We start from the raw sequence: 57,671 nt of genomic DNA, 5'->3' as shown, positions 1-57,671 counted from the left end.
CAATTGGGAAGCCGCCGTCAAAAAAGCAAATGGCAACGAAGAAGGTGCTAAAGAGTTTCTTGCCGAATTTGTGCTTATGTTGCCACAAAGTATGAGTGAAATAGAGTTGCATTGGCAAATGCAAGACTTTGAATCCCTACAGGAGTGCGTGCACAAACTGCATGGAGTAAGTGCCTATACGGGGGCAACTAATTTTCAAAAAATATGCTACGAGACTGAAAGTCATTTAAAGCGACAACAGTACACTGACTTAAAGAAGCTATTTTCTAATTTACTAGTTGAAGCGGAAAGCATAATTGAACACTGGCATAACGTTGTGCAATTTGAACCAAAATTAAAGGACGCAAGCGATACTCTAAATTAAGTAGTACTTAATCACTTTTAGCAACAGCAATTTAGCGCTTGGTTTGAATCGCTGTCGCTTGGCAGTCTTTTAGTAAGGATAGAAATTTGTTCACGTCTCTATCAATTTCATTGCTGGAAATGAATATATCGTAGCCTAATTGCTGACGCAGTTTTTTCATTCTGTGTCCAAACATAGCCAATACACCGCGAATATTGGTACCGTCGCTGCGTACAAACTTTTCATCGTCAATCATATCAGAACCATAACATTGACCCGATGCGCAATTTGAATCGAGGTTCTGCATAGTTAAAGGTCGCTGCTCCATGAGCAAATAAGTAATGAGTCGCGGTGAAATTTCATCAAGAAAAATGTCGGGATCACGCAAGCGAAAACCGATCATTTCAAGCTCAACTTGCTCAATTCCCTTTGTTATGCGCGGCACATCTATGCGCTGAATATTGTCCCAAGAAATTCGCCACTTTCCGCGACGATGATTGTAAATAAGATATTCACGGCTTAGCTCGAGGCTATACATCGGCTCTTTAAGTTTGAACCAACCAATAATCAGCCCGACTATACCGCCACTGATAATAAAAACGCCTGGCAAAAATAGTATTTGGGGTAGGACAATACAAACAAAGGCACCCAAGAGAATCAGACCGGAGCCTATTAAAATTGAGGTTAATCCATTGTGAGTTGAAGCTGCTCTAATAAAAATAGAGTCGGATTTAGTTCCAGACATAAAAATAAAATACCAACATAAGTATGCACCATATCAATATTAAACGAGAACGGCGGCAAAAAGCACAATCAGTTTGCCACCATTGTTTAATTTGTTGAATTAATTTAGGCATTCGCAGTTTGTTGCGCTTGTCGTTGTTGTTTTCTGGCTCTCATTCTACACATCATTGCCACAATTGTGGGAGTGAAAAATAATGACAAGATAACAGAGAATCCGACGCCACCTGCCAAAACAACAGCAAGGGGAGGCCAAAAGGAACCTTGTGAGAACAACAATAGTGGGATCAAGCCTCCAACTGTTGTGAAGGTAGTGGATAATATGTGTCGGCTGCAGCTCATTGTTTCTTGCACAATCGCTCTCGTATCTCCACTTTTCGCTTTGTCATTAGCGTTAATAGCAGCGATCACAACGATAGATCCGTTTATCGCAACACCAATGAGACCGGCGCTACCAAGCAATGGGTTAAAGCCTATCGGTAGGCCAGATATCCACAAACTAAGCATACCTAAACCCACTGACAATATCGCCACCATAACGATAACGCCGGCAAACCTAACGCTATGAAAGGTCAAGATAAGCGCCATCAGCATGAGAACTAAGAGCACTGGGGCGTAAGTGGCTAACTGCCCAAGCGCCTGGGCTCTTTCATCTGCATCACCCGCCATTTTTATACGGTAACCTGTCGGTAAAGAGAAATCGCCGCTTTCCAGCAATTCACGCAATTGCTCACTGGCATCAATGGCTGGTACGCCCGGTAAAAGGAATGCTTGCACTTTGTTCACACGCTCGCCGTCTAGCCTTGTAATACCGCTGATACTCGGGACTAAGGTAAATTCACCTAAAGACGCAACACCCACACTTGCATTATGCTGTACTAGCACTTGATTCATTAAAGGAAGAGCATCAAGTTCTTTTAAATCGCCACGACGCTCATCGTTGACTCTTACTCTAACAGGTAATTCTTCAGTGCCTTGCAAGACCGAGCCACCAGTTGTGCCCGCTAAGGCCAGTTGCAATTGTTGCGCAATTTCAGTTAATGATAGTTGGGCAATAAAGGACTCATTTTCAGTCACGTCATATTGAAGTTCTGGCTCACCGGTAGTGATAGTAGCAATAGATTGCGAAATACCAGGGACTTTTGTCATTGCTAAGCGGACTTCTTCTCCTAGGGCGTTCAGTGTATTGATGTCGGGGCCAAAAATATCCACTTCAATTGGGGCTGGAATAGGAGGCCCTTGCCCGAACGCCCTCACCACTATTTGAGCATTAGGATAAGCATCTTGCAGTTCAAACTGCAATATAGGAATTAGTGCGGCTGCGGCAGAAATGGAACCAGTTGTGACGACAGCGTTTGCGAATTCAGGTGAATTATCGCGAGACATGACCTGGTTGTAGTAGATAGAAGGCGCAGACGCACCAATCAGCCAAGATACTTGTTTTACTTCATCTTGATTACGAATATGTGTATCGATGCTTTCTGTGACTTTCTTCGTTTGCCCAATTGCAGAACCATTAGGCAACCAAACGTAAATTTCAAACTGATCACGATCTGCACTAGGAAAGAATACACTTGGCAGTTGCTGTGAAAGCACAAATCCGGACAAGCAGAACACGATAATAACGGGTAGTACAATTAAAGGACGTTTGATCACTTTACCCAAAAGTCGCGAAAACTGGTGGGAAACCTTTGGCATTTGCCAGCCTCGCTTATACCAAGCATGATGGTTTTCACTATCTCTTGGTAAATATCTCGCCGCAAGCGCTGCGATTACCGTTAAAGAAATAACTAGTGAACCAAGTAATGCCATAACAACGCTAATCGCAATCGCTCCGATGAAATCCCCTATGTTGCCGTTCAATAGAAATATCGGCATGAATCCCAAAACCGTAGTAAGCGTTGATGCTAGCAAAGGCGCAAATAAATGCTTCACTGATTTTTCTAAAGCTTGTTGACGGCTAAGACTTTGGTTAAGCAAGTTCAGCCTAATCTCATCGGTAATTACAATCGCATTATCTATCAACAAACCAATGGCAATGATGATGCCAAAAATGGACATTTGATGAATTTGTTGATCAAAGAAACTAAGCGAGAAAATAGCAAATGCGGCACACAAAGGCAGTGCAAGACCTACAATCCAACTTGCTTTCGCTCCCATGAAAACAAGGATTACCAGCATCACCACTAACGAACCTAGTAAGAGGTTTTCAGTTAACTCAGTAAGCCTTGCTTCAGTGTATTTATTTTGTTCAAAAACCATATTTGCTTGAACTGTGCCATCGAATTCCTCATTGAAGTCCGCAACTTTTTGTTTAACAGCCTCGGTCCAATAATCCACTCTAACTGTGGTTTGCATTCTAGCGGCTAAAAATATGGTCCGTTGACCATTAACCAGCGCATACTCTCGTTCAGGTGTTTGCCAAGCTTGTTGAATACTAGCAACATCGGCTAAACGCAAAAAACTGCCATCGGCAGCAACAAGTGGAATGTTGGCGATAATGTCGAGACTTTCTAAGGGCTCAGCTACTTGAACTCTTATATTTTTCTGTTCAGTTCGCAAAACACCTGCAGGAAGCTTAGAGTCTGCCGTACGTATGCGCTCACTAACCTGTCCAATCGTTAAGCCAGCTATGGCCAGCGCTTGTGGATCAAGAGCAACGATAACTTCCTCTATGGGATGGCCATACAATCGGACAAGCTCTGTTCCAGGTACGTTGCGTATCCTATCTACCAACTCGCTAGCGAGTCGACCTGAGACCGACAACGATGTGCTCTCTGGCATATCGCTATCAATAGACAATAGCACTGTAAATGCCGTGGCTCCTCGTTTGTCTTCTAAAAGCGGCTTACTTACACCTTCCGGTAACCTTGCTGAAGCATTCTCGAGGCTGTCTCTAATTTTAGAGAAAATTTGCTGATTACTCGAGTTGTCTACCCAGTCTTGAAGTTCTACCAGAAGACTAGAAAAGCCCGCTTTTGACGTAGACTTAATTTCCTTTATTTCATACAGTTCTCGCAGCTCATCTTCTAGTACGTCGGACACTAGCGCTTCTACTCGCTCTGCTGAAGCGCCAGGGTATGCAGTGAGAATTAAGACATTCCGTAAGTCGATTCTAGGATCTTCAAGGCGAGGTAAACTAGTTACAGCGGAAAGGCCTGCAACCAAAATGATAATAATACTCAGAACAAGTAAATGACCACGACGAAAGAAAGCCGTATACCAAGGTGAGTTGTTTTGCTCATTCGACATTTTTTAGTTTCTCGCCGTATTTATCACTTGTACATTTTGCACTATTTGATTCGGTGTTAAGCGGTGAAGACCGCCAATGACTAGCAGCTCCCCCTGTGCAATAGCACCGGAAACAAATGCACGCTCTTGCTCCATGTACTCAACATAAACACTGCGTGGCTGTATCACTTGACTCCCTGTGGATTTGTCAATCACAAACAATGTCCACAGGCCTCGAACACCGTTAGACAAAGCACTTATGGGAACCCAAGCCCCCTGCTTTTCAATTTCGACATCTACCGAGAGTGATACTATATCACCTGGCATTAAGTAAACTTCTTGTGCAGCTTGTGCATCAATGACAAACAAGGCATCTATTGCTCGCGTTCCGCGGTTTCGTTGCTTCGCCAAAGATATTAGAGTAGAAGGTACGGCCTTACCATCAAAGCTAAGAGAATAGCGATCGCCTTGCGTCAATGCTAGAGGAGACTGTGCAGGCAAACCAATTCGAGCCTCTAAGTCAACATCCGCCATGAGTGAAAACACCGCTTGACCGGTTGAGACGACAGTTCCAGAATCCAAAAATTGTTGCACTACCTGACCACTAAACGGTGCAACAAGGTGAGATTTCTGGATCTCCACATCAAGACGCTCGTCTCGTGCCTTCACCTCATTCACTAAGGCGTTTGCAGCATCTAAAGCAGCTCTTGCTTCATCTAAGCGTTGTTCAGGCTCAAGTCGTTTTTTAACTAATTCTGCAGTTCTCTTCGCTGATAAACTGGCGAGCTTTGCATCTGCTTTTGCCTTCACCAACGCGGCACTCACCTCCTTCTTCTGTGCTAGGAGCCGCTGAGTATCAAGAACAGCCAAAGACTGACCTTTCACTACTCTCTCGCCTTCAGAAACCAAGGTTTGTTCAATCACACCTGAAAGCTCAAAACCCAAATTGGCTTGTTGAGCCGATTCAATTAAACCATAAACTTTTCTTTGCTTTGTGTAAGCCTCTTGAATAAACAGCGCTTGCACATTTACTTTTGCATTTTCAATGACCATAGATTGCTCATCTGCAAGAGCATGAGCTGCTTTATCACCGGAAAACAGCATAAGGACCACAAGTAAAATAAAGCTGCCTGTGCAGAGTACTAACAGTGACAACTTGGCGGCGCTTGAATTATCGTTTTCTAGCGAAACTTCCAGTGCGGAAGGATGAGAGTGTGCCGCTGGCTCGGAAGCGCTGCCATCAGATGGTAAATTGTTATTGCTCATGTATTTGAACCCAATACTTTAAAAAGTGTCATTTATTGCTTCCCCGCCCTAGATTGAATAATGATTTAGAGCAGTAGTCTTATTGATACTGTTTACAGAATAATTCAGACTTAGTTTAATTTGAGCTAATGCTAAACTATAAATACTAGACCGTCTAGTTTGATTATTAAAAGTATGCTACATTGGCCTCATACAGACCAGTTTTGAATCCCATATTTGGGCTCTTACATGTAAAAGTAAATACTTTATGACTACCTTATCGACAAGCAGCAAAAAATCGCCAGCGAACAATACGCAAAGCCAAGCAAAAATGGCAGGGCGTCCCAAGAGCAATGAAAAGCGACGTGACATCCTCTTTAATGCAGGTGAATTATTTTTACTTCAGGGTTATGACCGCACTTCAATGGACGCCGTTGCTAAACACAGTGGTGTATCGAAACAAACTGTCTATTCACATTTTAAAAACAAAGATGTTCTGTATACCGCTGTAATTGAAGCAAAGTGCGAAGAGTATCGCATTCAAGAATCAACACAGTGCGCCGAGTCACAAGCTTTAGATGAAGTGCTTTTTGGTATTGCTTTAAACTTTATTCAATTGTTGAACGATGAGCGCGTGATCGCGATGTATTCAGTCGTAATTGGCGAGTCTAAGAATAATTTGCATGTAGCCAAATTATTTTACGATGCAGGTCCGTTACACGGCATTACACTCGTAAAAGACCTACTTATTAAGCACCCAGAGATAGCGCTAGCGGATGAGCAGGCGAAAGAGCTATCCATTGATTTCTTTAATTTACTAAAAGGCGAGTATTACATGCAAAGTATGCTTGGCTTGGCTTTCAAACAAGAGCCTGAAATGCTTGAAATATTTGCACGTAAAGTAGTCTCCAAAACCCTTAAAATCGCGGATTTATTAAAATAGAAACATAATTGATACAGATAGTGATCTTGCGCAATTAAGTTGACAAAATTTACGGCTTTTTTGTGAAAATATAACGCTTTACTCTGCATTTTTTTGATAAACTCTGCACCATTAAATATTTTAGATTAAGGGCGCTACGTTCATGACTGTTTTTACCGGTAATCATGTTTTGAGTGTTGGGCAATTTGACCGTGATGCAATTGAAAAAGTGTTCATGGTGGCTGATAGTATGCTGCCGTATGCGCTTCGAAAAAAACGCACCCAAGTTTTGGATGGCGCGATTTTAGGAAACCTGTTCTTCGAAGCAAGCACAAGAACGCGTGTTAGCTTCGGTACTGCTTTCAATCTACTTGGCGGCGAAGTAAGAGAAACTACGGGCATGAGTAATTCAGCGCTAGCAAAGGGTGAATCATTATACGACACCGCTCGAGTACTCAGTGGTTATTCAGATATTATTGCCATGCGCCATCCTCAAGCGGGTTCTGTCGCGGAGTTTGCTGAAGGTAGTCGAGTCCCTGTGATAAATGGCGGAGATGGCGCGAACGAACATCCTACCCAAGCTCTTCTTGACTTGTATACGATAGAGAAAGAACGCAAATCTCATGGTGAAGGGATTGATGGCTTGAACATAGCGATGATTGGCGATCTGAAATATGGTCGAACAGTGCATTCGCTATCTAAGTTATTGTGTTTGTATAAAAACCTTCATTTTACCTTAATATCACCAGCAGAGCTGAGCATGCCAAGCGAAATTTGCGATATGATCGTCGATGCTGGCCATCAATTAACCATCACTGAGCAATTAGAAGGCAGCTTCGACGCCGATATCTGCTACCAAACCCGTATTCAAGAAGAGCGATTCCCTTCGCAAGATGAAGCGAATAAATTTCGTGGAAAATTTCGTTTGAACCAGCAGATTTACACTAAGCATTTTCAATCAAAAACCGTAATTATGCACCCCCTACCGAGAGATTCGAGAGCGGAAGCAAATGAACTAGATAACGATTTAAACCTTAACCCAAATCTAGCAATTTTTAGACAAACAGATAACGGCGTATTAGTCAGAATGGCATTGTTTGCTCTGACTCTTGGCGTAGAAGATAAAGTATCTGATTTTGACAGACCCGTACATTGGTACAGCAATAAAGGCCAAAGCTAACATGACAACCCAATCTGAAAAACTTTTCGAAAGAGCCCAAATCACTATTCCTGGTGGCGTTAATTCTCCTGTGAGAGCGTTCAAAGCTGTCGGTGGAACACCTCGCTTCATAAATAAAGCTGACGGCCCCTATATGTGGGACGTTGATGGAAATCGCTATATTGATTACATCAACTCCTGGGGCCCAATGGTGCTCGGTCACAATAATGCGAAAGTAAGACAGGCTGTGATTGACGCTGCTGAGTTTGGATTAAGCTACGGTGCGCCAACAGAAGCAGAAATTCACATGGCTGAACTCGTCAATAAACTCGTACCTTCAATGGAAATGGTGCGAATGGTGAATTCAGGCACGGAAGCAACAATGAGCGCGATCCGCCTTGCAAGAGGCTACACGAGTAAGAACAAAATTTTAAAATTTGAAGGCTGCTACCACGGCCATGCAGATTCTTTGTTAGTAAAAGCCGGCTCAGGTGCATTAACACTAGGAGTACCAAGCTCGCCTGGCGTTCCTGACGATTTTGCAAAGCACACTCTTACGGTCGACTTTAATAGCTTAGATTCTGTTCAAGAAGCCTTTGATAAACATGGTGACGACATCTCATGCATTATCGTTGAACCTGTCGCTGGAAACATGAATTGCATCCCACCCGTTGAAGGTTTCTTGGAAGGTTTACGCAGTATTTGTGATCATTATGGTGCTTTGCTAATCTTTGATGAAGTAATGACTGGTTTTCGAGTGTCATTAGGCGGTGCTCAAGAGCGTTATGGCGTAGAACCGGATCTCACATGTCTTGGAAAAGTCATTGGTGGAGGCATGCCAGTAGGTGCATTTGGTGGTAAAAAGAAAATCCTCACGTACATCGCTCCAACGGGTCCAATTTATCAAGCAGGAACATTATCAGGTAACCCAATCGCAATGGCCGCGGGCCTTGCAGCTCTAACACAATTAGCTGAGCCTGGTTTTTACGACAGCATTTTTGAAAATACAAAGATCTTAGCCGAAGGCATCAGAGATACAGCACATAGAAATAATATACCTATGAGCATAAACGTTGTTGGTAGTATGTTTGGCATATTCTTCACTGATGTTGAACGCGTCACTAATTACAAGCAAGCAATTAGCTGTAATACCGCGCAATTCAACCAGTTTTATCATGCAATGCTGAACGAGGGTGTATACCTAGCACCCGCTTCATACGAGGCCGGTTTTGTATCTAAAATGCATACTATTGAAGTTGTAGAAGCAACGATTGAAGCCGCTGATAAAGCATTCAAGCAAATTACTGCTAAGTAAAAGGAAGTAAAGTACTTGTTGTATTGGGTTATTGGTTTATCTATTTATGCGATTATCTGTACTACGCTCTGGTTAAATACCTTGCGTAAAGCTAAACGCATCAAGAATAAACTTATCCAATATACAGATACTGAGAAACAATCTTATCAGCATAAAGCCGACCAAGCGATGCATCTCAACCAGAACTTCCAAAAATTCGTTCCACGTCAATTCGTTGAACACATATACAAGAAAGGTGAATCACTCGAGCTAGGCTATGCCGACGAGGACAATGTCGCCATCATGTTTTGTGACATTAGGGGGTTCACGGGGCTTTCTGAAAAAATGAAACCGCAAGAACTAATGAATTTCTTAAATTCATACTTCTTGCGAATGAATGCCCCGATCCATGACAACAAAGGCTTTATCGACAAATTTATTGGAGATGCCATTATGGCATTATTCGATAACCCTGAAGGCTCTGATTGCGATAAAGCACAAGACTCTATTCGCGCAGCGATGGGCCTAAGGCGTGCTTTGTTTCTATATAATCGACATCGTGAAAAGAGTGGATACGCTGCTGTTAACATTGGTATCGGCATCCATTTTGGCCCAGTGATTATAGGCACTGTTGGCTCTGATGACAGAATGGATACTACCGTTATTGGTGACAGCGTTAACATTGCACAACGCTTAGAGACCTTAGCACCAGTCTACAATGTAGATATTATTGTTACTGACCAATTGGTTGCGACAGCTGAATATGCATTCGCTTCACGCACAATCGATTGGGTAAGAGTGAAGGGTCGTTCCGAGCCATTAAAACTGGTCGAAATATTATCCCACTTGCCAGAAGACTTACAACAGCAGAGACTTGATCGAGCCGGAGCTATTCAACAAGGTATGGATTTGCGCATTGATGGCAAATTACGTGATGCTTTAGATGTTTTCCGCGCAGCGAAAAAATTAAGCCCTCAAGATCCTGTATTGAAACACCATATTAAATGGACTGAAGAGTTGATTCTTCACGGTATTCCAGAGAATTGGGATGGCGCACTGCAGTTAAGTGGAGATTAAATAGGTCGTCTGGCGCAATGAATATTGCAAAGCCAAACGACCGATTCAACTAACTTACTGAGCAATTGGCAGAAGGGTAATTTCAACTCGTCTATTTAGCTCTTTACCCTCAGCAGTATTATTATCAGCTATAGGCTGTAATTCACCAAAACCAACAGCATCTAATCTATCCGCCAGCACGCCTGCGTTGCTCAAATAATTAGAAACAGATTGAGCACGTTGCTCTGATAAATTTTGGTTAAGTGCAGTGGAACCTGAACTATCTGTATGACCGGCTACGACAACTAAGGTCTTATCAAATTCTTTTAACACTAGCACAACCGAATCCAAAACCGACAGAAAGCTAGGAGCTATATCGCTTTTGCCAGAGTTGAAAGTAATATTGCCTGGCATAACTAAGTTGATGTTGTCTCCATCACGCACGACACTCACACCTGAACCTCGAAGTTGTTTTCTTAGCTCTGCTTCTTGAGTGTCCATGTAATAACCAACCCCACCACCAATTGCTGCGCCACCAGCTGCTGCCTTTAGAATGCGTTGGTTTCTTTTTCTAACATCATCTTCATCTTTGTTAGCTAAATAGGCAATTAATGTTGCAACACCAGCACCTATACCCGCTCCTTTTGTTGCGTTGCTAACTTCCTTATCACCCGTGTAAGGGTCATAAGTTGCGCAGCTTGTTAATGCTAAACATGTGATTACCGAAAGAGAAAGTGTAGTTAGTTTCATTGAGTTCCTAATGTAATTATTTAATGTATGTTTTAGAGAAGCAAAGAATACCTTTGCATCCTTGTGAAGAGTGCTCAGTATATCAAATGAGCAAACTTAAGTGCTACTGTTCGATGATAATAAAGTTTGATATTATTTTAGGTCTTAAACGGCCCTTTAGAGGCAGTTTCCTGACGTATTGAATACCTTTATATTTCATACATCCTAGGTCATTCCCACGAAAGTGGGAACCCCCAAAACAGCATAGATAATTAAAAAAAGAGGGTTATTTCAATAATATAAAACCTATTGTTATCGAAACATTTCTTAAATAGTTGGAGGTCACCGCCTTCGCGGTGATGACGGTGGGAAGTTTTAGGTGATGACGGTGGGAAGTTTTAGGTGATGACGGTGGGTAGTTTCAGATGACGGTGTGGGAAGTTTCAAATAACATGTTGGATGCATTGCGATAAGCATATAATGATGTGTTGCGATTCGTAAATGTTATATTATGCAGATATACCGTTTTTGTTATTTAAAAAACTGAATTTGAAGACTGCTATTAACGAGACCAAGAATGCCAAAAGCTAGTGAAATTAAAAAGAATGCCGCCATTGAGCACAATGGAAAAGTATATTTTGTAAAAGATATCGCCAAACTGACACCAAGTGGAAGAGCTGGTGCTAGCTTATATAGAATGCGATTGTATGAAGTAGCAACAGGCGCTAAAGCAGACGAAAGTTTTAAAGCTGATGAAATGATCAATACTGCTGAATTCAATAAGCGTAAAGTGAGCTTCTCTTATAACGATGGTGAAGAATATGTGTTCATGGATAATGAAGATTACACACCTTTTTCACTAGACAAAGAAACCATCAGCGATGAGCTCCTATTCATCACAGAAGAAACAACGGGTCTTCAAGTATTAATCGTGGATGATAAGCCTGTAGGTATTGAATTGCCTGCATCTGTCGACCTCGTTATCACCGAGACAGACCCTTCAATCAAAGGAGCTTCAGCAAGTGCCCGTACTAAACCCGCAATCTTATCTACAGGCCTAACGGTACAAGTGCCTGAGTACATTTCAACGGGTGAGAAAATCAAAGTAAATACAGCTGAAGCAAAATTTACTAGTAGAGCATAAGGTAGCTTAAGCTAACTAAAACGACAGCCTTACTCGCTGACATAACGCCAGCGAGTAAGATATTTTCATCATATTAATCTGCATAACCCCAAGGAGCTTTCGGAGCTTTGACTGGCTTGGTTAAATCAAATTTCACTCGAAACTCTCTGCCCTCTCTCACTAATCGATAAGTAAAACTCTCTTCATATATAAACATCTGCCAAGTATTACCATTTGATTGTGGAATGCCAGAACGCGTGAACAACTCTTTAGAATATTGATCAGCAGGGAACGATTGAGCCTGAGCATAACCAGCATCAACTGTATGGCCACCATACATGGTTGATTTATCATCACTACCATCTGGGTTTCTGTGGTCATGCTTTAAACTTAAACCACTACCCGTTTTAGTGATAATCCAAGTGCGCGACGCATCATCTCCAACATGAAATGGAATTTGCAACTCTGTGTCAGTGCACTTCCTAACATGCATCACTAGCTTCTGCGCAAAGGCATCACTCGGATCATTGTCGAAAACTACCTTTCCTTCAAATGCCTTGCCGCAATGCATAGCAATGCTATCAAAGAAATTATCATGGCTTGGAATTGATACTAAAGGCGCGGGCTTAATAATAGTTGAAGCTGCAAGAGGGAGACTTATTGCAATACTAAAAATAAGAACAGATTTAAGAGCTAAGTTCATGAATATAATAACCTTATCGTTGACGATTAAGCTTAGGTTATTGTATTTAAGGAGAAAAGCCTAGTTTTCCTTTTGAATATCTATTAATTCACGCATTCTATCTTGCACAACCTCTACTAGTAAATCGGGCTGAAATTTAGAAATAAAGCGGTTACAACCCACTTTTTCGACCATCGCTTCGTTAAAACTTCCGCTTAATGAAGTGTTGAGAGCAATAAATAAATCTGACATTCTTTCATCTTTCCTAACTTCAGAGGTTAAACGATAGCCATCCATCTTTGGCATTTCTGCATCAGTAAACATCATCAAAATTTCATCGGTGACTTTTTTCCCGTCGTCAGCCCAAGCTTGTAATAATTTGAGGGCTCTTAAGCCGTCCTTTTCCTCGATGACCTCAATTCCCAATTGTGTCAATGTTTCCCTCACCTGCCATCGCGCAGTGGCTGAATCGTCTACAATTAGGACTTTCTGACCGATCAAACTTTCCTTGATATCTGCATCGAGAATACCTTCGGTGATGGTCGTGTCATACTCAATGATTTCAGAAAGCACCTTCTCCACATCTATAATTTCTACCAATTCCATGACACCGTCGTTTTCAACCCTAGTAAATGCTGTTAAGTAATTATTTTTGCCTGCAGAGGTTGGAGGTGGCTGAATATCTGACCAAGAAGTATTGACTATATTCATTATTTGCCCAATCAAGAAGCCCTGCACACTGCGATTGTATTCCGTAATGATCACGTTCTGGGTTTCGTAGTTCTCATTGTTTTTGTTCAGTTTAATCGCTGTTCTCAAATCGATAATGGGGATAGATTTGCCACGGTAATTGGTAACGCCTTTGATATGCGCATGTGAGCCTGGCATTTGATTTACTTTAGGGATGGTAATAACTTCACGTACCTTGAAAACATTAAGTGCAAAAGTGTGGCGCGAACCTAGTTTGAACAACAATAACTCTAGTCGATTCTCACCGACTAATTGCGTTCGTTGGTCAACGGATGACATTAGGTTGGACATGACACTCTCTTGAAAATGAAAAAGGCTAAAAACGACATTCAGAATACTATTATAGTGTATCGCCCGTAAATGCGCCTTTATTAGCTATTTTTGTGATTCTTTCACCTCAAGCCATCGTGCCGTTCCATTAGTTGTCATCACACCCTACTTTTAACTTCACAAGCTAATATGCCGAAAAATCGTCTTATAGCTTGAGAAAGTCAATTATTAGGGCTTTCCTACTATCTCATGCAAGGCAAGTAAATGTTCACTGTATGCTTTTCTTCCTGCAGTTGTTAAAGACAACCAAGTACACTTGCGCCCCATATCAGAGCCCTTTTTTTGCTTAACATATTGTGCATCCTGCAACGCTTTAAGGTGCTTAGACAAGACTGAATCACTGACTTCTAATCTTTCCCTGATCACTTTAAATTCCATTTCTACGGCAGCAGCCAATATTGCACAGATTTGTAAACGATTTTGCGCATGGATAAGGGGATCAAAAATACCTTCACTCATCTGCATTTACTCGCTTTTTTGAATTCCCCAGAAGGGTAGTAGTGAAGAAGAAGGGCCAATCCTATGCCTGCGATGAAACCACCCACAAATGGCGCCACATACATGCCACTCTCGCTCAAATATCTTGTTAACACGAAAGTTGCCATAAAGAATACCCCCGTTACAGCCTGAAAAAAGAATTCAGCTTTGCTTTTAGGCAGAATCTTTGGGTTCATACCCAACAGCCTGCTTCGGTATAAATATAAAAATACAGCTGAGCTAAATACAATGGCAGAAATAATAAACCCTAGCATCCATAGATTTTCATGACGCGTTGATGACCATGAAAAGATCATCATGCCATAAGCACTTGAAGTAATAAGGTTGAGCCATAATGGCATTCTCAAAGAAGCAGTTGTATCTCGGTCAATATCAACAAGTGAGTCGAGGGCAGACTGTGCTTCAGAAGGGGTGATGTTATTGTTGTCGTTTTGCATTTTCCGACATCCTTTAGTTTCCAATGTGGAAAGTAGCATATACCTAACTTTCCATGTTGGCAAGTTATTTCTTTCCAATATGGAAAGTAAAGTTATTTAACTAACTTTGGGACTTTACTCATCACTTAAATTTCTTAATTTAATGAACGCGCATTCCTATATGCACCAATGCTTGGCAATAAGGTAATAACAAAAGTTGCTAGCAGGACAACACAGATAACCCAAAGGGTATCAAGGGATAGAATATTTGCGCTGATAGATAAACCGTATTCACTTAACAAGTAGTCACTACCAATTAAAATAAAGCCCATTACGGATAATAGCGAAGCTAAACAGGCAACAAAGGCAATACTTAAAGCTTCCAATTGCAACAACCAAAAGACAAAGCTGGGTTTCGCACCCATGACTCTGAATACCCTAATTTCTGATTTTCTTTCTCGAAGAGAGGCTAGAAGCATCGTACTTAACCCTAATAAGCTTGCAACGAGTACAGCTGCAGAAATAACCCTAAGCACATTTTCCACTGCACCGACCAAACGCCATAGTTCGGCAAGAGCAAGGCCTGGAATAATGGCTGAAAGCGCTTCCAGCTTGTCTTGATTGACTTGACGTTGTACTTGCAGTACTGCAATCCTTGATTTAAGCCCTAGCATGAATGCAGATATTTGTGTGGGTTCTACTGGCGCAGCTTCACTCACGGTTTCGTACGCCTTCTCATTCACATCCTCAATCACAATTGCGTGGCCAGAGTTGTGGCTTGGCTCATGCTGATGGAAATCTTCCTCTTCGTTTTCATGCTCATGCTCCTGCTCATGCTCATCAAGCTCTGCGGTCTTTTTTAAGCTAGGTCGAGAAAGTGACGGGAACGATTGGCTTGATTTAGGTTTTGCATGAATGGACTCAATTGCATTCAAGCCAACATGTAAGGCCTGATCAACTGGCGTTCCCGTGTACTCTAAAACACCCACAACTGTAAATGGGTGCTCGGCATGGTGACTAAAGCTAACTTTCCCCAAACCATGAGAAATAGTGATTTTGTCACCCACTTTATAGTTTAACTGCTTAGCGGTATCAGCCCCGATCACTGCGTCAAAATGCGTTGCGATTGCATGGGAATGCGTGCTTTTTTGAGCAGGCCCGCGTGTTGAAGTATTTCCTTGCAAGGCACTCTCTTGAAATTTACCACCGGCTTGAAAATCAAGTGGGCGTTTATCACCAAATCGATAATATTCAAAATAGTCGTTCGTGGTACCAATAACCGCGAAACCTTTGTGCGAATCACCGAGAGTTAGAGGAATAGCCCATTCAACTTGAGGGTTTGAGATAATTCTTTGATAACTGTCCCAACTGACTGAATTGGCATTTGCACCAACACGAAATACAGAACTCAACAACAAGTTAATTTGGCCTGTGCGCCCGCCTACAATGAGGTCAACGCCTGATACGGTTCTATAGAAACTACTTTTGGCTTCTTTACGAATATGCTCAATGGATAATAATAATGAAACACTAACAAACAAGGCTAAAAACATCAGAAAAACTGACATTCTGCGATGTATAAGGCTTTGCTTAGCGACATGCAGAATCATAGTACCTGCCCTCTACTATCCTCTGCATCGTTGACTTTATTTATGTCCGCCATTGATTCAACGCGCTCAAAATGTTGTGCCAAGGACATATCATGACTCACGAATATTAAGGCAGCTTGGGAGCGTGTTGCAGTATCAATCAGTACTTTCATAAATGCGTCTTTAGCTGAAGCATCGAGTGCGGAGGTTGGTTCATCTACAATTAACAATTCTGGCTGATTGATAAGAGCGCGAGCAATGGCAACTCTTTGCTGCTGACCAACACTCAATTCGCCTGCTAATTCATCGAGGCATTGAGGGGCTAATTGCAAAGCTTCTAGCAGTGAAAGTACTTTCGATCGCGATTCCATTTTAGATAGAGTTTGTTTGTCATCTGCGAAGTGCATCGCCAACTTGATATTATCTAGTACGCTCAAATAAGGGACTAGGTTAAAAGCTTGGAAAACGACACCGATATGTTTTGCTCTAAAGCGGTCTCTCTCGCTATTTTTTAAACGGGACAGATCTTGTCCTAAGATAGAAACGTTACCCTGCTGCGGTGCAAGAATACCCGAAAGCAAATTTAATAAGCTACTCTTCCCGCACCCTGACGGCCCGTACATGAAGACATGCTCTGATTTAGCCAAACGCCACTTTTTGATATTAATGATGGGTTTATTCACGACATAAGAAAATGCCAAAGAATCTACGTCAACGGCTAGTTCCCTCTCAGAGTTAACTTCAAGTCCTGGCTTGCTCAAAAAGGTATTTTCCCATCGTCATATTCTTTTGCGTGGCGTTTTATGAATTGAATAGAAGGTGCAAAAAACGCAGCGCCCGTTTCAGCGTTTGAGTAGTCGAGCAAACGATCATAGTGGCCCATTTCATCACCAAAGATGCGACTATGTAATAAGTCTCTGAACGATTTACTGCTATTTGCACAGCTCACAAAAAAGAGGCCTTGCATTAGCATGTCACCGTAAGGCATGCTTTGTTTTAACAAACTTGGGTATTCACCATTTGGTCCAGTCAACTTCGTTCGAAAGCTGTGAGAAGAGCGGCCACTGTCAACTAAAGGTAGGTTATGTTCTTTGGTCTTTCCCATGATGATTTCTTGCCTGCGCAATGCCAAGGCATTCCAACGATTCATATCATGTCGATAACGCTGAATATGGATATAGCTACCGCCGGTATATTCAGGATCATTGTCTCCCACAATCGCAATATCGAATTTTTTCATGCCTCTCGGATTGTCTTCACCATCAAGAAATCCTGTTAAGTCACGACCATCTAAGTATCGGAATGCGCTGACTTGTTCAACCAACTCAACATGCACGCGCAGTAAATCGAGCACTTCAATACCCACGGCGTGGCAAATATCCAAGCGGTCGGCTCTAATTTGTATAAAAAGGTCACAAGGCAATATTGGGGCGCAACGATCTTCACACTGCATATCTGGAAAGCCGACTAACTCTTGAGGTTTACTATGCGGATATATTTCTGACCAAAAACTAGAGCCTATCGCGATAACACCGGAAACCATTGCTTCATAATGCTCGTCGTCGAAATGCTCAAATAAGTCGAGCAAGCGAGAAAGCTTTTCGCGCATGGCTGGAAAGTCGTCGTCGACAACGTTAAACAGCAAATATTGCGCATGCAAGTTTGGCTCTGCGCAAACACCCTTTTGCGGTTGACTCATTAATTAATATCCCGCGGCTTGACCGTCTTTTCGAGTTTCAGATGCACCATAATATACTTTGTTTTTATCGTCTAGCATGATTGCTTGATAGCCACCGAAAGCACCCGACACATCTTTGATAGTATGGCCTTTCTGCAGTAAGTCACGACGCGTTTTTACAGAGAAGCCTGATTCCAAACTGATATAGCCGCCGTCTAACATAACATCTCCCTCTGGTGAGCTCGAACCTGTATGCAGAATGCGTGGCGCATCACCGGCCTCTTGTAAATTCATACCAAAATCGATCATATTAACGATTATCTGAGCATGCATTTGTGGTTGAGTACCGCCGCCCATCACACCAAAGCTCATTAAAGGCTTGTTATTTCGAGTAACGAACGCTGGAATAATTGTATGGAACGGACGTTTACCTGGCTCTAGAGCATTGAAGTGGTCTTTATCCAAAGAAAACATTTCACCACGGTTTTGTAGCACAAAGCCCAGATCGGTTGGGATCATACCTGAGCCCATTCCTCGATAGTTACTTTGTATCAAAGACACCATGTTACCTTGTCTATCCGCTACCGTGAGGTAAATTGTATCGCCATCGTGTTTACCAGCATCCACCCGCTTTGCAGCCTGATTTGGATCGATCAGTTTTTGGCGCTTTTCTGCATAGTCTTTGGATATTAGCCAATCCACTGGAATTTGGTTGAAGTCAGGATCGGCATAAAACTTAGCGCGGTCTTCAAAAGCCAGTTTTTTAGCTTCCACGAATGTATGCACAAATTCGGCACTGTCTCTGCCCATGCTCTCAAGATCGTATAACTCCAACACATTGAGAATTTGTAGCGCTGCAATACCTTGTCCATTCGGTGGTAATTCCCAAATATCGTAACCGCGATAATTACTAGAAACAGGCTCTACCCAATTTGATGTATGTGAGGCCATGTCTTGATAGTCGAGAAGTCCCTTTTGGCTTTGAATAAAGCCGCTGATCGTACGTGCAATATCTCCTTTGTAGAAAGCATCTCGCCCACCTGTTGCTATTTTTTCATAAGTGGCGGCCAGATTAGGGTTTTTGAAAATCTGTCCTTTTTTGGGCGTTTTGCCATTGATGGTAAATGTTTCTGTAAAGCCAGGGTAATGGCCAATTCGCTTTTGATTCATTTCAAAGTAGTAAGCGATTACTTCTGACACAGGAAAGCCATTCCGCGCATAATTAATGGAAGGTGCTAGTAGTTCCTGCATCGACTTTGAGCCAAAGCGTTTATTAAGCATAAACCAACCATCTACTGCGCCAGGCACTGAAACCGGAAGTGGTCCAAATGCTGGTATTCTGTCTAAACCTTGCTGAGCAAAATATTCTCTAGTAAGCCCTTTCGGTGAGCGTCCTGAGGCATTCAAGCCATATAACTTCTTCGATTCCGCATCCCAAACGATCGCAAATAAATCGCCTCCAATACCGCTACCTGTGGGTTCAACTAATCCTAGAAGTGCATTAGCTGCAATCGCTGCATCAATGGCATTGCCACCGCTTTTTAAAACGTCCAGAGCAACTTGAGTCGCCAAAGGTTGACTTGTTGCCGCCATGCCGTTTTGTGCAATGACTTCCGAGCGGCTAGCGAAGGTTTCGCCCGTTATACGATCATATGCAGTGGCCTTACCAACAAGCAATGTCAGTGAAATGGTAGAAAACAGAATAATGGTAGATTTGATCGACTTAAACATTCAGCACTCTTCTTGTTTGTAGTTTGAAATTTAAAGTTTGATATAGACGATATAGTGACACAGTGTAACGCTGATTTGCGTCAAGTGCGAAAAGGAATTTTTGCTCAAAGCCTCTAATCAGCTAAAGTTAATAATTTGCCCAATGAGGAATTTGTTTAAATGGGTGTTACACAAGGCTTATCGTTTTATTTCAAGCCCGTGACTCTTCAGAATTTTGTCCAGATCGCCAGACGTTTTAATCTGTTTTATTGTTTCGTTTATTTCAGGCAAATAAGGGCTATTCCTTTTATTAAGACGCATCTTTAGATGCCCTTTTGAATGCAGCGCCGTGAATGCTATTTCGACATCATTTACTTTAGCCCAGTGCTTTGCAGTTTCGCCTTCTAAGATAATAGCCTTGAAACGCCCGTGTTTAAGCCCTTTTAGTAATGTATTCTCGTCGATAAAATCAACCCGTGTAAATTTATCGTCATCGAAATAGAAGTAACCCCCTATAGTGCCCACGCTGTGGCCATATATAGAATCTAGTGTAGGGAATAATTCTTTGTTTTTCTTTAGCGTGATCACATATTCATTAATCTCGAACAACTCATCGCTTAACATAAAGTTATCGCCAATGTTGCCATTGGGGAACCACTCGCTACAAATAAAGTCAAAATCAACAACGCCTTGAATTAACGACTGCTCTGCACGTTTCATGGGAAGGTGAACGGACTGGTAATTGATGGTTGAATATGACTCCATCAGCTCGATTAAATCCGCCAGTATGCCTTTTTCACCCTCTTCGTCGCCAATTCTATAAGGAACCCAACCGCCGTCCGAGCCTAAGTCAAAGAATAAAGTTGGTTTTTCTAGTTTTTCAGATTCTACTGTTTGTAAGGTATCTGCGGTAACAGGCCCTGCGAGGAAAGTGAGGTTAAACAGTAAAACAACAAATGTGATAACTAGTAGGGATTTTGGCAAATCTATATCATCCTTTTTAACGTCAGCTTATGCTATAAGCAAAAGGGTGCAGAGGAATTAGAACATCCTACCAACTGCGTATACAACATTGTACGAATAATAAACTACATTGCTTAGCTAGGCAATATAAACACATTTATACCCGCAAGTTCTGCTAAGCCGATAAAACCTACTTTACTTTATAAAACTAGATTTAAAGGCGATAAGCGTTAAGCCAAAAATGAACAAGCCGAAAACGGCAGGGTTTGGTATTGTCGAAATGTTGCTTTCACTCAATCTAATGCCATCAATTGATTGATACGATGAGTATTCAAATAGCGCACGAAATTCTATTTAATGACTAGTAGAAGTAGCAGTAAAGCTTAGCATTTCATTAAACCAGCCTGTACCTATGGGCAACACCGCACCATTACCAATGATATTGCCATCGACAAGCACCTGTATCGCATTTGCCTCTGTAAAACCAAAATCATATCCAAAATTCGCATGGTACCAAGAGAGATCATAATTAAAACCAATAGAAAACCCGGTCACCACTTGACCAAACGATTCCAAAGTACCACTTAAGCTTGCCATTCCTACCCATGTTGAACCATCAGGAGAGGCACTTGGTGTAGCAAGGAAGAATCCATTTCCAGCAAAGCCTACGTTACTATTTTCGTCCATAGTATCGGGAGATGGTGAGATTATATTCCATCCCGATGGCACGCCACCGTTATCGATAGTGTCTGTTAATGAGCCATTTATCGTTAACACTGCCGTTTTATTCTATTAAATCAACCTGATCACTAGCCGTGTCGGTCTGCAATCCAAAATGCCCCAATGAATAAGTGTAGGTAGCATCTTCATTCCAAATACGACTACTGTGAATACCATACACATAGCAGTTGCCAGTTGAACACACGATTTGATCGATGAAACTCTTCATTGAATATACTTTGTTACCTAAAGGCACGCCATAAAGGCTGTCAAGGAATGGACTGCTGATTGATAATCCATATCGACCACAAGTGCTATTCCAAACGTTATATGGGTAAACACCGCAACTACGTAATCCTAGCATTGCGCCAGCGACGCCCACAAAGGTATCGACATATGACGAGGCAGCCAATTTATCAATTTGCTGTGCAGCCAAAGTCACGCCCATCGAATGACCAATGATGTCAATTTTGCCAGTACAAGAATTATTAATTGCATTGATTATTGCGGTGCGAACAGGTGTTTCTTCGCTGCCGGAGTGGTTGTTGCAAGTTGGACAGCTCTTCGAGCCCCAATTGGGTGTGTATATTTCACTGCTAGAATAGCCTCGAGAATACAATTCGTTGATCGTATTATTCCAGCTTGAAGGTGAAGCGGTATTTCCATGTACCAATACGACGTTGTCTTTGCATGCAGCGTTGGCTGTGCCAAGTGATAGTAATAATAAACTAATAGTAAGGTAGAAATGTTTCATAGCCGTCTCTTTATGTTAATTTGGTGTTAACGAGATTAGGCGTAATTGTAAATTATGACCATAGTACTTTGGTACGCAGGGTTTGAATCAGATCGAGACCTATTAATTTATCAGCTCAGATCAAATCTGTTCGGCAGTAAATGACCCAAAGTACTTTTCCATTCTTTGTTTAGTGCTTCGTTTACACATAGCACAGGAGCTTGCTCATCCTGCATAAACTCTGTCACAACTTGTCGACATGCTCCACATGGTGAAATAGGGTCACTTTGATTAGACATGACATATAGAGCAGTGATAGACGTCATTCCATTGGTAACAGCCATTGAAATAGCAGAGCGCTCGGCACACACGGTTAGGCCGTATGATACGTTCTCTACATTTACGCCATAGGCAATACACTCTTTGCCTTCCACTTCATATACCACTGCTGCAACTACTTGCACGCCTGAATAAGGGCTGTGGGAAAATGTTAAACGTTGCTTTAAGCCTTGGATGATTTCTTGTTTATTTGGCATTTTTGTTCATTCTTAAACTAAATTGTGTTGATTGGAAAACCAACACATAAGGAATATTTTTTCTTACTATACGCAAAGTTTCGCCAATGATGAATTATCTTTATATTTTGTATTTAAATTAGACGTTTCACTTAAACAATTTATTAAGAAATACTTAAGAAAATTAGAAATATTCGATAACAGATGGCACTTGTTTCTGATAATTGAAAAGCGCTTGTGTTTCAGGGGGATTAGTACGTTTCAGTTTTGAGGAAGTGAATGAAGTAGGAAAATAAGATGCAAATCTTAGGTGTGTTTCCTATTAGTTGACTGGTCAGAAAAGATGAATACAGAGCTAGTGAACGAACACTAGCTCTGTAATACTTCAGGTTAGATTATTGACGACTTATAGTGAAATCAGGATATGCTTCCAAACCACACTCGCTTACATCTACGCCTGCAAACTCTTCTTCATCGCTCACTCTGATCCCCATGATTGCTTTCAACGCCAACCATACAATTAGACTAGCTATAAAGACCCAGAAGAAAATAGTGAGGGCGCCTACTAGTTGACCAAGGAAGCTTGCACCGCCTGTCTCTCCAGCAGCTACATCGACTGTTAATGGATTAGTAAATGGCACAAGCATGAGACCTAAAAAGCCAACAACACCGTGAACTGAGATAGCTCCTACCGGATCATCAATCTTCAATTTATCTAAAGCTAGTATGCTACCAACCACTAATATACCGCCCAATGCGCCAAACAATGTGGCTTGTAAAGGTGACGGCGTTGAAGGCTCGGCAGTAATTGCAACCAAACCAGCAAGAGCACCATTTAATGCCATTGTAAGGTCCGCTTTGCCAAATAACACTCTCGCTAAGAGCAGAGCAGCAACCAAACCACCAGCAGCAGCCATATTAGTATTCATGAATACCACGGCAACTGAGTTTGCGCTTGCGACACTTGCTGTCGCTAATACAGAACCACCATTGAAACCGAACCAGCCCATCCACAAAATGAATGTACCAAGTGTTGCTAAGGGTAAGTTTGCACCTGGAATAGCGTTAACTTTTCCATTTGCACCGTATTTTCCTTTACGAGCACCAAGTACCAAAACACCAGCTAAAGCCGCAGCGGCACCCGCCATGTGAACAATACCAGAGCCAGCAAAGTCAGAGAAACGAAACGCTGGCATCCAATCAGCTGCTGCGTCATCAGGTACTGGAGCACCAAGATTGTACAAACCAAATACATCAGCACCGCCCCAAGTCCATGAGCCTTCCAGAGGATAGATAAAGGCAGTTAGCACAACGGCAAAAGCGAGGAACGCCCAGAGCTTCATTCGCTCAGCTACTGCGCCAGAAACGATTGACATTGCTGTGGCAACAAAAACCACTTGGAAGAAAAAGTCAGCGGAAGGTGCGTAAGCTGCAGGCTCTTCAGCACCCGTTGCTCCGTCGCCTACAATATCTTGAAGGAAGAAACTAAAATCACTTCCACCATACATAATGCTATAACCGCAAATCATGTACATAATGCATGAAATTGCATAAAGAGAGATATTCTTAGTTAAGATCTCAGTCGTATTTTTCGCGCGTACAAGGCCGGCTTCTAGCATGGTAAAACCCGCTGCCATCCACATAACCAATGCGCCGCAGATTAAAAAATAAAAGGTATCTAGTGCGTACCCAAGCTCAAATGTGATTTCCATTGTTGTTCTCCGTTTATCTAATTGCGCGACTTATAAAGCGTCTGCATCTTCTTCGCCAGTACGAATACGTACCGCTTGTTCTAAGTCATAGACGAAAACTTTTCCGTCACCAATTTTGCCTGTTTTAGCTGCGCTAACGATAGCTTCAAGTAAGCGCTCTACTTCTTCATCATTAACAGCTATTTCAAGTTTCACTTTGGGTAAAAAATCAACTTGATACTCGGCACCTCGATATAATTCAGTGTGCCCTTTTTGACGACCAAAGCCTTTCACCTCGGTGACGGTTAAACCGTCAATACCAATTTCAGAGATGGCTTCACGAACATCATCAAGCTTGAATGGCTTAATGATAGCGGTGACTAATTTCATAATGTGCTCCTGCGTAATTCAAATGAAAGATATGTTTGAATGGCACCATTCAAGAGCAGTGCCAAAAGTAAAAATCAATTAAAATCAAATAGATAGAATTTAAAAAACTCAAGATATTATGTTATAGAGCACCAAATTGGTGCAGCCATATGGATTCGCCCCAATAAGTCGCAGTAATCCGGGAGCTAGAAACACAGTTTATTTTGTCGCCTTGAAAGTGATGAGAAGTAAATTAAGCATATGAAAATCAAACAAAAGTTCGTTATTACTACTGTGTAAACTTGAATAGTGTTGTAACGAGTACCTTGTTATTGTTTTTGATGTTGACAGGCTAAGCTAAGCTAATACAATTGATAGCTGACTTAGAGACGGGTATCACAAAAGACTAGATGGATATTGGCCAGCTAAACAAACTTTTGTTTAATAACGAAAATATATTGACAAAAATTCTGCAGTCGACATCAAATGCTCAAGCATTGTCTCAGTTGTGCTCGCTTTTGGAAGGCAGTTTATCTACTAAAAATATAGAGTGTGCTGTTTTCGATATCGAGAAAAAAGTACTCATTAGCAGTACCAAACAACTCAAAGACAAGCCTGTTATTACGGCTTACCATCAGCATACTCATATCGTTCTAAACCAAATATCGTCAAATTCAAAAATGCCATTGCGGCCCATTTTAGGCAAAGCCGACTCACTGATAGAAAGTTTTGCAGATAACAGCCCCCTTTCCAGTGCACACCTTAATCAGGTTTGGTCATTGCCACTCATATCAATAAGCAAAGAACCAATGGGTTTGTTGTCTGTATTTGTTTCAGAGAGTGAGCAATTATCGGAAAATGATTTGGATTTCATTGCATTGATAGTGCATTTGATGGGAGCTGTGCAATCTAGGTTAAGCCAGCACGGCTCAAATCAAAAATTAATTGAGAAGTTAGAAGAAAGTAACCAAAAGTTTAGAGCATTTACGGAAGTCATGCCTGACTTGGCATTAATCATCGATGAAAATGGTGTTTATGAAGATGCATTCGGCTCACCCAATAATGTACTTTATGTTTCTGCTATAGAAATTTTAGGAAAGCGCGTTGTAGACCTTTTCCCCGAAGCTGAAGCACATCGAATTATGTCAGTTATCCACCGAGCGATTAACACAAACGAATTACAAGTTTATGAGTATTCTTTTGATAACCACGGCAATCCTGCAGATTTCGAAGGCCGAGTAATTCCCATTAATTCTGATAAATCGTCTGGAAATGAGATTAGACGAGTCTTGTGGATGGCCAGAGATGTCACCGTTGAAAAATCAGCCGCACTAAAAATTAAACAACTGGCTTATTTTGATCCGCTTACTCATTTGCCCAATCGTCGAATGTTCAACGAGAGACTGAAGGTTGTTGTTGAAAATAAAGCGCTCGTTCATGAATTTGGCGCCATTTTGTTTCTTGATCTGGACCAATTTAAACGCATCAATGATTCATTAGGTCATGCCGCGGGCGATCAGCTGTTAATTGATGTCGCAAACAGATTGCGCCAAGCATTGCGAAAATCAGATATTTTAGCTCGTATTGGCGGTGATGAATTCGTTATTCTACTCGAACAATTGGGCCAGAACGAGTTAGAGGCACAGCAAGAGATTTCAATTGTAGCTAAAAAGGTTCAACAAAGCCTTACTGAGAAATTCGAGATTGAAGATCTTGCTTTTCAGGTCTCCTGTAGTATTGGCATTTGTATCATCGACGGCCTGACTTCGGCTGAAAGCATTCTGAAATATGCAGACACGGCGATGTATAGTTCTAAATTGACTGGCGGTAATAGCTATAGTTATTTCGATCCGAAGCAACAAACCCTTTTAGACAGACAATTATCATTTGAGTCAGAAATAGTAAGAGCTATCGAAAAGCGTGAATTTTGTGCTTATTTCCAGCCTCAGCTGAATTGCAAAGGTCAAATTACTGGAGCAGAGGCACTCATTAGGTGGAATCATCCTGAAAAAGGCCTTATTCCACCCTATGAATTCATCCCTGTCGCAGAGCAGTACGGCCTGATCCAAGATCTTCAAGACATTGTTCTTCAGGATATTTGCGCACTGTTAGAAATACTCAACGCGCAAAACTTAATTAGTGACAGTTTTAAACTTTCCATCAATATAAGTCATTCGCAGTTCAAGGCGCTAAATTTAAAATCTTCATTAATGAGCACTATCCGTGATTATAAAGTCACTAGCTCTCAAATTAATCTAGAAATTACTGAAAGCATGTTGTCTCACGATATCAACAATACCGTGAAACAAATGACTGAAATAGAAGCTGAGGGATTCTCTTTTTCTATCGACGATTTTGGTACTGGTTACTCTAGCCTATCTTATTTACACGCTTATCCAGTTAATGAACTCAAAATTGATAAGTCCTTTGTTGACCGTATGCTTGAAAAGTCTGGTCTAAGTATTGTTGAAACGATAATTAGTTTGGCCAAAAACCTTGGAATGCAAGTGGTGGCTGAAGGCGTAGAGACAGAAAATCAAATAAACATGTTAAAAGAAAGAAATATCGATATTTTCCAAGGTTTTTACTTTGCAAAACCAATGATTTTAGCTGATTATTTGTTATGGCATAAAAGCCATAAAGTGACACTAGCACCACATTAGCCGCTTATTTAGTTGCGGCTTTTCAATTCAAATAAAGGAAATAAATTGGGTAATTATCAGAAAAACAGCACAAGACACCTTGTGTTTTGCTCATATTATCCCAAGCTATACTAGTAGGAAATAAAAAGTAACCAACGCAAAGAGGAAGTACTATGAAAATAAATGTTTCAGGTCATCACTGCGATATCTCCGAATCCGTCAATGAAGATATTCAGGAAAAGTTTGCTAAAATCGCCAATCATTTTCCAACCCTTGTTGCTATCGATGTTATCGTGACAAAAGAGCATGGTGAATATAGCGTCGAAATTGCCACTAAATATGAAGGTTCCAGTATTGGTGTGAAAGGAAAAGGTGACGTAATGTACCCTGCTATCTTCCAGGCCCGCAAAAAATTAGATGCTGCGCTCTCGCACCGCAAAGGACAACTAAAAGGTAGCTTGCACGAGAAGCCAAAAGTAACCACCCCAGAGATTGCGCACGAAATTATACAAGACATGGATTTGAACTAGCATCATTAGCTACGGCGAAAACATGTTTTAAAAAGTCCGCATGCTGTTAAAATTTCAATGATGCGGTAAATGCGAATTAGAGCTCTTAAATCAAATAAGGGCTCTTTTTTTTATCAGAGTCCCCTCAAGCTATCTTATTCCCCAAACAACTTATCCCAAAACGAACGAGGCTTTTTCTTTGGTTGAGTTTTAATTGACGGCTGTCCATTACAAGATTTTGCGTCTTCGGGCAAAGCACTCAATATTGCAGGGACACTCAACACTTCACCGCAGCCCGGCATAGAGAGTTCACCTGTCGTAGCATCAAAATGAGCTATACCTAAACCTTCTGGGAATCGGCGAGATAAATTCTTTGGCGATTGTTTCTTTTGAAAAGCGATGAATACTTGCATCGCTCCACTTGCCCCTGACAAGTTGATTGGCGTGTTATCATCAGCCCCCATCCAAACACTTGTAACTAGGTTTCTGTCAAAGCCTGCGAACCAACTGTCCCGATAATCGTTCGTTGTACCTGTTTTTCCGGCCATATTAATGTTTGGGAAGGCTGCTCTAACGGCTTTAGCTGTACCTTCTAGGGTAACTTTGTGTAACGCGTAATTAACGAGATAAGCCGCCGACTCATCTGCACGAACCTCACTTTCCACATTGCGCAAATACAGTACTTCATCATCGTTTGAAGTGACGGCAGTCAAAGCATGCAAATGATTTAGCACACCATTATTCGCAATGGTTTGATACATTTGGTTTACCTGCAAAGGCGATAAATCAATAGCACCCAAGGTCAGCGCGGGTAGTTGCGTGATATCTTTATCAACCCCTAAACGATTTATGGTATAGGCAACTTCATCTAGTCCAACTGCCATACCAAGTTTTACGCTAGGTACATTGTACGATTTACTTAAGGCCTCAATTAAGGAAACCTGCCCTCTGAATTGTTTATCCGAATTTAAGGGCTCCCAGTACTTGCCACCCGTACTTATCATTTTCACAGGCGTATCTTCTAGCATCGTCGCTAAGTTGTAGTGCTCAGGATCTTCTAATGCAGATAAATAAACGGCTGGTTTCACCAATGAGCCAATTGGGCGATAAGCATTCAACGCTCGATTAAAACCACTGAAAGAAGCTTCCTTCCCGCCCACAATGGCTCTTATTTCACCTGTTTTGACATCTGAAACAACCATTGCTGCTTCTAGCTTTGCTTGATTGCGTTTTTTAGCAATACTAGAAACCTGCTCCTTGAGGGCTGCTTCTGCACGACGTTGCGCGTTAATATCCAAAGTTGTATAAAGTTTAACGCCCGCTAATTGTTCAGAGCGTCGACTAATAACATTATTTAGCTCGTCACGAACTTTATCCATAAATGCGGGATGTTTACCACTTGCCAAACTCTCACTATTTGCCGTGTTAAGCTCTGAAGCCACATACTTTGCATAATTAGCACTGTCTATTTCATTTGCTTCAAACAATAAACGCAACACAACATTTCGGCGTTCGAGCGCTCGTTCCGGATATTTGCTTGGAGAGTAATATGAGGGACCTTTCACTAAACCAATCAGTGTAGCTATTTCAGGAACGTTAAGTTCAGCCAGTGGTTTGTCGAAATAAAAATGACTTGCAAGTCCAAATCCATGCACAGCAACTGCGCCGTTTTGCCCAAGAAACACTTCATTGATGTAAGCATTGATAATTTCTTCTTTTGAGTACCTCGCATCGATCACAATTGCCATTACGGCTTCTTTTGCCTTTCGAATATAGGAACGCTCGCGAGTAAGGAAAAAATTCTTGGCGAGTTGCTGCGTTAAGGTGCTACCACCTTGTACCGTTTTACCCGCGACAATATTGGCGAATAAGGCTCGCACGATTGAGCTTGGTGCAATGCCGTGATGTTGATAAAAGTCTCGGTCTTCAACAATGACCAATCCTTTTTGTAGAAGAGGTGGGATATCGTCACGATTCACTAACATCCGATCTTCTTCTAAACCATTGACCAACCTAGAGATCAGCCAAGGTTCTAAACGCGTTAGGGCAACTGATTTCGCCGTGGGATTTGGTCCCCTTCCAATTAAGTATTCAATTTTAGCAATTCGATCACCTTGCCATGTTAAGCGGATGTCTCGTTCAGGTTCAAAACCTTGCGGGAAATGAAAAGCACGGCGTTGAATGCGCAGCTGATTTGCATAAATCTGGTATTCACCCCTTAGTTTAGCGTTAGGCACTCTTCGGTAGCCCAATAACGTCAATTCATCTTGAACTTCATCAATGGTAATTTCTTGTTTGGTTTGAAGTGTTAATGGACGCGCAAATATTTGTGCAGGAACCTGCCATTTATTGCCTTCAAAGCGCTGTTTTACTTGTGCATCAACATAAATGAAATAGGCTACTGAAGCCGCTAGCGCAACAATAAAAAGCTTCCAAAAGTGGCGTTTCAACCATATGAATGGCAATAATGGTATTTCCTTGATCTTCAAAGCTTTCTAATTCTCTTATTGTTTTACTGCGTTCTATTGATGGGCGATGCGTTTCTATATGCAGAGCTTGTTTAATGCGTATTGGCGCTCAGTTTTTTTAAAACAGTATGCATTCGATAGGATTAAAATATTAGCAAATAAACTGCTCAAACTATAGCGAATACCGCAATAACTGCTAAAACAAAACTTATCTATAAAGCATATGATACGAATTAATCACTACTACAATGGTCGAAAAGTATAGACATTGCTTAGGCTGCATCATAGGCTAAAAGTTCACCAGTGATATTTTGCAGCTTAGGTAGGTTGATTTAGTGAGCAAATCGGCGAGATGCGCTGAATGGTTTACCGCGTGATCAAGCGTATGTTCTGCCGATTAATCTACCGCTTGCTCTATCGCGCGATCTGCTGCGTGACCTGCTGCGTGCTGCTGCGTGCTGCTGCGTGACCTATTACATCACCTATTGGTATATATTGGAGGAAAGCTAATGAAAGTCAAAATTGAATTAGATTTAAGTCCTGCTGAAGCGCGTGAAATATTCGGCTTGCCTGATTTTAGTCAGTTGCACAGTTCGATAACTGAAGATCTCGCTGAAAAATGCGCACAAGATCCACAAAAGGCATTCGAAACATTCATCAAGCCTTCAATGGAAAATAACCTGTCCGGTTTTAGCGCCTATCAAAAAATGATGGAAGCCTTCATGAAAGGGCAAAGTAAAAGCGATTAGCTTAGCCTAAATTAGTTGATAAACTATAGTGAACATTGCACCTACTAATCTCGATACTCAGTTTAAGTGAGTATCAAGCAAGAGAAGAATTTCAAGCTAGGCAAGAGTTTCAACCTAGATAAGAACATCTAAACGGAGAGTAAACATGGGAACGGATGAAAACGAAGTGTTAGCATACATCGAAAAGTATGCCACTGTTTTTAATGCCTTGGCGCAAGAAGTATTAACTCGCACAGGTAAAACGGCCGAAGGCTCATCTGCAGCCGCCGTGCCGGGTATGTTCGATCCACAAAAATTAGCATCGTTATTAAATGGCGATATTAAAGTGGATTCCAATAAACTCATCCAACAGCAAATGCAATATATGCAGAAGCAATCCGAGCTCTGGCAACAAGCTTCTAAGGCAATGATGGGCCAAAGTTTAGCCGAGGAATCGGCGAAATCTGATACATCCTCACCAAAAGAAAAGTCGAAAGATCGACGCTTTGCACATGGTGATTGGGAAGAAAATCCAGTATTTCAGTACATTAAAGAGTCTTATTTAGTTAACTCCGACATGCTCAGCAATATGGTTGATGCAATTGAATTCAGTGACGAAAAGGCAGCTAAACAAGCTAAATTCTTTACTCGCCAATATGTGAACTCCCTGGCACCCACTAATTTCGTTCTGACTAATCCTGAAGTTTGTGAAGAAGTACTCAAAAGCAAAGGCCAAAATTTAGTAAAGGGAATGCAAAACTTCCTAGAGGATCTTGAAAAAAGTCCGCTAGAAGCATTCAAAATGAGACAGACCGACAGTAGTGCTTTTCACATCGGTGTAAATCTAGCGAACACGCCAGGCAAAGTTGTTTTTCAAAACGAATTAATACAACTGATACATTACACGCCGACACAAGAGAAACATTACCAAACGCCCGTATTAATCACTCCCCCATTCATCAATAAATATTACGTACTGGATTTAGACGAGAAGAAATCAATGGTGCGGGGTTTACTAGATGCTGGATACTCCGTGTTTATGATTTCATGGGTAAATCCGACGTCTGAATTGGCCGACAAGGACTTCACCGATTACATGAAGTTAGGTCCCCTCGCCGCTATTGAGCAAGTTAAGACGATTAGCAAGCAGGAAAAAGTGAACCTAACCGGGTTTTGTGTTGGCGGTACACTATTAGCGATGACAGTTGCCTACTTGCGTGCTCAGGGCGACGAGTCTGTCGCTTCACTTACTTTCCTAACTACACTGCTCGATTTTAGTGAACCTGGTGAGGTTGGAAATTATCTGTCAGAAGATATGTTACCTATGATAGAGCAGAATGCCGACATGAAAGGTGTTTTGGACGGGCGAATTATAGGCATGAGTTTCAGCTTGCTGAGGGAAAATAGCCTATTTTGGTCATTTTTTATCGATAACTATTTGAAAGGAAAAGACCCTGCCCCGTTCGACATTTTGCATTGGAATGGAGACGCAACCAATATTCCATCTGCCTGCTTTAAACAGTATTTGCATAACACTTACTGGGAAAACAAACTCAAAGATCCTGGTGGCGTTGTCATTGATGGCGTGCCTATTGATTTGAGCAATATTGATGTACCGACATATTTTTTGTCGACCATCGCTGATCACATTGTGTTGTGGCAATCCGCCTATGAGGGTACCAAGCTTGTTGCTGGCGATTGCCGTTTTGTACTAGCAGGTTCAGGGCACTTGGCTGGTGTAATAAACCCCACAAATGGTGGTAAGTACCCGCATTGGATAAATGAGGAGCTGCCTGAATCAGCACAAGAATGGTTTGACGGAGCGACAGAAAATGCAGGTTCATGGTGGCCCGACTGGCAGAAATGGATGAAGGCAACATCTGGCAAAAAAGTGAAAGCCCTTCAGCCTGGCACGAGTAAGACTCACCCTGCACTTATGGATGCCCCCGGGGACTATGTTCTAAAGCGTTTAGACGAATAATAGAATAACAAACGCTAAAGTCATGCAAATTTTGATAAACTAAGCTAACCTACAAAGGCTCATTAATGAGCCTTTGTATTTTGCATCTTAATTTGCTGTTATTTATTCGTTAGAGGTTACCTTGGTCGTCATTAAAAAATACCCAAATCGTCGCTTGTACGATAGTACGCAGAGCAAGTACGTTAACTTAGATTATATTAAGGTGCTTATTAATGATCGGACTGAATTTAAAATCGTCGATTCGAAAACAGACGCGGATATAACGAAGTCAGTCCTCCTACAAATCATCAGCGAATCGGAAACAAACGAACAACAGTCCTTACTAACCGACGTGTTACTGAAACAACTTATCCGGTTTTACGACAGCGATATGGAAGTGTTCGTTCGACAATACCTCGAGCAAAGCATTGTTCAGTTCATCGAACAGCAAGACAAGGTACAAGGATTAATGAAAAATATGGTCGATAGTAGCCCGATCGGCATGTTTTCAAAGATTATGGAGCAAAATCTGTCAGCTTGGAATATGAATCCTTCAAACAAAAAAGATAAATAAAACAATTAATTAAGTCCTAACTCCCTTCTACTTTCAATTTATTATCAATATTATGTTGCAGCGCAGCAAAATAATGCTTGATCTTCTTCGTAGATCGACTATTATTTGAACATACAGAATGTTGCAGCGCAGCAAATTAAGTGAAACCGCCTGCAGAACTCAATCCCATAAATAGGAGATAGAATATGTTTGGTCAATTTTCAGAACAATTTAAAAAGTCAACACAACCGGCTAGTGAGTTGCTTGCTGCGAATGTAAAAGCATTAGAAGCTGTTACTGCTCAACAGACTCAATTCTTCTCAGGCTTAGTTGACGATAGCGTAAAACTTATGCAAAGCGTTGCACAACAAACTGAAGTGAAAAGCATATTAGCTGCACAATCAGTGTATGCGGAATCGCTCAGAGAGCGTTTGACGAGTACGTCAAAGAATACGTATGGCACTTTGAACGCTGTATCTAAACAGTATGCCGACACTTTGAAGTCTGGCTTTGAAACAGCGAGCGAAGCAGCTCAAGAGTCTGTGAAAGCAGCTTCATCCCAAGTAGCTAAAGTGACGCCTGTGTCTAAGCCAAAAGCTGCAAAGGCAAGTCCTGCAAAGAAAGCAGCTAGTAAAGCAGCCCCTGCAGATGCAGCGCCAAAAGCAAGCGTAGCGAAAAAAGCAAAACCTGTTACAGCTAAGAAAGTGAGCAAGGCGAAGCCAACTTCACCTGTAGCAACTAAAAAACCTGTAGCAAAAGCAGCAACAACGGTAAAGCCAGAACCTAAATCTGCCGCAAAACCAGTTGCTACATTAAGTGCCGAAGAAGTTAAGGCACCTACGAAAACAAAAAGTACTGACGTTACAACGGCATCAACGCCTGCAACGAAAGCATAATTAAATTTTATTACTAAATATTGGAGATACATCATGTTAGATCAAATCAACGAACAACTTAAAGAGTCAATGAAGCCTGTGACTGAGTTAGCTACATTAAACATGTCGACTCTTCAAGCTCTAGCTGAAAAGCAAAACGCACTTTTCTCTACACTTTTAAGCGGTGGCGTTTCATTCGCTGAAACTGCAAGCCAGCAAAAAGATGTAACTAAGTTAGCTGAAGCTCAAAAAGCATATTTAGAAGGTTTACAGGAAACTGTGACTGAAGCAGCTAAAGAAACTTATACTTTGGTTTCGGGTGCTCAAGCTCAAGCCGGCGAAATGATCAAAGGTTTAAGCGAAGAAATGACAGCTAAAATGACTGCGGCGGCTACAGCAGCTAAGTAATTAGACACTGTCTATACATGCAAATTAAGTTTGTATAAAATATAAAACAACTCCAATCACAGGGATGCATTCATCTTGGTGCTTGGAGTTTTTTTTACCCAGCAAGATATGTTGACCGCAGGCTACAAAACATATGTCTGTTCAATTCCGCTGCTGGCAATGAAGTACTAGGAGACGTGATGAACTATCAAGCATATGACTATATTGCACGAAGTGGCCAATTAATGAGTGAAGGTTTTCGCTTGGTTAATGATGTAATTTCGCATCCCAGTAATCCGTTCTCGCATACTTGGAGTGGTCGCATAGCCAGTGCAACGCTCGAATCTGCGATGCGCGTGACGCAACGTTATGACAAGCTTGGCTTTAATATCGAAACTGTCGATGTAAAAGGTAAACCCGTTAAAGTTGAAGAAGAGATTGTGTTTGCAAAACCATTTTGTAATCTCATTCATTTCAATAAAGCCGGTCAGACTGAAAAAGACAAAGTATTGCTAGTTGCACCTCTATCAGGTCATCATTCAACACTACTCAAAGGTACCGTTGAAGCCTTATTACCCAATCATGAAGTGTATATCACCGATTGGCTTGATGCGCGCGAAGTTCCCTTAGAAGAAGGGCCATTCTCATTTGATTGCTACGTCGGCTACTTGATTGAATTCCTGAACAATTTAGGTGGCGATACGCACATGATTGCGATCTGCCAGCCAACCGTTCAAGCTTTAATTGCCACGGCAGTGATGGCCGAAGAGAAAAACCCAAATATTCCAAAGTCACTTACCTTAATGGCTGGTCCTCTCGACACCAGTAAGAATCCAACGCGTGTAAATGACTTTTCAAAAGAACGTCCAATGTCTTGGTTTGAGAAAGTTGCCATCATGACTGTTCCAGTAGGTTATCCCGGTGAAGGACGTCAGGTATATCCTGGTTTCATGCAGCTAGGTGGCTTTATTTCAATGAATAAAGAAACCCACATTAAAAAGCACCAACAGTACTTCCAAAATCTACTGTTTGGTGAAAAAGAAGATTCAGAACGTTTCAGAGCATTCTACGATGAATACATGTCAGTACTTGATATGCCTGCAGAGTTCTATTTAGAAACAATAGAGCGTGTATTCAAAAATAATGAGCTGGCAAACGGCACCATTACCTACTTAGGTAAGAAAGTAAACTTTAGCGCGATAGACAATACGCCTTTACTGACGGTGGAAGGTGCTGAAGACGACATTTGTGGTATCGGCCAAACGGAAGCTGCGCAAGATATTTGTAAAAACATACCTAAACCGATGCGCAAACATCACGTTCAACCAGGCGCTGGACACTATGGGATCTTTAGTGGCTCAATGTATCGTAAGAACATTCGTCCATTAGTTACAAAGTTCATCGATAAATATTCTTAGTTCAGGCTTAGTTCAAGAACGAAGAAGCGATAAATAAACTTAGCGTCATCAAAGCAAAAAGTGCGAACTATCGCACTTTTTGTGTATTTGATGGTCAGTATGAGTAATAATCTGTGAATCTTTTATTTACTAGTTTTAGCTTTGCTTAAAGCAACTATAAATTTATTGTTAGGGAATACTCAATATTATGTTTCGACCGCTTCTTCAAATTAAAAGGTCACTTGGATTTCGTGCGTTTTTAGCGCTAAGTTGTCTATCCTCATTTTCAAGTTTAACGCTTGCGCAAACCATGCCTCAGCCTCTAGAAGGAAAGCAGGAAAGCTTTGAAGAGTGTAAGGTTACACTTGCAAGCAAAGCAAAGGAGCAAGGTGTATCTGCGTCGCGCATCGCTGCAGAAATACCGAATCTGCGCCAAATTCCAAAAGTCTTAGAATATGACCGCAACCAGCCCGAGTTCGTACAAACATTTCCAAGCTACTATAGTGCTCGCGTAAATGAGTGGCGCATCGAAAAAGGCCGAGCAGCACTTATCGAGAAGAAAGAATTTTTGGCCGAGTTGACCCGAAAGTATGGCATTCCCGGCCACTATTTACTTGCATTTTGGGGGTTAGAAACCAATTTTGGTAACTACAAAGGCAAGATGTCGACCTTAGATTCACTCGCCACTCTAGCCTGTGATCCACGCCGTAGTGACTATTTTACGGGCGAGTTAATGCTAGCGCTAAAACTCATGGACCGAGAATCGCTAAGCAAAGACCAGATGATTGGCTCTTGGGCCGGTGCAATGGGTCATACTCAATTTATGCCCACAGCCTACACGAAATTTGCCCTCGATGGCGATGGTGATGGTAAAGCCGACTTGTGGAATAGTGAAAAAGACGCACTTACCTCGGCAGCTAATTTCCTGAATAAACTAGGCTGGAAGCCCGGTTTACGTTGGGGCCGCGAAGTTGTGTTACCAAGTGGTTTTGACTATGCCAAAGTTAGCAATCAGAAAAAACCCATTAGTCACTGGGCTTCGTTGGACATTACTAAAGCCAATGGCACTTCGGTGGGGCAATTAGAGATCCCTGCTAAATTGATTATTCCAGCGGGTCATGAAGGGCCATCTTTCTTGGCCTATCATAACTTCGACGTTATTTTACGTTGGAATAATTCAGAGTTCTATGGCATTGCAGTAGGTCAACTGGCCAATCGTATTTTAGGTAATGACGAACTAAGTAAACCATTACCCGACTTGCCGAAATACAGCATTAGTCAAATGGCACAGATGCAACGCAAGCTTAATTCAATGGGCATCGATGTGGGTGGCGCCGACGGTATTATTGGCCCAGCGACGAGAGCTGGCATTCGAGAGTTTCAATTGCGTAACAATATGATTGCGGATGGTTTTCCGTCGACGACAACGTTTAATGCGATCCTGGGTTCATAGCCCAGCCGCATGCGTTACAGCTCGGTGCAAATATTCAGGCTCATCAGTCCCCAATCTAATCACGCTCCCACTCTTTAGCTTCAATTCTAGTGCGCTAAGCCCAGAGACATTATACAGCCAACCATTGCCAACTAATCGAATACCAAAGCCATGTAAAAAGCTATTCTGGACGACTTTTGCCTCTGCAATATCAGACAGTAAGCATTCTTTCTTCCAAAAACCAAAGGCAAAAGACCATTTGATTTTTGTCTCTGTCACCGTGATGGTCATGCTGGAAAATAAGAGTGAAATAACTAACAAGATAATGGCGGAAGCACTAATTGCATAAATCGCAGGCCACTTTTCGGCTTCTTCTGTCACCAAATAAACATAGACAGATATTGCGACTAAGAGTGACAAAACCGCCCCCATGACTCCAATAATAAAATAGCCTGGTTGTTTATGAGAGTACGACATAGAGATATTACCCCTTATGAAATATCTGGTTCTCCAAAGTATGACCGTTTATGAGTTGTCTATATTCCAAGTTATTCGCATGGCAGCATTGCAACAATTGAATATCGAATGCCTCCGCCGACTTCTTATATTCAATAACATATTCCTTAGCTTGACTCATATAGACACGAGTGACGCCAGGTAATGCTGAAAACACTTGCTCTAAGCTTGGGTATTGCTGAGCCAATTGTAGCGTAACAAAATGTTTATCATCGCTAGATTGAGCACGAGCATTATGTTGACTTAGCACTCCATGGTTTAAGTGTAGCACTTGTCCACACAAACGCTCGAGTTCACTCAAATCATGTGAGCTAAGTATGAAAGTGGTTTCACTGCTTAAGGAGCTCACCAGTTCTCTCACTTCACGCGCATGGATAGGATCAAGTCCAGCTGTAGCTTCATCTAGCATCACTACTTGTGGATTGCCAAACAGAGCTTGACCAATCGTAACGCGCTTACGCATGCCATGTGATAAGTCCTTAGGCCGCTGATTTGCTACTTCACTTAAGCCCACCAGCTCTAACACTCTTTCGCTCTCTTTTTTAGCCTGAGCTCTGCTGAAGCCTTGTAACTGACCGTAAAAACTGAGCTGATGGATAATGCTGAAACGCGGATCTAACTGAGCATCTTGTGGCAATGCTGCTAGTTGGCCGAATAGGTGCTGTCTACCTGCAGGGCCTCCTAAAATTGAAAGCTCTCCGGAACTCGGGAAAATATAGCCACACAACAAACTGAACAAAGTCGTTTTACCTGCGCCATTTGGACCAACTAATGCAACTGGTGCTCCCTTGTTAATTTCGAAACTTACATTATCGAGCGCAAGTTTAGCGCCATAGCTCTTTGTCAGCCCGGTTGCACTAATCAATGTACTCATATTGAACTCCTTGCGAAAATTCGCTGCGCAACAATTAACAGAATTGTAGTTTGTAACAGAGGTAATCCTAAATTCAACATTAAGCCTCCATTTTGACCTGCCATCTGTTCGAGTTGGTAACCGGGGAACACATATTCTAAAACGCTTAGCGCGGACACCTGCCAAGTAAGTAAGGCTACTATTATTTTGCCTGCAGTAAAAAAGAGAATGGCAAAAACAAAAGCTAATCGAGCAGAACTAGCAAACGTATTGAAGAAGCTCATAAGCGCAACAAAGGGAGTTATCGTAACAATAATAAAACCGAATAGTTCAAAGCTACGAGTTAATCCTGATGAAAATAAGCCAGGGTCGCGATATGTGAGCATTGCAAGGGTTGCTGCAATAGTGATAAGTATTAACACAGCTAAAATCATCACTTGACCCAAAAAGCGGCCCAGTAGAATTTCTGTTCTAGTGGCTCGTAATGATAGGAAACGCAAGGTTCCCCTCTCGCGGTCCCCAACTGTCTGATCACCACATATGAATAAACAAAAAGCAGGAAAACTATACAGTGCAATAAGCCAATAGACTGCGAGTTCTGATTCAGGCCAAGTGAGTAATTTACTTAAACCTACAGCACCAAAAGCGCCTTCTACGAAACCGGCAAATTCTTCTGAACTCATTAATGAAACTGCCTGACCAATTGGATAGCGCAGAATAAGAAACCAACAGATTAAAAATGCCGACACTGCCAACAATCCACGTTTGGTCAAAAACAGTCGAACTAATTCAAATACCGCTATATTTGCCAGTCTTTTTGCTTGCAAAGTAGTGACTCCTAAAATGTGCTTATTGAAAAGACTCTACATTAAGTGATGATTTCAGTCGACCACAGAAGACAAGAGCTTTGTAACAAAAAGCGTTGAAAAACAGGAGCTATTGCATAAGGCATGGCAGTCGACTATCCTTTGAACAAATAATATACAGAATTAATTGAACTGTGAAAAAATTCCTTAGCGAACTAAGACGACGCAAAGTCGTAAAAACCTTGGTCGCCTATGTCGGTCTTTCTTGGCTGTTATTACAAGTGGTCGGCGTTATCACCAGCATGATTGAAGTTAGTCCACTGGTTGGCCCCGGCACACTTCTACTTTTAGCCTGTGGTCTCCCCGTCGCAGTCTATCTCTCATGGCACTTTGATATTAGTCTTGAAGGTGTAGAGCGCACCCCAAGTTTAGATGAAGAAGATAACCCCACACTTAAACCGCTAGGTTGGTTACGATGGACAGGTTTAGTCTCGGTTTTCTTAGTAAGCTGCCTTATTGGTTATCAATATTTCGATTCGATAAGAGCAGAACAACAAGCAACAAGAGAAGGCTTGAATACAGTAAAATTAGCAGACTCTATAGCAGTGCTTCCCTTTACTGATCAGAGCCCTGAAAAAGACCAAAGTTACCTTGCGCTAGGTTTATCAGAAGAGATCACGAGCTTGCTTGGTCGTTCTGATGGATTCAAAGTATCTGCCTCACGTTCGAGTCAAATACTCACTGAAAAAGGACTGACACCGATTGATATTGGTCGGCGCTTGAACGTAAAAACGGTGCTTACTGGCAGTGTGCGAGCAACGGGGAATAGGTTAAAGATCCGAGTTGAACTTTTGGATACAGAAACGGGACATACCTTATGGACAGAGAGCTTTTTACGAGAACTGAAAGATATATTTGATGTGGAAAGTGAAATTGGTCGTGCTGTCGTAAATTTACTGCAAGATAGGTATATAGAAGCAGGTAGTTTTGAAAGCTTCTCTAGTACAAATAGCACTGATGCCTACGTCATGTATTTAAAAGGTCGAGAACAATACCGAAAGCAAACGACAGAATCTATGAAAGAGGCGCGTAAACTATTTGAGCAAGCTGTAGCTTTAGATCCAGAGTATGCAAAGGGCTATGTAGGCCTTGCAGACACTTTAGTTATGTTAGCGGAACATGAAACAGGTTTTGGTATTCTACAAACAGACATTGCTGCTGCATTAGGTCAACAAAATATTGATAAAGCCTTAGTGCGGCAACCAATGATGGCGGAAGCCTACGCAGTAAAAGGTTATATTTCATTTATACTCAACGACTTTGATAGCGCATTGAATGAGTTTAACAAAGCAATTGAACTAAATCCGAGCCTCTCAGCAGCTTATATGTGGAAGTTCCTTGCACTCAATTCGCTGCAACGTTTTGACGAATCTTTACTTGCACTACAAAAATCCCAAGAGCTTGATCCGCTATTTCAAACTGGTAGCTACAACCTCGGCGTTGCTTTGACCCGTTCTGGCCGCCTTGAAGAAGCTGAAGGTGTCTTTAAGCAGCTAAAGCAAGATCATCCTGATTCTACATTTTCACACCAAGGTTTAGCTGACATTTACTTTAGCCAAGGTAATATCGTTGGGGCACTTAGCGAGACACAAAAAGCAGTGCGCCTCTCGCCCGAAAATCAGCACTTCGTGTATAAATTGATTGCTCAAATGCTTCAGCTAGGGTTAAGTGAAAATATAAACAAAAGCAAAGATAATCCTGCTTGGAAGGAAGCGATTGATTACTATTATCCGAACCTTCTCATTCTCGATAAAGATTTTGATGCCTTGTTTAAACACATGGACTTTCTACTGGCAGCGAATCCAGAGGATTATTGGATTAGTTTTGAAGCAGCTTGGTATCATGCCATGTTCGGGGATAAGGAAAAGTCGTATTTACTACTGACTGAGAAAAAAAATCTTATCGACGATGCCGACACATTTTTTATGCCCCATTGCTCACCTGCAATTGAGATAGCTTGGGCAGAGCAGGCTTTAGGGAATTTGGAAGTAGCACATAAACTGATTATGAAATGCGAAGAATTGATGAACCTGCAACGTAATTCATCAATCAGCTACTTTGAACTTGATTATTTAGCAGCGCGAATTTATGCACTGAACGGTCAGAGGCCACAAGCAATTCAAGCACTTTCGAAGGCAATTAATGATGGTTGGCGTGAATGGTGGACAAAACATGATCCATTGTTACTTAGTCTGTCTGAAGAGCCTAAATTTAAAGAATTATTGCAGTTTATTGATGATGATTTAGAAAAACAAAAACTTGAAGCTTTAGCCCTGTTCGATGAATAATAAGATATAAGAGTAGAACCTCATTTGGAAGATTTAACAGCATGCAATAAAAAAGAGGCTGTCGCCTCTTTTTTACAAAGACAATTCGCCAAACTAACGTCGTTTAATTCTTATCAGAACTAAGCCCAAACCTAGGAAGAATACACCTAGAGAGGCAGGGGCTGCGACTGCAGGAATGACAGGATTTGAACTAGCCTGCAAAATGCGAAGCTGCTCAGGTTCAGAAACAAAGAATGTGGGTGCTGAAGAAACTGTAAAGTTATTTTGCTCAATGCTATTGTATCCACATAATTCAAAATCCGGCTCTACATTACCAGGGTCTGGAGGCGGTGGGCCTGGGTGAGGATATGTATTGGGATCAGCATTATGGTCTTCTAAGGCAAACTGATAGTTTTGCCATATTTCGAAGGCCCTTACGTATGGCTCGAAAGCGGGGTTTTCTATGCAAGTTCGTTCCAAATTAACCTCTTCGCCAGATTTACCGCTTTCCCAAAAGAACTTACCAGTGCTTGACGTCAAACTGACACTCGTTCTCAAAGAATAATCGCCAGCTGGCAGTGCAAAGCTGGGTATTGAATCTAAAGTTATCCAACCTTCATTGATATTGTTTACACCATTAGGCGCCAACTTAGTAGCAAGATTAATTTCACCATCCATGGTTGGTTTGCCATCAATTCTCCATTTTACATCGTAATTTATATCTGCTGATGGACCAAAATACATTCCGAAGAAAGCAAACATGGATAAAGACTCACCTTCTTCAAATTCCCATACACAAGATTCACCATAAAGATCGGCCTCTCGTTGCTCTTGAATAAGATAGAGAGCATCTCGCTCAGCCTGACTAATTTCAGCGTTATCATAACGATTGTCTATCGAAAAATATTCGTCTTCGATGTCTAATTCAATAGCTTCTTTTTCATCTACCGTCGTCCCCCCCTTAGTACACTCGTCAGGAACAGCATCCAAACCTGAAGCTCCTCCCCCTCTGTAAGCGGCAGTGCTAAGAATGCCCGGAGCATTCCACGCCGCCTCCGAAATTCCGACTTCGTTTAAGTATTGATTTTCAACAAAATAAAACGCCTCGTCATAGTTCGCGCTAAAAACACCTCTGCCACTGGTTCTTACTAATCCAGCTTCAGCAATTTGAGCAATTAAAAATGAAGTTACAAACAGCAGCGAAAATATTTTACTTTTTCCAAACATAGCCTTTCCTTTACGTTTACTTATAAACCAGATGGCTGCATTTATTAGGTGCGAGTCAACAACAATGGTGTGGGGGTAAAATGAGTTACATGTATAACTAGTGAATTCATGCATAATTCAACCCACATTTTATTTAATTAAGTTATACAGCAAGTTACGTTTAAGATGCTCTATTCAAAATTGTTTCTTTATACAAACTGTAAAAAATCTGGACAGTTGAATGGTAAAAAAAGCCTTCCTCTTGCTATCTAACATTTTGTATAAAATATTTTATTTGATTTCTACTCTAGCTGTTATTATACCCGCCGTTAGCCCCTAAAATATCAACAGGAACACCATGACAAACGAACAACACACACACGAAGAAGAAGGCCATGTCCACGGTCCAAATTGCAATCATCATCACCATGAACCACAAACTCCAATAGTGAGAGCTGGTGCCAAAATAGGTCGCAATGATTCATGCCCATGCGGTAGTAATAAAAAATATAAGAAATGCTGCGGTAAGTAGCATTTAAATGACCATATCAATTGCGCATGTTGTTTCAGAGTTAACTGAATCTTTAGGTTCATTGCAGCAAACACTGAATCAACATGAAGCAACAAAGCTCAAACTGATTATCCACGTTGGTACACCCAAAACGGGGACAACAAGCTTACAAACCTATCTTGAAAAGAAACAACGGAAACTCAGAGGTAGAGGGATTTTATATCCGCACAACCTTGAGAAAATCGTAAATCCTACGGCACCAAAACATCAGTGGTTTGAAAAGAACCTAGCTTCTGCAAACTTCGATAATTTCTTGGAAAACCTTAAGAACATCATTTCTCAAGTTAAGGATGATACTCACACTATTATTCTGTCTTCCGAAGGGATTTATAATTGTTGGTGGGACGTCCCTGAAGAGTCCAAAATGCTTTTAGGAGAGTTGAATCAGCTGTTTGATTTACAAATTTGGGTTTGGTTTCGTGAACATCTTGCTTTTATCGAGAGCTATTACAAACAGTGTATGCGCAATCCTCAAATTGAAAACAACCCCTGTTACGGAAAGAGTTTAGCTTTTTCGGATATGTTGGACATTCCTTGGTTTGCTCAACATTTAGACTATCAAGGTTTTGTCGATGAATGCCGTTCACTATTTGGCAAGCATAATGTTTCCGTATTTGAATACAGGGGCGATGTCGTTCAAGAAGTCATTCAAAAGCTAGGCTTCGCCACGCCTCACGACAATCCTACGCCACGCCAGAATAAAAGTTTGAATAGCGCTTCGGTCAACATTTTACAAACGATAAACCGCTACGATCTGAAAGCTAAAGACAAGGAATTATTGATTCCGCATCTGAAAGAGATGAATAGCGTTCTTGATAGTTATGCACAAAATGATTTGATTGATGAAAATGCGAAGAAAAGAGTGTTGCAGTTGTCCAGCCCTAAAGATTTCAAATCCTTATTTCAATAGAATCTAATCAATTATGGCTAAAATGAAAGGTTAAACAAGTTTCAAACATTGGAGGCCAAACGGCCCCCAAATAAAGAAACTTAATACATGTGTTGGCCACCATTGATGGACAAGGTAGAACCAGTAATAAAGCCCGATTCGTCATCCACTAAGAATGCCACACTGTTAGCAATATCTTCAGGCTTACCTAAACGCCCAACAGGGATTGTTTTTATAATTTTCACAAGTACATCCTCTGGAACCGCACGAACCATGTCGGTGTCAACATATCCAGGTGCGATAGCATTTACAGTAATTCCTTTACCAGCCCCTTCAAGTGCAAGTGCTTTAGTAAAACCATGTATACCTGATTTCGCAGCAGCATAGTTAACTTGTCCATACTGACCGGCTTGGCCGTTGACCGAACCGACATTGATGATACGACCAAACTCTCTGGCACGCATTCCATCAATCACGGCACGACAAGTGTTGAAGCAGGAAGCTAAGTTCGTTTGAATGACCGCGTCCCATTGCTCAAAGCTCATGCGATGCATTGTGCCATCTCTAGTAATACCGGCATTGTTAACGAGTACATCAACTGGCCCATATTCTTTTTCAATTTTTGCGATACCTGCTGCCGTTTCCTCGAAGCTAGATACGTCGAACTTTACTGCTGGTATGCCAGTTCTTTCAGTAAACTCTGCTGCTTTTACATCATTACCGCCGTAATTCGCAACTACTGTATAACCTTTATCCGAAAGCTTTTTACAAATTGCTTCACCAATTCCTCGGGTTCCACCTGTGACTAACGCTACTCTGTTCATATATTTCCCTTTTTACGTGAAGAACACACGTCAATTTGCATATGCCCTAGTTGCGTAGGCTGCAAAATACGCGAAAAAACTGTAAGTTAAATTACTGTACTGGTAAACAATACCTTGTGCAATAATTGTGCATTATTTTTATGACAAAGTAATGACTGCATTCATCAGACTTTAGTCTTGCACTCAGTAAAAACTCACCAAGACTACTCATCCTAAAATATCTAGGGCTAAAATATCTTCACAATTAAAAAGTACTCGCTGTATACTTTATATTCACCTTCATAACACTTTAGCCCCAAAAGGAAAGTTGGCTTTGCAATCTACTTATCGTCTCGTTATTGACTGCCCAGATCAAACCGGTTTAGTCGCTGCAGTTTCTCAATTTCTCTCTGATCATGGTGCTAATATTCTTGAAGCCAGTCATCATACCGATCTGCAACTCAATCGTTTTTTCATGCGTCATGAAATTGATGCAGAGTCGATAGCCACCAATCATAAGGAATTCGTAAACGCGTTTAGTCAAGTTGCACAACGTTATGAAATGCGTTGGACACTGAACGACTCAGAGAAAAAGGCGAATGTCGCCTTATTGGCAAGCAGAGAGTCACATTGTTTAATTGATGTTTTGCACCGTTGGCACACTGGCGAATTACAATGCAACATCCCCTGCATCATTGCTAATCATGAAACCATGCGAGAATATGCTGATTGGTATAAAGTCCCTTTCCATTTTATCGACTTCTCCGATAAAGCCAAAGCTTTCAAAGAAGTAGAGAACTTGCTTGAACACTATCATATCGACTTAACCGTACTTGCGCGATTTATGCAAATTGTGCCTGACTATTTGTGTCGCAAACTCGCTGGGCGTGCGATCAACATTCATCATAGTTTCTTGCCTTCTTTTGCTGGCGCTAAACCTTATCAACAGGCTTACGAAAGAGGCGTTAAACTGATTGGGGCAACTTGCCACTATGTGACATCCGAGCTTGATGAGGGCCCAATTATTGAGCAAGAAGTATTACGAATTAGCCACAGCGATTCGGCTCAAGACATGGTGAGAAAAGGAAAACGTTGCGAGGTAAATGCGCTCGCCAATGGAATTCGATATCACTTGCAAGACCGAGTGATCATTCATGGTAAGAAAACACTCGTTTTTGCCTAAAAAATGGTAGCAATATTTTACGATATACTGCTGCTCATTGGTTAATCCATCCTAAGGTTAATAGTAGATTTGGGTAAACTGTGCTTTTTTTCGTCCAAGTGCGCGCAAACTTGCCAAGCGCTTAGTGAATGCCTAGTATTGATGGCGTCCTCGGTAGAGATTGAAATAAACTTCCCTGGTAAAAACAACGATAATAATTAGAAGGAAAACGACATGAAAAAAGCGGTATTAACGCTTTCTGCAGTGGCCCTCGCGCTTTCAATGACTGCATGTTCTGACAGTTCTACAGAATCTCAAAAAAACACAGCCGATAAGCAAGTTGAGCAAATGACTGATAATGTTCTACTTGCTGAGTTTAAAGGCCCATATAATGGCGTACCGGCTTTCGACAAAATGTCTTTAGCTGACCTTAAGCCCGCTCTTGAAAAAGGCATGGAACTTAACCTTGCTGAAATTGATAAAATAGCAAATAACCCAGACGCCCCTACGTTTCAAAATACGATTGTTGAAATGGAACGTGCAGGTGACGAGCTAGGTCGTGTATTCACTTATTATGGTATTTGGAGTGCGAATAACTCATCTCCTGAGTTCAGAAAAATTCAACAAGAAATGGCCCCAGTGATTTCTGCCTTTTCTTCAAAAATTACGCAAAATAAAAAGCTTTTCGAACGCGTTCAAGCCGTTTATAAAAGTGATGAATTAAAAACGCTCACAAGTGAAGAACAGCGTATTACTTGGATGACTTATAATGGCTTTGCACGCAATGGCGCAACGCTCAATGAAGAAGATAAAAAGCGTTATGCTGATATCAACCAAGAACTAGCATCATTGCACACGCAGTTTTCTAACAACGTCCTTGCCGACGAAGAGAATTATGTCCTGTATTTGAATAAAGATCAGTTGGCAGGCTTACCGGAGTCTTTCGTAAATGCAGCAGCAGGAATGGCTGAAGCACGCGGTAAGGAAGGTATGTACGCCATTACTAACACACGTTCTTCAATGGACCCTTTCCTCACTTATTCAGTAGATAGAGCTTTGCGTGAAAAAGTGTGGAATACCTACTATAGCCGCGGCGACAATGGTGATGAGTACGATAACAACGAGATTATTAAAAAAATCCTAACGCTTCGTCATGAGCGTATCAAACTTTTGGGATACGACAACTATGCACAATGGCGCTTAGAAGATCGTATGGCGAAAACACCTGAACGCGCTATGGACCTTATGGAAAAAGTGTGGCCCGCAGCTATCGCTAGAGTCGAAGAAGAAGTCGCTGACATGCAGGCAATCGCTGAAGCGGAAGGCGCGAATATTACTATCGAACCTTGGGATTATCGTTTTTACGCAGAAAAAGTACGTAAAGCGAAATATGCTTTGGATTCAGATGAAGTAAAACAATACTTACAGCTAGATAAGTTACGCGAAGCTATGTTTTATGTTGCTGGTCGTTTATTTAACTTCGAGTTTACTCCAGTTGAAGAAGGCAAAGTGCCAGTGTTCCACGCCGACGTTAAAGTGTGGGATGTAACAGACAAAACCACTGGTGAACACATTGGTTTATGGTATCTCGACCCATTCGCACGACAAGGTAAACGCTCAGGTGCATGGGCAACGACTTACCGCAGTTATACAACCTTTGATGGCAAACAAACCGTATTGTCTTCAAACAACTCTAACTTCGTAAAAGGTGCTGATGGCGAGCCAACACTTATCTCATGGGATGATGCTGAAACATACTTCCATGAATTTGGTCACGCTTTACATTTCTTGTCTGCCAACGTCGCTTACCCAAGCTCACACTCAGGTGTGCGTGACTACACTGAGTTTCAATCGCAGTTGCTTGAGCGTTGGTTGACCACGGATGAAGTGATCAATAATTACCTAGTACACTACAAAACAGGCGAGCCAATTCCAAAAGAGCTAGTTGCTAAAATCAACAATGCCTCGACCTTTAATGAAGGGTTTAAAACAACGGAATATATGGCATCAGCGATTATGGACTTGCTCTATCATACAACTGATCCTGCATTGATTGACCCTGACAAGTTCGAACGTGATGAATTAACGCGTTTAGGCATGCCAGAAGAAGTAGTGATGCGTCATAAAACAACCCAGTTTGGCCACATCTTCTCAGGAGAAGGCTATGCTGCAGCTTATTACGGCTATATGTGGGCAGAAGTACTTACATCTGATGCAGCAGAAGCATTCGCTGAAGCACCGGGTGGGTTTTATGATAAAGAAGTTAGCGACCGTTTAGTTAAGTACTTATTCTCTATACGCAATGCTATGCCGCCTGAGGAAGCATATCGCAAGTTTAGAGGACGTGACGCTAAGGTTGAAGCTTTAATGCGTGACCGAGGCTTTCCTGTGACTTCAGGTGACTAAGCTAAGCTTAATCAAAAGTTAGATGGCAAAGGAGCATATTGTATATGCTCCTTTTTTTTGAACATATATTTCGACGCTCAATACTTCTGCTCAAGGAAAACACACTACATACGTATTCATATAGCTAGTTGGTAGCTAATTCACACCACCTACATCATTATTAATTAGGAAAGTAACAGATACGTGTTGCTCAAATTTGATAGGTACCTTATGTCTGGTTATTTACGACTTTTACCGCAAAAGATGTTTAAACTTCTTGGCTGCTTTGTTTGTGCGCTTGCATTTTATCCGAGCATGTCAGTCGCTTACGAGGACACCGAGTTCTTAAGCAGTAGTGAACATCTTTTTTGGCATGATACTCAAGACCTACCTACCATTAAACTGCACTTTGAAGAAGCCGAATGGGAACGCCTATTAATTTCTACAAGAGATGATAGAGAAGAAGTAAGTTGTACATTCATTTTTGTTAAGCAAGGCGTCGAATATCAACTTGATAACATTGGCATCAAATTGAGTGGAAACACCAGCTTCACATTGCCTGAAACAGAATCTGACGCATTTATTCAAGCAAACTACACACTCGATTTCGACGAGTTTGTGGATGATCAAACTCTCAGTGGCATTTCTGCACTGAAACTCAAAAGGTTTAAAGACGACAGTACTTTTGTTCACGAACCTTTATCCAATCAAATTATGCATAACTTCGATGTGTGGACAGCACATTCATCAAACTATGTTCGCCTAGAAATCGCTGTGGGTCAAAGAGGCAATAATTATGTGGGTGTCTATCGTTTAAATGAAAGTGTTAATCGCCATGAGTATATAGATAAACGCTTTGGCACTGATAATGACAAAGGCTACTTATGGCAAGGTAATTACAAGAATTACGGTCCTGCATTGTTTAGCCGTATTAACGCTGATTGGGAGGGTATTGGCGACTTTGACCAAGCAAGCTTTGAGTACAAAGGTAAAGGAAGTGAATTCGAGCAGGGCAAAGCCATCTTGGTGACGCTTGCGGAAAACTTTACCAATCTAACTGGCCAAGCTTTTGAAGAGTACATCGACAGACACTTAAATGTCCCTTTATTCCTTAAAAGCATCGCTTCAGAGGCAGTGCTTGGACATTGGGATGGTTTTTGGGGTAACGGCAACAACTACATGTTCTACATAGATGAACAGCAAATTCTGCATTTTATTCCTTTTGATACTGACAATACTTTAGGCACGTCATTGTTCGTAGATGACACCGGGGAACAAGATCCTTTTGCTTTCGGCTTACCAAGCAATGCTCCGAAATTAATTACAAAAATATTGGCAATTAAAAAATATCGCATTGAGTACGCCGGTTATTTGCGCCAACTTGTGCAAGATAATAATTTATTGAATGAAAGTTATGCTTTGGGTTGGATAAGTGACGCGCACTCATTAATTAACTCGCACTTGAGCAATATTACAGGTGATAATCAAATAATTGCTGATCGTCCAGCTAGCTGGGCAAACCAAGCTAGTTATCGACTCTTCGAGCTTAATACCGGTAAAAACTGGTATCAGACTCGTCAGGACGCTGTTATATATGCACTGACACCACCTGTTGCAGATGCCGGCGAAGATATCGCAGTTGAAGTTGGCCAAACAGTGCAATTAAACGCAAGCAAGTCCAGCGATGTGAATGGCGAAATAAGTGAATTTCATTGGTCAAATGGGCTCGAAGGCTCCCTACCAACAATTCGCTATGACAGTGCGCAAACCATAACGCTGACTCTGACGGTTACCGACTCAGAAGGTAATCAAGATACTGATACAGTGACTATTACGGTCACTAGCCCACCCGCACCTCCCGTTGAAACACCGACACCAAGTCCAGAAGTGGGCAACTCTGACTCTGGAGGCAGCATTGGCGTGCTAAGTACATTGCTCTTCGCCACTTGGCTCTCTCGTTTCATTGCAAGAAAGAGCCTAGTTAGCGTTTTCCCAAAGGGGCAACTTGCAGATAGTTAACTTAAAAATATTCATATACATTTCGAGCTTTACTTGTAGAATTTAGCGCGCTGAATCAAGTTGGATCAGCTTTCAAAAGGATTTTACAATGAAAAAAGTTTTATGCGCATTAGCGCTTGCAGGGATCAGTCAGATTTCTGTTGCTCAAGAATCACCCTCAACAGAAAACACTATAGGCAAATGGGACTTTGGTCTTCGTGCCGCTACAATCTCATTTGACAAAGATACAGCTTTGGCACAAGGCATAGACGAAAGTGCTTATGCCATTGGGGTTAATGCTGATTATTCCAAAAGCAACTGGTTAACTTCCGTTGGATTGGACATTATTGTGTATGACGATAATGATGAATTTAGACAAGTTGTTGTTGGCGAAGGCATACTCAATGACGGCGATGTCTCATCTGAGTCATCTTCCGCTAATGGGATGTTAGTATCCGTCGCTACTGGTTATCAATGGACTTTCGGACAAGAACAAGATGTATCATTCGCTCTGCAAGGTGGATTCAGTCATATGTTTCTGTCTGAGCGTGCAATCGATTTGTGCTCTAACTGTTATAGCGAAGACATTGATGTTGATGGAGGGTTTTATGCCCAAGCAACACTCATGAAAGATACTGGTTCCTTTGCTATTGGCCTTTATGTGCAGCAGTACCTAAAAGGTGATGGCATTAACAATTCTCTTGGCGTTAAGCTTGGTTTCTCTTTCTAAAGAGTCTTAACAAAGGCCAAGTCTTTTGGCCTTTTTGACGAGGGCCTAATCTTTAGGCCTAAGTCACTAATGCGGCGCACCTTCTTCCATCACCTCAGCGATAACATCTAAGGTTTGATTGATAGCACCTCGATTTTGCTCGATGACTTTCTTACTTGCCTGCCCTAAAGAAATAGCCTCTTCGGGATTATTTAGCCAACTTCCTGCAGTTTCACTGAGCTGTGTTGCTTGTGATAGTACTTTTAAACCACCAGCGTCCGCTAAAGCATGACAAATGACTGGATTATTGAATATGCTTGGTCCCATCATTGTCGGAACGCCATACAAAGCAGGCTCAAGTGCATTGTGTCCGCCCTTATGCGCAAAACTTCCACCGACAAACGCGAATGAGGCCAGATGATAGCAGGCCTTCAACATCCCCATTGCGTCAACCACAACTATATCGGGTAGAACATGCAAAGGCTCTTCGTCTAATTCACTTGTTTTAACAACGGCATAACCAGTTGCTTGGCAAAGTTGCGTCACTTTCTCAAAACGATGTGGATGTCTTGGTACAATAATCAGTAGTAGTTGTGAATGGCTCACTCTGAGTTTCTTAAACGCGTCTAAACAGGCTTTTTCTTCTAAATCATGCGTGCTCCCAGCAACAAAAACAGGCTGATTCTCAAGACTCAATTGCAGTTTAAGCTGCTCAGCTTTGATCTCATCCTGCGGGTCAGCTTCAAGATCGAATTTCATATTGTTGCTTTGCATTAAATTTGGCTTATAAACACCTAGGCTCAAGAAATTTTCGAAGTCTTGCTGCCCTTGAGTACATATCCGCGAAAACTTCCGCAAGCTCGGTCTAAATAGATAGGCTAGATTTTGATAGGTCTTAACTGACTCCGAACTCATTCTCGCATTAATCAGCACTGCTGGGATTTTTCTGCGATAACACTGATGCAGCATGTTTGGCCAAATCTCTACTTCGGTAACCAACACCAACTTAGGTCGCAGTTTATGAAAGAAAAGCCACATGCAAACGGGAATATCAATAGCGAGATACATGTGTTGCACACTATCTTTGAAAATCGCGTGAGCTTGCTTTGCACCGGTGGTTGATGTAGTTGAAATTGTGATCGGTACATCAGGATAGCTTAGTTGTAAACGCTGAATAATACTCTTCGCAGCATTCACTTCACCAACGGATACACAGTGTATCAATATCCCATTGTGCTTTGGTCTCCCTATGAAACCAAAGCGCTCAATGTTCTTATTGCGTTTGCCCTCAGTGTTGTCTGATTTTAACAACAGAGCAGCTAATCCAAATGGTAACAGTAAGATGAGGACTAAGTTGTAACACCAGCGCCAGATAAAGTGGTGCCAACAATATCGATAAGGTCTATTCATAAATTCCGAGCTAACCGCCTAGCATGGCCAAATGTTGAGTTGCGCCTGTATAGCCCGCATCCAAATAATGAGTCGCTTCTTTCTGTCCCAACAAATGTTGGATTTCACTAATTAGTTTACTTGGGTCATCTTCAGCAAGGCATTTAGCAATAGTGTCTCTCAATTCAATTCCTTTTTCAGCAAATAAGCACAAATGCAATTTACCCAATGATGAAATTCGCAAACGGTTGCAATCAGCACAGAAGTCTTTGCTATATGGCATTATTAAACCGATGCGACCTAAGTAATCTGCATGTTTGTATACCTTGGCAGGCCCTGCCCATTGTGCTTTTTGTTTTAATGACCAGCCCAATTCAAGCAGTTTGTCTTCGATACTAGCGCCACTAATGTGTTGAGCATTAAAAAATGCTTCGTTGTCGCCAGTTTGCATAAGCTCGATAAAGCGGAGAGTAATGTTATTTGATTTTACAAAATCGAAGAATAAGGCAAGCTGAGATTCACTGAACTCTTTTAAAAGAACTGCATTCACCTTTACTTGTAAGTTGAGCTCAATCGCCAATTCAAGTCCTTTGAGGATACTTTGCAGTCGACCATCGCCCGTAATTTGTTGGAATTGACGAGGATCTAGACTATCAATACTCAAGTTTAGCGATGTTAAGCCGGCATCAACCCATTGGCGCAGTTCCTTCTCAAGTTTGTAACCGTTAGTCGTAATAGCGACTTGCTCAATACCTTGTACTTCTGCAGTTTGTTTGATGATAGAAGTGAGATCATTGCGCAGTGAAGGCTCTCCTCCGGTGATCCGCACTTTCTTCGTGCCCATTTTAGCAAACGCACGCACAAGAATGTTGCATTCATCACTACTCAGAAAATTACGCGGCGAATCACATTGATAGCCGTCGGGAAGACAATACTGACAGCTAAAATTGCAAACATCAGTAATCGACAATCTTAGGTATTCAAATCGCCTACCAAACTTGTCAATTAGCGGCACACCTTGCTCCCCAACGTTTTTCACAGGTATGGTTTGAGAAGAGGTTTGTGTGCTAAAGGTATTCATAAAGCTCGTATTTCATATTTAGGTATTAATCTTACTGTTTTTTGACTAAAAAAAATATGTTTATATACCTTCATAAGTTTACGAATTTACATATTTTGTTACTAAATACTGAACATTCAGTATCATAAATGGTAGCTTCCGGAGAGTAATTTGCCAGGAAACGAAGTACTTTGTAGCCATATTGAAGCCTTGAGACTTCAAGTTGGTGCCGACTTCATTTTAGCAGTTAGTGAGTCCTTACATGCGATTAATAACATCGCAGCTGGTGACTCAGACTTCGAAGGCGAATTACCTACCGACGAAGCCACTGTCTCGACGGGCGATTTTTACGTCGACAAATCCGGACAGTTCGAATTTTCTAGCGATAACAAACATATCCTTTGGATTAGTTCGTCAATGACGTCAAATGATCCTTCAGACACCTTTGATAATGCGATTGCGCCAGCTCAAGAAACGTCCTTTATTGAAAGGAAATCGGTAAGCAAACATAATCAATCAAATACGTATCGCTTATGTTTCTACTTCAAAGGCCGTGTTCCTGGTTGGGTTTTGAACCTCAAACATAGCAACACAAAGAGTAGACTAAGCGAACAACAAAGCGTGTTTCTGCGCCTGCTACACACTGGCAATTTAATTCTGCAGATGGTGTCAGACCATCAAAAACTCGTTTCAGACCCATTAACGAAATTAAATGCTCGCACGCAATTACTGCAAAAAATAAATCAACTATCGGATGAGCATACTGTCGTGCTCTGTTTAGTGCACTGTTGTGAGTTCCAACAAATAAACAAGAAACAGGGGAACTTGATTGGCGATACACTTTTAGGTGAAATCGCCTCACAAATAACCTCCTGTACGCGTGACGGCGATACAATTAGCCGTTTAGGCGGCGCATTGTTTGCGGTTGCCTGTGCAACAAATAGTGTGAAGGAAGCGGAAGTATTAGGAAATAAGGTACAACAGTATTTGCAACAGCAACCTTATTTAATCGAACATTCCAGCGACGGTATGCCAACCAAACTGAATTTTAAGGTAGGTGTTGCAGTAGTTGAATTCGATGAGCCCAGTAACGCCGATATCGATAAAGCAACCGTTATTATGAACAGAGCTGAACAAGCTCTTCAGGCTGCACAATCAAGTGACAACACCTCAGTAATTGCATGGCAAGCAGCAAAATTTAGTATAAATGCAGAGCAGTTCAATTACTTAGGCGGTATTTTTACATCCGATACCATGACGAATTACCGAAACATGTTACTCCTGTGGGATATTTCAAGTATCATCGCAGACGAATTTGACTTCGAAAAATTAGTTCAGAATGTTGTACAGAGACTCGCCAATACATTTGACTTCAATATTGCAGGGTTGTGGCGCGCACCAATAAAAGACCAGAAAGTTAACTCTCTATGTTTCGAAGTTGATGATAGTGCCAACGCTGTTTTAGTTGTTCCGAAAAAAATCTCTGCCAATAGCACCCTTGAACAACAAATTTCCTTAGCGGTAGACACCAAGAAACAGCAGGATCTTGTTTATTTAGAGGATAACTACTGGGTTCTTCCCCTTGAAGTAAATACTGATGATTGCTTCTTTATTATCGGTGAACCATCCCGCTTTATATTAACCCACGATACGAAAGTATTGATACAAGGCTTTGTTCGCCAAATTGGCAAGGCGCTTCGACGCAGTCAGTTAGAAGAAGAATTAAGCAAACGTTTAGAAAGTCAGAACGAGAGACTCGAAAACGAATTGAAAGAACTCAAAGGCGGACTAGCTTCAAGTGCCCTTGTTTATAAATCGCCAGTAATGCAATCAATCATGAAGCAGACACAACGAGCAGCTTCAGCGGATACCACTGTGCTAATTACAGGCGAAAGTGGCACTGGTAAAGAGAAATTGATCAATGCGATTCATACTTTAGGGCCAAGAAGTGAAAAACCTTTAATTATCGTCGATTGTGGTTCCATACCTGAAACTCTGATCGAATCAGAATTGTTTGGTTATATCAAAGGTGCATTTACCGGCGCGCAAAAAGCAGCGACAGGTAAGATTCAAGAAGCCGACGGCGGCATTTTAGTACTCGACGAAATTGGCGAGTTACCCTTGCAGATGCAGCCAAAGCTGCTTCGCTTCGTTCAAGAAAAGCATTTCACACCAGTAGGTGGGACCAAAGTAATCAATGTGAATGTGAAGATCGTGGCGGTGACTAACCGAGATCTATCTTTAGAAGTTGAGCGTGGTCGATTTAGAAAAGATTTGTATTATCGTTTAAATGTTGTGACATTAAACAACCCTCCTTTACGCGAGCGTGGGGACGATATGTCCTTATTGGCACAACACTTCCTGAACAAATTTTCTAAGCAGTTTGATACCGAGAAGAAATACCTATCTAACGAGACGTTACGGAAGATGCAGGCTTATTCATGGCCAGGCAACGTTCGCGAACTAGAAAACAAATTAATGCAGGCCACCTTGCTCTCGGAAAACGATGAAATTACATTGGAAGAGCTTAATTTAGAGCATGAGACGAATTCTTTTGATGACAATCAAATCATTGAAAATGTACCTTACACAAATGAAAGTACTGTGAGTAATTTTCACGCTAATACTCACAACTCTTCAACGGCATCTCAAACAAAAGAGCAAGTGAAATCAGTGCCAACAGAAGAAGGATCTGCGGTCGAAAGCATATCTAGCAGTGCCAGTTCTAATTCTAATTCTAATTCTGATTCTAATTCTAATTCTGATTCTGATTCTAATTCTAATTCTAATCTTTCGACTGTTGTGCATTTTGATTCCAATAATAAAGCGAATCAGCAAGCGAATAATATCAATACGTTTTTTACTAACTTGCAAGCAAGTGCACTCGCATTTTTAAAAGAAATTCGATTGCAGCCCGCATTTATGCATTGTTCACTAGGTAATATGGTTGAAGATGAGTTGTTGGTCATGACCTATCAATCATGTGATGGAAACATGCGTGATTTGGCGACGAGAATGCAACTTCCAACAAGTACTGCTAGAAGACGCGTGAATAAAATACTGCTTAATTTGCATTCCCAACCAAATGAAAAGCCAGGAACATGGGAAAACTTAAGACTATGCATGCAGCCTGTTGCGAGTGGTGAGATATTAGTGCCCGATTGTTTGGATAGTATTAAACAGGTACTTTTGGCGGCCATCATGGAAAGCGAGCCTGAAAATATGTCCAAGGCAGCAACGCTATTAGGTGTGAGCGAGCCTACCTTTTATAAGTTGAAAAAGAGTTTAATTGCATCAGCGTAAGACCATTCCTCCTACTATGTGCATAGCCCAAGCTTTTAATTTTTCTTAATTTATCTTTCTTCTGAGTAGCTTGTCTTTCTGATTCTCTGATTCTCTGATTCTTTCTAATTGAATTCTGATCTTCCCCTAAATTTGTAGACATTTTTTACTTAGAAAGCGAAGTAAGGTAAAAAGTGTTATGAATAAAAAATACCCCGATGAATTTAAGCAAGAAGCCGTTCGACAAGTATTGGACAAAGGCTTTTCAATACCGAGT

At 41.5% G+C, this 57,671-nt stretch carries 49 protein-coding genes (1 of these 49 running past the window's edge); 23 read left to right on the top strand and 26 right to left on the bottom strand.

Annotated elements, in window-relative coordinates; all coding sequences use genetic code 11:
* Positions 1-364 carry the 3' end of a response regulator gene (locus ACKLNX_RS09715; RefSeq protein WP_412972208.1) on the top strand. The gene continues 2,798 nt to the left of window position 1, outside the view, so the window shows 364 of its 3,162 coding nt (coding positions 2,799-3,162); its start codon lies beyond the left edge, outside the window; its stop codon occupies positions 362-364.
* Positions 365-395: 31 nt separating this feature from the next.
* On the opposite strand, the gene ACKLNX_RS09710 is transcribed toward ACKLNX_RS09715, so the two are convergent.
* The 3 genes from ACKLNX_RS09710 to ACKLNX_RS09700 form a co-directional block, all read right to left on the bottom strand.
* Positions 396-1,088 (bottom strand): DUF2982 domain-containing protein, encoded by a 693-nt coding sequence (locus ACKLNX_RS09710; protein ID WP_412972207.1) that lies wholly within the window; start codon positions 1,086-1,088, stop codon positions 396-398.
* 104 nt (positions 1,089-1,192) lie between these two features.
* Positions 1,193-4,336 carry an efflux RND transporter permease subunit gene (locus tag ACKLNX_RS09705; protein WP_412972206.1) on the bottom strand — a complete coding sequence of 1,048 codons (3,144 nt, stop codon included), beginning with the start codon at positions 4,334-4,336 and terminating at the stop codon, positions 1,193-1,195.
* A gap of 3 nt (positions 4,337-4,339) precedes the next feature.
* On the bottom strand, positions 4,340-5,581 hold the full coding sequence (locus ACKLNX_RS09700) for an efflux RND transporter periplasmic adaptor subunit (protein ID WP_412972205.1): 1,242 nt from the start codon (positions 5,579-5,581) through the stop codon (positions 4,340-4,342).
* 247 nt (positions 5,582-5,828) lie between these two features.
* Here ACKLNX_RS09700 and ACKLNX_RS09695 point away from each other — a divergent pair, with 247 nt between their 5' ends.
* The 4 genes from ACKLNX_RS09695 (at position 5,829) to ACKLNX_RS09680 (ending at position 10,012) form a co-directional block, all read left to right on the top strand.
* On the top strand, positions 5,829-6,503 hold the full coding sequence (locus ACKLNX_RS09695; RefSeq protein ID WP_412972204.1) for a TetR/AcrR family transcriptional regulator: 675 nt from the start codon (positions 5,829-5,831) through the stop codon (positions 6,501-6,503).
* A gap of 142 nt (positions 6,504-6,645) precedes the next feature.
* Positions 6,646-7,662, top strand: coding sequence for an aspartate carbamoyltransferase (locus ACKLNX_RS09690; RefSeq protein WP_411692640.1), 1,017 nt, complete (start codon positions 6,646-6,648; stop codon positions 7,660-7,662).
* A 1-nt stretch (position 7,663) separates the two neighbouring features.
* Positions 7,664-8,956, top strand: coding sequence for a glutamate-1-semialdehyde 2,1-aminomutase (gene hemL / locus ACKLNX_RS09685; protein ID WP_411692639.1), 1,293 nt, complete (start codon positions 7,664-7,666; stop codon positions 8,954-8,956).
* 15 nt (positions 8,957-8,971) lie between these two features.
* A complete protein-coding gene (locus tag ACKLNX_RS09680; protein WP_411692638.1) occupies positions 8,972-10,012 on the top strand; it encodes an adenylate/guanylate cyclase domain-containing protein in 1,041 nt (346 codons plus the stop codon).
* Positions 10,013-10,066: 54 nt separating this feature from the next.
* On the opposite strand, the gene ACKLNX_RS09675 is transcribed toward ACKLNX_RS09680, so the two are convergent.
* Positions 10,067-10,741, bottom strand: coding sequence for an OmpA family protein (locus ACKLNX_RS09675; protein ID WP_411692637.1), 675 nt, complete (start codon positions 10,739-10,741; stop codon positions 10,067-10,069).
* Between the two features lie 556 nt (positions 10,742-11,297).
* Between ACKLNX_RS09675 and yeiP the strand changes: the two genes are divergently transcribed.
* Positions 11,298-11,864, top strand: coding sequence for an elongation factor P-like protein YeiP (gene yeiP, locus ACKLNX_RS09670; protein ID WP_411692636.1), 567 nt, complete (start codon positions 11,298-11,300; stop codon positions 11,862-11,864).
* 73 nt (positions 11,865-11,937) lie between these two features.
* On the opposite strand, the gene ACKLNX_RS09665 is transcribed toward yeiP, so the two are convergent.
* The 14 genes from ACKLNX_RS09665 to ACKLNX_RS09600 form a co-directional block, all read right to left on the bottom strand.
* Complete coding sequence (locus ACKLNX_RS09665) at positions 11,938-12,546, bottom strand: hypothetical protein (RefSeq protein ID WP_412972203.1); 609 nt, start codon at positions 12,544-12,546, stop codon at positions 11,938-11,940.
* A 60-nt stretch (positions 12,547-12,606) separates the two neighbouring features.
* The gene (locus ACKLNX_RS09660) at positions 12,607-13,566 is read right to left on the bottom strand and encodes a chemotaxis protein CheV (protein WP_412972202.1); all 960 of its coding nucleotides are present in this window, start codon (positions 13,564-13,566) and stop codon (positions 12,607-12,609) included.
* A 207-nt stretch (positions 13,567-13,773) separates the two neighbouring features.
* Positions 13,774-14,070, bottom strand: a complete 297-nt coding sequence (locus ACKLNX_RS09655) for a transcriptional regulator (RefSeq protein WP_411692633.1) — start codon at positions 14,068-14,070, stop codon at positions 13,774-13,776.
* Entirely contained in the window at positions 14,061-14,540 is a 480-nt protein-coding gene (locus tag ACKLNX_RS09650) for a hypothetical protein (protein WP_412972201.1), read from the bottom strand. The genes ACKLNX_RS09655 and ACKLNX_RS09650 overlap by 10 nt, the downstream gene beginning before the upstream one ends.
* A gap of 134 nt (positions 14,541-14,674) precedes the next feature.
* Positions 14,675-16,129: an ABC transporter permease gene (locus ACKLNX_RS09645; protein WP_412972200.1), complete on the bottom strand. Its 1,455-nt coding sequence runs from the start codon at positions 16,127-16,129 to the stop codon at positions 14,675-14,677.
* Entirely contained in the window at positions 16,126-16,869 is a 744-nt protein-coding gene (locus tag ACKLNX_RS09640; protein WP_412972199.1) for an ABC transporter ATP-binding protein, read from the bottom strand. The genes ACKLNX_RS09645 and ACKLNX_RS09640 overlap by 4 nt, the downstream gene beginning before the upstream one ends.
* Entirely contained in the window at positions 16,866-17,807 is a 942-nt protein-coding gene (locus ACKLNX_RS09635; RefSeq protein ID WP_412972198.1) for a Dyp-type peroxidase, read from the bottom strand. Before ACKLNX_RS09635 ends, ACKLNX_RS09640 begins: the two co-directional genes overlap by 4 nt.
* Positions 17,808-17,810: 3 nt before the next feature.
* Positions 17,811-19,517: a gamma-glutamyltransferase gene (ggt, locus tag ACKLNX_RS09630; protein WP_412972197.1), complete on the bottom strand. Its 1,707-nt coding sequence runs from the start codon at positions 19,515-19,517 to the stop codon at positions 17,811-17,813.
* 177 nt (positions 19,518-19,694) lie between these two features.
* Entirely contained in the window at positions 19,695-20,480 is a 786-nt protein-coding gene (locus ACKLNX_RS09625) for a substrate-binding periplasmic protein (RefSeq protein ID WP_411692627.1), read from the bottom strand.
* A 333-nt stretch (positions 20,481-20,813) separates the two neighbouring features.
* Positions 20,814-21,236 (bottom strand): hypothetical protein, encoded by a 423-nt coding sequence (locus ACKLNX_RS09620; protein WP_412972196.1) that lies wholly within the window; start codon positions 21,234-21,236, stop codon positions 20,814-20,816.
* Positions 21,237-21,243: 7 nt separating this feature from the next.
* Positions 21,244-21,933, bottom strand: coding sequence for an alpha/beta fold hydrolase (locus tag ACKLNX_RS09615; protein ID WP_411692625.1), 690 nt, complete (start codon positions 21,931-21,933; stop codon positions 21,244-21,246).
* A 110-nt stretch (positions 21,934-22,043) separates the two neighbouring features.
* Entirely contained in the window at positions 22,044-22,448 is a 405-nt protein-coding gene (locus ACKLNX_RS09610; RefSeq protein ID WP_411692624.1) for a cytidine deaminase, read from the bottom strand.
* Positions 22,449-22,822: 374 nt separating this feature from the next.
* Positions 22,823-24,139 carry an ammonium transporter gene (amt, locus tag ACKLNX_RS09605; protein WP_411692623.1) on the bottom strand — a complete coding sequence of 439 codons (1,317 nt, stop codon included), beginning with the start codon at positions 24,137-24,139 and terminating at the stop codon, positions 22,823-22,825.
* A gap of 30 nt (positions 24,140-24,169) precedes the next feature.
* Complete coding sequence (locus ACKLNX_RS09600) at positions 24,170-24,508, bottom strand: P-II family nitrogen regulator (RefSeq protein WP_411692622.1); 339 nt, start codon at positions 24,506-24,508, stop codon at positions 24,170-24,172.
* Between the two features lie 437 nt (positions 24,509-24,945).
* Between ACKLNX_RS09600 and ACKLNX_RS09595 the strand changes: the two genes are divergently transcribed.
* Both ACKLNX_RS09595 and hpf read left to right on the top strand, forming a co-directional pair.
* Complete coding sequence (locus ACKLNX_RS09595) at positions 24,946-27,150, top strand: putative bifunctional diguanylate cyclase/phosphodiesterase (RefSeq protein ID WP_412972195.1); 2,205 nt, start codon at positions 24,946-24,948, stop codon at positions 27,148-27,150.
* A gap of 152 nt (positions 27,151-27,302) precedes the next feature.
* On the top strand, positions 27,303-27,659 hold the full coding sequence (gene hpf, locus ACKLNX_RS09590; protein WP_412972194.1) for a ribosome hibernation-promoting factor, HPF/YfiA family: 357 nt from the start codon (positions 27,303-27,305) through the stop codon (positions 27,657-27,659).
* A 134-nt stretch (positions 27,660-27,793) separates the two neighbouring features.
* Here the strand turns inward: hpf and mrcB are convergent, their stop codons facing one another.
* Positions 27,794-30,112, bottom strand: coding sequence for a penicillin-binding protein 1B (gene mrcB / locus ACKLNX_RS09585; RefSeq protein ID WP_411692894.1), 2,319 nt, complete (start codon positions 30,110-30,112; stop codon positions 27,794-27,796).
* A gap of 503 nt (positions 30,113-30,615) precedes the next feature.
* On the opposite strand from mrcB, the gene ACKLNX_RS09580 reads away from it, so the two are divergent.
* From ACKLNX_RS09580 to ACKLNX_RS09550, 7 genes are all read left to right on the top strand, one after another.
* A complete protein-coding gene (locus ACKLNX_RS09580; RefSeq protein ID WP_411692619.1) occupies positions 30,616-30,855 on the top strand; it encodes a hypothetical protein in 240 nt (79 codons plus the stop codon).
* A gap of 145 nt (positions 30,856-31,000) precedes the next feature.
* Positions 31,001-32,815: a PHA/PHB synthase family protein gene (locus ACKLNX_RS09575; RefSeq protein WP_412972193.1), complete on the top strand. Its 1,815-nt coding sequence runs from the start codon at positions 31,001-31,003 to the stop codon at positions 32,813-32,815.
* A gap of 121 nt (positions 32,816-32,936) precedes the next feature.
* Complete coding sequence (phaR, locus tag ACKLNX_RS09570; RefSeq protein ID WP_411692617.1) at positions 32,937-33,368, top strand: polyhydroxyalkanoate synthesis repressor PhaR; 432 nt, start codon at positions 32,937-32,939, stop codon at positions 33,366-33,368.
* Positions 33,369-33,553: 185 nt separating this feature from the next.
* Positions 33,554-34,243 (top strand): TIGR01841 family phasin, encoded by a 690-nt coding sequence (gene phaP / locus ACKLNX_RS09565; protein WP_412972192.1) that lies wholly within the window; start codon positions 33,554-33,556, stop codon positions 34,241-34,243.
* A 33-nt stretch (positions 34,244-34,276) separates the two neighbouring features.
* Positions 34,277-34,630, top strand: coding sequence for a phasin family protein (locus ACKLNX_RS09560; RefSeq protein WP_411692615.1), 354 nt, complete (start codon positions 34,277-34,279; stop codon positions 34,628-34,630).
* A gap of 179 nt (positions 34,631-34,809) precedes the next feature.
* Positions 34,810-36,027, top strand: coding sequence for a polyhydroxyalkanoate depolymerase (locus ACKLNX_RS09555; protein WP_412972191.1), 1,218 nt, complete (start codon positions 34,810-34,812; stop codon positions 36,025-36,027).
* Between the two features lie 187 nt (positions 36,028-36,214).
* A complete protein-coding gene (locus tag ACKLNX_RS09550) occupies positions 36,215-37,459 on the top strand; it encodes a lytic murein transglycosylase (RefSeq protein WP_411692613.1) in 1,245 nt (414 codons plus the stop codon).
* Here ACKLNX_RS09550 and ACKLNX_RS09545 read toward each other — a convergent pair.
* The 3 genes from ACKLNX_RS09545 to ACKLNX_RS09535 are packed head-to-tail and all read right to left on the bottom strand — an operon-like array spanning position 37,454 to position 39,634.
* Complete coding sequence (locus ACKLNX_RS09545; RefSeq protein ID WP_411692612.1) at positions 37,454-37,915, bottom strand: hypothetical protein; 462 nt, start codon at positions 37,913-37,915, stop codon at positions 37,454-37,456. The two genes, ACKLNX_RS09550 and ACKLNX_RS09545, sit on opposite strands and share 6 nt — an antisense overlap.
* 7 nt (positions 37,916-37,922) lie before the next feature.
* The gene (locus ACKLNX_RS09540) at positions 37,923-38,828 is read right to left on the bottom strand and encodes an ABC transporter ATP-binding protein (protein WP_412972190.1); all 906 of its coding nucleotides are present in this window, start codon (positions 38,826-38,828) and stop codon (positions 37,923-37,925) included.
* Positions 38,825-39,634 carry an ABC transporter permease gene (locus ACKLNX_RS09535; protein WP_411692610.1) on the bottom strand — a complete coding sequence of 270 codons (810 nt, stop codon included), beginning with the start codon at positions 39,632-39,634 and terminating at the stop codon, positions 38,825-38,827. Before ACKLNX_RS09535 ends, ACKLNX_RS09540 begins: the two co-directional genes overlap by 4 nt.
* A 173-nt stretch (positions 39,635-39,807) precedes the next feature.
* Between ACKLNX_RS09535 and ACKLNX_RS09530 the strand changes: the two genes are divergently transcribed.
* Entirely contained in the window at positions 39,808-41,961 is a 2,154-nt protein-coding gene (locus ACKLNX_RS09530; RefSeq protein ID WP_411692609.1) for a tetratricopeptide repeat protein, read from the top strand.
* 93 nt (positions 41,962-42,054) lie between these two features.
* On the opposite strand, the gene ACKLNX_RS09525 is transcribed toward ACKLNX_RS09530, so the two are convergent.
* On the bottom strand, positions 42,055-43,167 hold the full coding sequence (locus ACKLNX_RS09525) for a hypothetical protein (protein WP_411692608.1): 1,113 nt from the start codon (positions 43,165-43,167) through the stop codon (positions 42,055-42,057).
* A gap of 337 nt (positions 43,168-43,504) precedes the next feature.
* Here ACKLNX_RS09525 and ACKLNX_RS09520 point away from each other — a divergent pair, with 337 nt between their 5' ends.
* The gene (locus tag ACKLNX_RS09520) at positions 43,505-43,678 is read left to right on the top strand and encodes an SEC-C metal-binding domain-containing protein (RefSeq protein WP_411692607.1); all 174 of its coding nucleotides are present in this window, start codon (positions 43,505-43,507) and stop codon (positions 43,676-43,678) included.
* A gap of 7 nt (positions 43,679-43,685) precedes the next feature.
* A complete protein-coding gene (locus ACKLNX_RS09515) occupies positions 43,686-44,627 on the top strand; it encodes a sulfotransferase family protein (protein WP_411692606.1) in 942 nt (313 codons plus the stop codon).
* An 80-nt stretch (positions 44,628-44,707) separates the two neighbouring features.
* On the opposite strand, the gene phbB is transcribed toward ACKLNX_RS09515, so the two are convergent.
* Positions 44,708-45,430, bottom strand: a complete 723-nt coding sequence (gene phbB, locus ACKLNX_RS09510) for an acetoacetyl-CoA reductase (protein WP_411692605.1) — start codon at positions 45,428-45,430, stop codon at positions 44,708-44,710.
* A gap of 313 nt (positions 45,431-45,743) precedes the next feature.
* On the opposite strand from phbB, the gene purU reads away from it, so the two are divergent.
* From purU to ACKLNX_RS09490, 4 genes are all read left to right on the top strand, one after another.
* Complete coding sequence (gene purU / locus ACKLNX_RS09505) at positions 45,744-46,592, top strand: formyltetrahydrofolate deformylase (protein ID WP_411692604.1); 849 nt, start codon at positions 45,744-45,746, stop codon at positions 46,590-46,592.
* A gap of 213 nt (positions 46,593-46,805) precedes the next feature.
* The gene (locus ACKLNX_RS09500) at positions 46,806-48,977 is read left to right on the top strand and encodes a M3 family metallopeptidase (protein ID WP_412972189.1); all 2,172 of its coding nucleotides are present in this window, start codon (positions 46,806-46,808) and stop codon (positions 48,975-48,977) included.
* Between the two features lie 210 nt (positions 48,978-49,187).
* Positions 49,188-50,975 carry a CotH kinase family protein gene (locus ACKLNX_RS09495; RefSeq protein WP_412972188.1) on the top strand — a complete coding sequence of 596 codons (1,788 nt, stop codon included), beginning with the start codon at positions 49,188-49,190 and terminating at the stop codon, positions 50,973-50,975.
* An 88-nt stretch (positions 50,976-51,063) separates the two neighbouring features.
* On the top strand, positions 51,064-51,684 hold the full coding sequence (locus ACKLNX_RS09490; RefSeq protein ID WP_412972187.1) for a hypothetical protein: 621 nt from the start codon (positions 51,064-51,066) through the stop codon (positions 51,682-51,684).
* 66 nt (positions 51,685-51,750) lie between these two features.
* On the opposite strand, the gene ACKLNX_RS09485 is transcribed toward ACKLNX_RS09490, so the two are convergent.
* Together ACKLNX_RS09485 and moaA are read right to left on the bottom strand one after the other, a co-directional pair.
* Positions 51,751-53,073, bottom strand: coding sequence for a 3-deoxy-D-manno-octulosonic acid transferase (locus ACKLNX_RS09485; protein WP_412972186.1), 1,323 nt, complete (start codon positions 53,071-53,073; stop codon positions 51,751-51,753).
* A 10-nt stretch (positions 53,074-53,083) separates the two neighbouring features.
* On the bottom strand, positions 53,084-54,133 hold the full coding sequence (gene moaA / locus ACKLNX_RS09480; protein ID WP_412972185.1) for a GTP 3',8-cyclase MoaA: 1,050 nt from the start codon (positions 54,131-54,133) through the stop codon (positions 53,084-53,086).
* A gap of 150 nt (positions 54,134-54,283) precedes the next feature.
* Here moaA and ACKLNX_RS09475 point away from each other — a divergent pair, with 150 nt between their 5' ends.
* Entirely contained in the window at positions 54,284-57,415 is a 3,132-nt protein-coding gene (locus ACKLNX_RS09475; protein ID WP_412972184.1) for a sigma 54-interacting transcriptional regulator, read from the top strand.
* Positions 57,416-57,671: the final 256 nt, after the last annotated feature.

The organism is Glaciecola sp. MF2-115 (assembly GCF_047250385.1).
GTDB lineage: Bacteria > Pseudomonadota > Gammaproteobacteria > Enterobacterales > Alteromonadaceae > Glaciecola.
Note: the sequence above shows the minus strand (reverse complement) of the source record. Positions and strands in the feature narration are given on the sequence as shown.

What these genes read in the sequence shown, in the direction of transcription:
- ACKLNX_RS09705 (WP_412972206.1), bottom strand. Translation starts at nt 4,336, where the DNA reads ATGTCGAATGAGCAAAACAACTCACCTTGGTATACGGCTTTCTTTCGT.
- ACKLNX_RS09690 (WP_411692640.1), top strand. Translation starts at nt 6,646, where the DNA reads ATGACTGTTTTTACCGGTAATCATGTTTTGAGTGTTGGGCAATTTGAC.
- ggt (WP_412972197.1), bottom strand. Translation starts at nt 19,517, where the DNA reads ATGTTTAAGTCGATCAAATCTACCATTATTCTGTTTTCTACCATTTCA.
- ACKLNX_RS09645 (WP_412972200.1), bottom strand. Translation starts at nt 16,129, where the DNA reads ATGATTCTGCATGTCGCTAAGCAAAGCCTTATACATCGCAGAATGTCA.
- ACKLNX_RS09515 (WP_411692606.1), top strand. Translation starts at nt 43,686, where the DNA reads ATGACCATATCAATTGCGCATGTTGTTTCAGAGTTAACTGAATCTTTA.
- yeiP (WP_411692636.1), top strand. Translation starts at nt 11,298, where the DNA reads ATGCCAAAAGCTAGTGAAATTAAAAAGAATGCCGCCATTGAGCACAAT.
- ACKLNX_RS09540 (WP_412972190.1), bottom strand. Translation starts at nt 38,828, where the DNA reads ATGAGTACATTGATTAGTGCAACCGGGCTGACAAAGAGCTATGGCGCT.
- ACKLNX_RS09555 (WP_412972191.1), top strand. Translation starts at nt 34,810, where the DNA reads ATGAACTATCAAGCATATGACTATATTGCACGAAGTGGCCAATTAATG.
- ACKLNX_RS09520 (WP_411692607.1), top strand. Translation starts at nt 43,505, where the DNA reads ATGACAAACGAACAACACACACACGAAGAAGAAGGCCATGTCCACGGT.
- moaA (WP_412972185.1), bottom strand. Translation starts at nt 54,133, where the DNA reads ATGAATACCTTTAGCACACAAACCTCTTCTCAAACCATACCTGTGAAA.
- ACKLNX_RS09650 (WP_412972201.1), bottom strand. Translation starts at nt 14,540, where the DNA reads ATGCAAAACGACAACAATAACATCACCCCTTCTGAAGCACAGTCTGCC.
- ACKLNX_RS09635 (WP_412972198.1), bottom strand. Translation starts at nt 17,807, where the DNA reads ATGAGTCAACCGCAAAAGGGTGTTTGCGCAGAGCCAAACTTGCATGCG.
- ACKLNX_RS09525 (WP_411692608.1), bottom strand. Translation starts at nt 43,167, where the DNA reads ATGTTTGGAAAAAGTAAAATATTTTCGCTGCTGTTTGTAACTTCATTT.
- ACKLNX_RS09495 (WP_412972188.1), top strand. Translation starts at nt 49,188, where the DNA reads ATGTCTGGTTATTTACGACTTTTACCGCAAAAGATGTTTAAACTTCTT.
- amt (WP_411692623.1), bottom strand. Translation starts at nt 24,139, where the DNA reads ATGGAAATCACATTTGAGCTTGGGTACGCACTAGATACCTTTTATTTT.
- ACKLNX_RS09655 (WP_411692633.1), bottom strand. Translation starts at nt 14,070, where the DNA reads ATGCAGATGAGTGAAGGTATTTTTGATCCCCTTATCCATGCGCAAAAT.
- ACKLNX_RS09500 (WP_412972189.1), top strand. Translation starts at nt 46,806, where the DNA reads ATGAAAAAAGCGGTATTAACGCTTTCTGCAGTGGCCCTCGCGCTTTCA.
- ACKLNX_RS09695 (WP_412972204.1), top strand. Translation starts at nt 5,829, where the DNA reads ATGACTACCTTATCGACAAGCAGCAAAAAATCGCCAGCGAACAATACG.
- ACKLNX_RS09575 (WP_412972193.1), top strand. Translation starts at nt 31,001, where the DNA reads ATGGGAACGGATGAAAACGAAGTGTTAGCATACATCGAAAAGTATGCC.
- ACKLNX_RS09545 (WP_411692612.1), bottom strand. Translation starts at nt 37,915, where the DNA reads ATGTCGTACTCTCATAAACAACCAGGCTATTTTATTATTGGAGTCATG.
- ACKLNX_RS09665 (WP_412972203.1), bottom strand. Translation starts at nt 12,546, where the DNA reads ATGAACTTAGCTCTTAAATCTGTTCTTATTTTTAGTATTGCAATAAGT.
- ACKLNX_RS09560 (WP_411692615.1), top strand. Translation starts at nt 34,277, where the DNA reads ATGTTAGATCAAATCAACGAACAACTTAAAGAGTCAATGAAGCCTGTG.
- ACKLNX_RS09580 (WP_411692619.1), top strand. Translation starts at nt 30,616, where the DNA reads ATGAAAGTCAAAATTGAATTAGATTTAAGTCCTGCTGAAGCGCGTGAA.
- ACKLNX_RS09675 (WP_411692637.1), bottom strand. Translation starts at nt 10,741, where the DNA reads ATGAAACTAACTACACTTTCTCTTTCGGTAATCACATGTTTAGCATTA.
- hpf (WP_412972194.1), top strand. Translation starts at nt 27,303, where the DNA reads ATGAAAATAAATGTTTCAGGTCATCACTGCGATATCTCCGAATCCGTC.
- ACKLNX_RS09700 (WP_412972205.1), bottom strand. Translation starts at nt 5,581, where the DNA reads ATGAGCAATAACAATTTACCATCTGATGGCAGCGCTTCCGAGCCAGCG.
- ACKLNX_RS09600 (WP_411692622.1), bottom strand. Translation starts at nt 24,508, where the DNA reads ATGAAATTAGTCACCGCTATCATTAAGCCATTCAAGCTTGATGATGTT.
- ACKLNX_RS09615 (WP_411692625.1), bottom strand. Translation starts at nt 21,933, where the DNA reads ATGAAACATTTCTACCTTACTATTAGTTTATTATTACTATCACTTGGC.
- ACKLNX_RS09550 (WP_411692613.1), top strand. Translation starts at nt 36,215, where the DNA reads ATGTTTCGACCGCTTCTTCAAATTAAAAGGTCACTTGGATTTCGTGCG.
- ACKLNX_RS09610 (WP_411692624.1), bottom strand. Translation starts at nt 22,448, where the DNA reads ATGCCAAATAAACAAGAAATCATCCAAGGCTTAAAGCAACGTTTAACA.
- phaP (WP_412972192.1), top strand. Translation starts at nt 33,554, where the DNA reads ATGTTTGGTCAATTTTCAGAACAATTTAAAAAGTCAACACAACCGGCT.
- ACKLNX_RS09660 (WP_412972202.1), bottom strand. Translation starts at nt 13,566, where the DNA reads ATGTCCAACCTAATGTCATCCGTTGACCAACGAACGCAATTAGTCGGT.
- ACKLNX_RS09710 (WP_412972207.1), bottom strand. Translation starts at nt 1,088, where the DNA reads ATGTCTGGAACTAAATCCGACTCTATTTTTATTAGAGCAGCTTCAACT.
- ACKLNX_RS09485 (WP_412972186.1), bottom strand. Translation starts at nt 53,073, where the DNA reads ATGAATAGACCTTATCGATATTGTTGGCACCACTTTATCTGGCGCTGG.
- ACKLNX_RS09490 (WP_412972187.1), top strand. Translation starts at nt 51,064, where the DNA reads ATGAAAAAAGTTTTATGCGCATTAGCGCTTGCAGGGATCAGTCAGATT.
- hemL (WP_411692639.1), top strand. Translation starts at nt 7,664, where the DNA reads ATGACAACCCAATCTGAAAAACTTTTCGAAAGAGCCCAAATCACTATT.
- phbB (WP_411692605.1), bottom strand. Translation starts at nt 45,430, where the DNA reads ATGAACAGAGTAGCGTTAGTCACAGGTGGAACCCGAGGAATTGGTGAA.